A 57,671-nucleotide genomic window follows, 5' to 3' on the forward strand; every position below is an offset into this window, starting at 1 on the left:
TTCGACTTGCCCCCTCCCACCTTTCAATTGTGTAGACCTTGAGAACCTCAACCAAGCCCGCCATCATGCCTCCCCAATACCCACCACCACCGAGCCCGCCGTGCCTGATTCCTACGTTTTCTCTGAGCAAGTCGGCCACCTGCTGCGCAAGGCCTACCAGCGCCACCTGGCGATCTTTCAGCAGAATGTCGGCGACTCCCAGCTCACCGCCGTGCAATTCGTCACCTTGTGCGCGCTGCGCGATCACGGTGCAAGTTCCCTCACCGAGCTGGTCAAGGCCACCGCCGTGGACCAGGCGACCATTCGCGGCATCGTCGAGCGGCTCAAGGCCAAGGAACTGATCAGCCTGGAGCCCGACCCACAGGACAAGCGCAAAGTGGTGGTGGACCTGTCTGCCGCCGGCGCCGAACTGGTCGCCCAAACCGCCCCCCGCGCCGCGCAGATCAGCGAATTGACCATGAGCAACCTCAACCCCGCCGAGCGCGTAGCGGTGTTGTTTCTGTTGCGCAAGATGATCGACGAGCCCCAGGAGTAAGCATCCCTGGCACCGTTTTTGCTCTAAGTTCGTGTAGTAGCCACTTCATCAGTCGAGTGTGTCGCGAGGCCCCAGGTGCGCGACGCTTTTTTTTGACTATTTTATGTAGTAGGCACTTCATCAACTGTCACAGGCGAAGCGCATGATCAGCCAGCACACCACGGTAACGCTTAAGGTTAACGGCCAGCCCAACGAAGTCACGGCCATGGCGGATACCCCGCTGTTGCTGGTGCTGCGCAATGACCTGGCACTCAACGGCCCCAAATACGGCTGCGGCCTGGGCGAGTGCGGTGCCTGTACCGTGATCATCGATGGTGTGGCGGCCCGTGCCTGTGTGTTCCCGCTGTCGGGCGCCGTGGGGCGCGAGATTGTCACCCTCGAAGGCTTGGGCACGCGCCAGGCGCCGCATCCGGTGCAGCAGGCGTTTATCGATGAGCAGGCCGCACAATGCGGCTACTGCCTCAACGGCATGATCATGACCGCCAAGGCTTTGCTCGACCGCAATCCCAACCCCAGCGAAGTCCAGGTCCGTAATGAACTGTCGGGCAACCTCTGCCGCTGCGGCACCCATATCGAAATCCTGCGTGCCGTGCTGCGTGCTGCGCGCCTCATGAATGTTGAGGGATGACCATGACCCTTTCCCGAGACCAGTGGCTGGCCAAGGCCGGTGTGTTGTTGATCGTCGATGACGTGCTGCCACCGTCGGGCCCGGTGGCCAAGGGCGGCACACCCACGGTCAAACCCAAGGAACTGGGGCTGTTTATCGCGGTGAACGATGACGGCCTGGTGTACGCCTTTAATGGTCACGTCGACCTGGGCACCGGCATTCGTACGTCGCTGGCGCAGATCGTCGCCGAAGAACTGGACCTGACGCTGGAGCAAGTGAAGATGGTGCTCGGCGACACCGAGCGCGTGCCGAACCAGGGCGCGACCATTGCCAGCGCGACGTTGCAGATTTCTGCGGTGCCGTTGCGCAATGCGGCGGCAGAGGCGCGGCGCTTTTTGCTGGCCCGTGCGGCGGGGCGCTGGGGCGTCAGCACGGCCAGCCTCAAGGTAGAAGCCGGTGTGATCCAGGCGGCGGACGGGCGCAGCACCACGTATGCGGCACTGGTCAGCGGCCAGCACGACCAACTGCACATCAGCGGCGATGCCCCGCTCAAGGCCATTGAAGATTACCGCCTGGTCGGCAAGGGCGCTGCGCGGGTGGATATCCCCGGCAAGGCCACCGGCGAACTGACCTACGTGCACGATATGCGCGTGCCGGGCATGCTGCACGGCCGGGTGATTCGCCCACCGTATGCCGGTTTGGATTGCGGGGAGTTCGTCGGCAATAGCCTGCTGCGCGTGGATGAAGCCTCCATCGCGCACATCCCCGGGATTGTCGCGGTGGTGGTGATCCGTGATTTTGTCGGCGTGGTGGCGCTGCGCGAAGAGCAGGCAATCAAGGCCGCCCAAGCGCTGCACGTGGAGTGGAAACCCTGGAACGACGGGTTGCCCGACATGAGCGACGTGGAACAGGCCATCCGCGACAACCCCCGCGTGCGCCGCACGGTGCTTGACCAGGGTAACGTCGACGAAGCCCTGGCCAACGCCGCCCAGCGCATGCCGCGCACGTACCTGTGGCCGTATCAGATGCATGGCTCCATCGGCCCGTCCTGCGGTGTCGCGGACTATCAAGCCACGGGCAGCCGCGTGTGGTCCGGCAGCCAGAACCCGCACCTGCTGCGCGCCGATCTGGCGTGGCTGCTGGAGTGCGATGAAGCGCTAATCGACGTGATCCGCATGGAAGCCGCCGGTTGCTACGGGCGCAATTGCGCCGATGACGTGTGCGCCGACGCCTTGCTGCTGTCCCGTGCCGTGGGCAAACCGGTGCGCGTGCAACTGACCCGCGAACAGGAACATCTGTGGGAACCCAAGGGCACCGCGCAATTGATGGAGGTGGACGGCGGCCTGAATGCCGACGGCAGCATCGCGGCCTACGACTTTGAAACCAGCTACCCCTCCAACGGTGCGCCGACCCTCGCGCTGCTGCTCACCGGGCGCGTCGAGCCGGTGGCGGCGATGTTCGAGATGGGTGACCGCACTTCGATCCCGCCCTACGACATCGACAACCTGCGCGTGACCATCAACGACATGGCGCCCATCGTGCGCGCCTCGTGGATGCGCGGCGTATCGGCGCTGCCCAACACCTTTGCCCATGAATCCTATATCGACGAACTGGCTTTCGCCGCTGGCGTCGACCCGGTGGAATATCGCCTGCGCTACCTCAAGGATGAGCGCGCTATCGAGTTGGTGAAATCCACCGCCGAACGCGCCAATTGGTCACCGCGCACTGCGCCGATGCAAACCGCCAATGAAGACCATGTGCTGCGTGGTCGTGGCTTTGCCTATGCGCGCTACATCCACAGCAAGTTCCCCGGTTTCGGCGCGGCTTGGGCGGCGTGGGTCGCGGACGTGGCCATCGACAAGCACACCGGCGATGTGTCGGTGACGCGGGTGGTGATCGGCCACGACTCAGGGATGATGATCAACCCGGCGGGGGTGCAGCATCAGATCCACGGCAATGTGATCCAGTCCACCAGCCGCGTGCTCAAGGAACGGGTGACATTTGAAGAGTCGACTGTGGCCAGCAAGGAGTGGGGTGGCTACCCGATCCTGACCTTCCCCGAAGTGCCGCAGATTGACGTGTTGATGATGCCGCGCCAGGACCAGCCGCCCATGGGCGCGGGTGAGTCGGCCTCGGTGCCCAGTGCGGCGGCGATTGCCAACGCGATCTATGACGCCACCGGGATTCGGTTTCGCGAGTTGCCGATCACCCCGGAGCGGGTGTTGGCTGCATTGAACGCCGGCACCTTGGGCGAGCCGGCCAAGTCGCCGCACAAGCGTCGCAATGGTGGTTCGGTGCACTGTTCGCGACCTTGGGCGCAGTGCTCGCCACGGCGTGGCCGTTTCACAGTGAAATCGCACCCATCGCACCGCCCAGCGCCGGCACCTGGTCCAAGGCCACCCTGGAACGCGGGCGCTTGCTCGCGGCCCTGGGTGACTGCGCGGTGTGCCACACGGCGCCGGGCGGCGCGACCAACGCCGGTGGGTTGGCCATGGAAACACCCTTCGGCACGCTGTACAGCAGCAATATCACCCCCGATGTGCAGACGGGGATTGGCGCCTGGTCGTACCCGGCCTTTGAGCGGGCGATGCGCGATGGCATTGGTCGCGACGGGCGCAACCTGTACCCGGCGTTTCCGTACACGGCGTTCCGCAACATCAACGATGCCGACATGCAGGCGCTGTATGCCTACCTGATGTCCCACGCGCCGGTGAGCCAGGCCCCGACGCCGAATGCGATGGGCTTTCCATTCAATCTGCGGCCGTTGATGGCAGGGTGGAATGCACTGAATCTGTGGCGCGGTGAAATCACCGCGCAGCCGGAGCGCGGTGAGCAATGGAATCGTGGCAATTACCTGGTCAATGGCCTGGGCCACTGCGCCGCGTGCCACTCGCCGCGCAACCTGCTGGGCGCGGAGAAGGGCGGCAAGGCGTTTCTGGCCGGTGGGGTGGTGGATGGCTGGGAGGCACCGGCGTTGAACGGGTTGTCCAAGGCGCCGACGCCATGGACCGAGGATCAACTGTTCAGCTATTTGAGCACGGGTTACTCCGAAGCCCATGGTGTGGCGGCGGGGCCGATGGGACCGGTGGTGAGTGAGCTGGCGAAACTGCCCGAGGCGGATATCCGGGCGATGGCGGTGTACCTGGCTTCGTTGAAGGGTGAAGCCGTTGCCGAAGTGCAGGTGGCGACCTCGGTGCCGAACCCCAATGGCCGGCGCGTATTCGAAGGTTCGTGCAGGGCCTGCCATGCCGATGGCTTGGGGCCGAAGTTGTTTGGGGTCAGCCCGTCACTGGCCAGCAATACCAATGTGCACAGCGATCAGCCGGACAATCTGATCAAGGTGATTTTGCAGGGGATCAGCAATCCGGCGACCCGGGACTTGGGGTATATGCCGGGGTTCAGGGACAGTTTGTCGAATAGCCAGGTCACGGATTTGGTTGCGTATTTGCGCGGGCAATTTGCGCCGAATGCACCGGCCTGGAAGGGCGTGGAGCAGAAGGTGGCGCACCTGCGAGCCAACCCCGGCACTCACTGAACCCACATTCAGACCTCAGTTTGCCAGGGGAAACGGTGTGACGCCGCGCAGCACCAGATCGGTGATAAACACCAGCCAATCCTGCTGCTGCCCTTTGTGCGCCAGGTCCTCACCCAGGAATGAGCTGAGGGTATGGCGGTTGGAGTTATAGAAGTAGCACAGCGAGGCGATCATCAAGTACACGTGCTTGAGGTCTACATCCTGACGGAACAGGCCCTGAACCTGGCCCGCTTCGATGATCGGGCGCAGCACGCCCACGGCTTCCCCTGACAGCCTGCGCATCTCTCCCGACTGCTTGGCGTGCTTGCCCTGGTGCAGGTTTTCGATGCTCAGGATCGCCACGAACTCCGGGTGCTTGACGTAGTAATTCCAGATAAACGCCACCAGGTCGCGCAAGGCCTGCACCGGTGCCGCCAGGTCCAGTTTGAGCTTGCTTTCGGCTTGGTTGAATTGCTCGTAGATGTGCTCCAGCACGCAGACGAACAGGTGTTCCTTGCTGCCGAAGTAGTAATAGAGCATGCGGTCGTTGGAGTCGGCTTCCTTGGAAATGGCATCGACGCGCCCGCCGGAATAGCCGTCGCGGGTGAACACCTTGATCGCCGCCTGCAAGATGCGCGCACGGGTCTGGTCGGCCTGTTGGGCACGGATACCGGTCTTCTTGATCACCATGTCTAAGCGCCTTGCACGACAGTCAGGGCGCGAAATATAGCATGGGCTTTTTTCGGTCCGTTCCATGACCGACAAGTTCTGTAATAAAAACGCCATTGCGCTGGGGATTAAATCTGCGGCGGGCTATTTTGGTGCGTCTCAACAACTAGAGTAGCCATGGATGAAATACCAACCCTTCAGCCGTACCTTGATTGCCACTGCCCTGGTGTTGACGGTCAGTGGTGTACAGGCCGCTTCCCAGGCCCCGGTGGCCGGTGAAAATGGCATGGTGGTGACGGCCCAGCATTTGGCAACTCATGTCGGCGTGGATGTACTCAAGGCCGGCGGCAATGCAGTGGATGCGGCCGTGGCCGTGGGCTACGCGCTGGCGGTGGTGTACCCGGCGGCGGGTAACCTGGGCGGCGGCGGCTTCATGACCGTGCAACTGGCGGACGGACGCAAGACCTTCCTCGACTTCCGCGAAAAAGCCCCGCTGGCCGCCACCGCGAACATGTACCTGGACAAGGACGGCAACGTCATCGAAGGCCTCAGCGCCAAGGGCCACCTCGCCGTAGGCGTGCCCGGCACCGTGTCGGGCATGGAACTGGCGCTGAGCAAGTACGGCACCCTCAAGCGCGCCCAGGTGATTGCCCCGGCGATCAAGCTGGCGGAAAACGGCTTCGCCCTGGAACAAGGCGATATCGACCTGCTGCACACCGCCACCGGCGAGTTCGAGAAAGACAAGGACCTGCGCGGCATCTTCCTGCACAACGGCCAACCCATGCAGGTCGGCCAGAAACTGGTGCAGAAAGACCTGGCCAAAACCCTCAAGGAAATCTCCGCCAAGGGCACAGACGGTTTCTATAAAGGGTGGGTCGCCAAGGCCCTGGTGGATTCCAGCCAGGCTGGCAAGGGCATCATCACCCAGGCTGATCTCGACAAATACAAGACCCGTGAACTGGCGCCCATCGAGTGCGATTACCGTGGCTACCACGTCGTCTCCGCGCCGCCGCCAAGCTCGGGCGGCGTCGTGATCTGCCAGATCATGAACATCCTTGAAGGCTACCCGATGGCCGACCTGGGCTATCACTCGGCCCAAGGCCTGCACTATCAGATCGAAGCCATGCGCCACGCCTATGTGGACCGCAACAGCTACCTCGGCGACCCGGACTTCGTGAAGAACCCGATCGAGCATCTGCTGGATAAAAACTACGCCGCCAAACTGCGCGCAGCCATCGAACCGCAAAAGGCCGGGGATTCCCAGGCGATCAAACCGGGTGTCTCGCCCCATGAAGGCAACAACACCACTCACTACTCCATCGTCGACAAGTGGGGCAATGCGGTCTCCGTCACCTACACCCTCAACGACTGGTTCGGCGCGGGCGTGATGGCGAGCAAGACCGGTGTGATCCTCAACGATGAAATGGACGACTTCACCGTCAAGGTCGGCGTGCCGAACATGTACGGGCTGGTGCAGGGTGAAGCCAACGCCATCGCCCCAGGCAAGGCGCCGCTGTCGTCGATGAGCCCGACCATCGTGACCAAGGATGGCAAGGCCGTGATGGTGGTGGGTACGCCGGGTGGCAGCCGCATTATCACCGCGACCTTGCTGACCATCTTGAACGTGATCGACTACAAGATGAACATCCAGGAAACCGTGGACGCGCCGCGTTTCCACCAGCAGTGGATGCCGGACACCACCAACCTTGAGACCTTTGCCGTCAGCCCGGACACCCAGAAACTTCTGGAAAGCTGGGGTCACAAGTTTGCCGGGCCGCAGGATGCGAACCATTTGGCGGCGATCCTGGTGGGCGCGCCTGCATTGGGTGGCAAGCCGGTGGGTAACAATCGCTTCTATGGTGCGAACGACCCACGTCGTAACACGGGCCTGTCCCTGGGCTACTGAAGCCTGACGAATGTGGGAGGGGGCTTGCCCGCTCCCACAGTAAGGCAGTGTTAAGGTTCAAGCAGGTGTTCCACTGCCGCAAACGCCGCAGCGCGGCGTGCCTCCCAATCCCCACGAATCACCACCACCGGCTGCTGATGCTGCTGCATCCACTCCAGGCTTTGCTGGAAAAACTCGCGTCGATCTTCCAGCTCCGGCTGGCAGCGTTGGCCATCGGCCGTCCACTCCACATCTTCCGGCGAGAGCAGCAGGTGCAGGTCGTAATGACGGGCCAGCAGCTCATCGTCGAGCCATGCCGGGCAGTCGCCGAACAGGGTCTGGCTCCATAGCGTGTTGGTGAGCAGGTGGGTGTCGAGGATCAGCAGGCGCGGGTATTCGGCACGGGCCGCGTCTTCCCAGGCCAGTTGGCCACGGGCGATGGCCGGGATATCTGCCAGGCATGTATCGCGCTGATGGTGATCGATGAAATGGCGTACATATTCGCCGACCATCAACCCGCCGAAGTGCGCATGCAACTCAGCCGCCAGCCAGCTTTTGCCACTGGATTCGGGCCCCGCCAGCACCACTACCTTCATGGTTGCAGCGCCGGATCGGCACGCCATTCGCGCCAGCCTTGTATGGCGATCACGGTGAATAGCGCATAGAGACCGGCGGTGAGGTACAGGCCTTTATAGAGGAACAGCCCGACGAAGATTACATCCACGGCAATCCATAACGGCCAGCATTGCACGCGTTTCTGCGCCATCCACATTTGCGCCACCAGGCTGAAGCCGGTGAGGGCGGCGTCGAGCCAGGGTTGCGCGGCATCGGTCCAGTGGGCCATGGCGGCGCCGAGCAGCAGGCTGCCCACCGCGCCGATCGCCAGGCTGGTCATGATTGCCGGCGCGCCCAGGCTCGTGACCTGGCGGCCCTGCCTGACCTCGCCGGCACGGGTCCACTGCCACCAGCCATAGACTTGCAGCGCGGCGTAGATCACTTGCAGCAGCATGTCGGAATAGAGTTTCACGTCGTAGAACACCCAGGTGTACAGCAACACCATCACCAGGCCGATGGGCCAGCACCAGGGGTTTTGCTTGACCGTGAGCCAGACAGCGATCACCCCCAGGGCAGCGGCGAACAGTTCAAGCCCGGACATGGTGATTCCTTGGGGGAGTGGGAGAGGGCGGTGATTGTAACCAAAGACGCTAGCCTGTTGGAGTCGGGTGTTGTTGTGGTGAGGGGTGCAAACCCGCTCACCACATATCCCTTGACAGGGTTAGACCTTGAACTGGCGCAGGAGGCCGTCCAGTTGCTCGCTCAAACCGCGCAAATGCGCGCTGGCCACACTGGACTGCTCCGCCGCCAACGCCGTGCTGTGGGACAACCCCGCCGCCTGGGTAACGTTCTGGTTGATGTCCTCCACCACATGGGCCTGTTGCAACGTGGCACTGGCAATCGACGCGTTCAGGCCGTTGAGGTTGTGCAGTGCCTGGCCGATGGCGGTAAGGCTGGCGCCGGCCTGGCCCGCTTGCTCGATGGTCAGTTGCGAGGCGCTATGGCTGTCGCTGATCACCTTGACCGCCGCTTCCGAGTGCCCTTGCAGGCGCTCGATCATCGCCTGGATTTCAGCGGTGGACTTCTGTGTGCGTTGGGCGAGCAGGCGGACTTCGTCGGCCACCACCGCAAACCCACGGCCTTGCTCCCCGGCGCGGGCGGCTTCGATGGCGGCGTTCAGGGCCAGCAGGTTGGTCTGGTCGGCGATGGAGCGGATCACTTCCAGCACGCCACCGATCTGGGTGCTTTCGCTGGACAGCGTGCGGATCACTTCCACGGCCTGGCTGATGGTGCTGGAGAGCTGGTCGATCTGTTGCAGGCTGCCGTCGATATTGACCTGGCCTTGTTGCGCCTGGGCCTGGGCATCGCGCATTTCGCTGGCGGCATGTTCCGCGTTCTTGGCCACGTCCTGCACGCCGTAAGTGACTTCGTTGATGGCAGTGGCCACCAGCTCCATCTGTTGCGACTGCTGCTGGCTGCGGTCGTGGGCCTGGCTGGCGTTGTTGCCCAGCTCGGTAGAGGACTGGCCCAAGGCGTTGGCGCACACCTGCAACTGACTCACCACCTGGCGCAGCTTGGCGGTGAAGCTGTTGAAGTGCTGGGACAGTTGGGTGACTTCGTCACGGCCGTGGGTGTCGAGACTGCGGGTCAGGTCGCTTTCGCCGCTGGCGATATTGCCCATGGCGTTCACCGCCGCCTGCAACGGACGCACGATGCTGCGCGCAATCAGCGACACCAGCAGACCCATCACCAGCGCAATGACCAGGCCGACCACTGAAGCTTTCCAGACCTGGCCGGTGAACTCGGCCTGTACGTCGTCCACGTACACGCCGGAGCCGATAATCCAGCCCCAGGGTTCGAACAGCTGGATATAGGAAGTCTTCGCCACGGGCGCTGTGCGCCGGGCTTGGGCCAGCGATAGTTGACGATGCCGGCGCCCTTGGTCTTCGCCAGGTTCACGAACTCGTTGAACACCGCAAACCCATCGGGATCGCGGATGGCCGAGAGGTTCTGGCCATCGAGCTTGGGGTTGGCCGGGTGCATGATCATCACGGGCGTGAGGTCGTTGATCCAGAAATAGTCGTCGTGGTCGTAACGCAACCCGCGCACCGCGCTCAGGGCTTGTTTCTGGGCCGCGTCGCGAGTCATCACGCCGGTAGTTTCCAGGCCGTGATAAAACGTCAGGATCCCGCTGGCGGTCTGGACCACATGTTGGGTCTGTTGTCGCTTGGCTTGGTAAAGGTCGTCGTGGATCTGCTTGAGCATCAGCAAACCCAGGGTCAGCAGCATCAGCACGGCGACTATCAGGATCAGCCAGAGGCGTCGGCTGATCGACATATTGCGCAAACTGTTCATCGTCCTGGCACTCCGGGCTTTTTATAATTGTGGGCGTCGCATCGACTTTTACGCCTTGTCTGATAGGCTTTCGGCCTGTAATCGGAAAACCTGAGTACTGCCTGATTTTCACAGCATTTTTGCAGGCCGGTGTTGACCATCATCAACATTGGGCCTTCAGCGCGCGCGTCGTCAGTGAACCATTAAAAAAGACTAGTGAGGCATGCCACCGCGCATGACCTTTGGGGGAAGCATGGATTTTTGGACCGCCATTCAGGCATTGATTCTTGGTGTAGTGGAAGGGCTGACGGAGTTCCTGCCGATTTCCAGCACCGGCCACCAGATCATTGTCGCCGACTTGATTGGCTTCGGTGGTGAGCGCTTCGAAGCGTTCAATATCATTATCCAGTTGGGTGCCATTCTGGCCGTCGTCTGGGAGTTTCGCCGCAAGATCCTGGACGTGGTCGTCGGTTTGCCGACTCAGCGCAATGCCCAGCGTTTCACCGTGAACCTGATCATCGCCGTGCTACCGGCAGTGGTGCTGGGGGTGATTTTCGCGAACGCGATCAAGCATTACCTGTTCAACCCGATCACGGTGGCGTCCGCCTTGGTGGTGGGTGGGGTGATCATGTTGTGGGCTGAGCGGCGCGAACATACCGTGCATGCTGAAACGGTCGATGACATCACTTGGAAAGACGCCCTCAAGGTCGGCTTTGCCCAGTGCCTGGCAATGATCCCCGGTACCTCGCGCTCCGGTGCCACCATCATCGGCGGCCTGCTGTTCGGCCTGTCGCGCAAGACGGCCACCGAGTTCTCGTTTTTCCTGGCCATGCCGACCATGGTTGGCGCGGCGCTGTACTCGGGCTACAAGTACCGCGACCTGTTCCAGCCGGCGGACCTGCCGGTGTTTGCCATCGGGTTTGTCACCTCGTTCATTTTCGCGATGATCGCGGTCAAGGGCCTGCTCAAGTTCATCGCCAGCCATAGCTACGCGGCGTTTGCCTGGTACCGCATCGGCTTTGGCCTGCTGATCCTGGCGACCTGGCAGTTCGGTTGGATCGACTGGGCGGCGGCCAAGGCATGAGCATCCAGCACCCACGCTTGAAGGCGGCGCTCTTTGTGCTGTTGTTCGCGTCGCCGCTGTTGGGGTCGGTGCTGGTGTGGCAACGCGGCGAAACCGTGGTCCCGCTGGCGGCCTATGGCGTGGTCAGCGTGATCGCGTTTTTCCTGTACTGGAGTGACAAACGCAAGGCGCAGACCGACAGCTGGCGCACCCCGGAAAACATCCTCCACGCTGTGGAGCTGGCGGGCGGTTGGCCGGGGGCTTTGATTGCCCAGCAGGTGTTCCGGCACAAGACACGCAAAGTGTCTTTCCAGGTGCTGTTCTGGGCGATTGTGCTGCTGCACCAGGTGTTCTGGTTGGACCAGTTGTTCCTCGGCGGCACGTTGCTGTCAGTCCTCTAGCAACAAGCCGATCTGCGTGCGCTTGGGCAATTTGCTCACCACCAATTGGTGGGAGCGCTGCAACAAGCCTCGCAGTTCCTCGGCGCCCAGCGGGTAGGGTGTGTTCATGATGATCCACTGCGCACGGGCCAGGTACGGCGCGGGGTGGATGCCGGGACGGTCGACGTGGCCCAGGAACAGCTCCTTGTCGACCTTGAACGCCAGCGAATCACCGCGCAGGTTTTGCAGGGCGAACATCTTGTTGCCGGCAATCGAGAACACCCGCACGCCGCCCCATTTATAGTCCTCCCGCGCACCCGGCAGGCTCAGGCAAAAGGTGGCGACTTGCGCTTCGGTCATTTTCATAGCAGACGGTCTCCGCAGCTTTTAAAGCCTTCTTCCAGGTAATCGATCCAGGCACGAATGGCCGGCAGCACGCCGCGCCGGTGCGGGTACACCGCCTGTAACCAGCCGCCCGGCAGTGACCATTGCGGCAGCAGTTGCACCAAGTGGCCGTTGGCCAATTCTTCCTCGCAATACATCATCGGCAGCACGGTGAAGCCCAGGCCCATGATGGCACTGGCCTTGCGCACGTTGAAGTCATCCACGCCCAGGCGCGCTTCCATGATCAGGTCGTGGGGGTTGCCCTGTGGGTCGATGATGCGTTGGTGCACCATACGATCCGCCTCCAGCGCGCCGAGTATCGGCAACTGCTTGAGGTCATCAAGTGTGCTGATGTGGCGGCCTTGCAGGAAGTTCGGGCTGGCAACCAGGGCCGTCTGGGCCGGGCGCAGGCGCTTGGTGACCAGCAGCGGGTCTTCATCCCCCAACTCGCGAACACGCAACGCCACATCGATGCCTTCGGCCACCAGATCGACGCGGCGGTTGACCAGGGTCATTTCCAGCTGAACCTGAGGATGCGCGGCGAGAAATCCAGCGACCACATCCGGCATGATGTTCTGTGCCAACCCCACCGGGCATGTCACCCGCAACCGGCCACGGGGCTCGCTGGACATGCTGGCCACGGCCTCATCGGCCATCTCGGCTTCCAGCAGCATTGCCTGGCAGTGGCGCAGGTAGCGCTCGCCGACGGCGGTGAGGGTCAGCTGGCGCGTGGTGCGTTGCAGCAGGCGGGCGCCCAGGCGTTCTTCCAGCTCGGCAATCCGCCTCGACAGCCGCGACTTGGGAATGCCCAGCAGCCGACCAGCGGCCGCGAAACCGCCGGCTTCGACGACTTTGGCGAAATAGTAGAGATCGTTGAGGTCTTGCATGGCGCGCCTATTGTCCTGTCAGTGGGACAAACTATCGCATTACAGGCGGCTTATCGAGTATTGGTTTCATGCGTAGCATCACCACCATCTGATCGCCACTGTCGATCCCACCTCGGAGATCCATCATGAAACTGTTGCATATCGATTCCAGCATCCTCGGCGACAACTCCGCTTCCCGTCAGCTCAGCGCCGGTGTGGTGAAGGCCTGGCAAGCGGCCGAGCCGGGTGTGGAAGTGACTTACCGTGACCTGGCCAGCGACGCGATCAACCACTTCTCCGGCGCCACCCTGGGCGCGTTGGGCACCGCCGCTGACCTGCGCGACGCTGCGCAAAAGCACGAAGCTGAACTGAGCGCTTCGTCCCTGGCTGAATTCCTCGCTGCCGACGCCATTGTGGTGGGTGCGCCGATGTACAACTTCACCATCCCGACCCAGCTGAAAGCCTGGATCGACCGTATCGCCGTCGCCGGTCAGACGTTCCGTTACACCGAAGCCGGTCCGGAAGGCCTGTGCGGTAACAAGAAAGTCATCATCGTATCCACCGCTGGCGGCTTGCATGCTGGTCAAGCGTCGGGCGCGGCCCATGAAGGCTACCTGAAACTGCTGTTCGGCTTCCTCGGCATCACCAACATCGAAATTGTGCGGGCCGAAGGCCTGGCTTACGGTGATGAAGTACGCAGCAAGTCCCTGAGCGACGCTAACGTACTGATCAACGATCAATTGTTCGCCGCCGCGTAAAACGTATGTAAATATCGCCTTTCCTCGGTTTCAATCTGAAGCCGAGCGCCTAAACTCTGTATTCTGTTTGCCTGAACGCGACCGGAATACGGAGTTTTTTCGTTTCTCCGCTGTCTCCTTTGATGTGGCCCAGGTTGTGCAAGCATGGGTTCAATACCCTGGACTTTTCATTCGACATGTCGGTTCTCACGCAGCAAAGGTGGACATCCCCATGATGCGTCTTTGTGCTGTTCTGGTTCTTTCCCTGCTCGGCGGCCTGATTTCAGTGCACGCCGCGCCCGCGCCGCACCCCCATTGGAGTGTCGGCTTTCATCGCATGACGTTTCTTGATCCGCTCGACCTGCAGCCCATGAAAGCCGTGGCGTTCTACCCGTCTACCGGCCTAGAGCACACCACGCAGTTGGGCGCCTATCACGTCGCCGCCACCGAAGATTCCAGGATTGCCATCGGCCGTTTCCCGATGCTGATGCTGTCCCATGGCAACACCGGCACGCCTTTGGCCCTGCATGACCTGGCCACATCCCTGGCGCGTAAAGGTTTTGTGGTGGTGGCGGTGCTGCACCCCGGCGACAACTACAAGGACCACAGCCGTCTGGGCACGCTGAGCAATCTGTATGGACGGCCGATCCAGATTTCCGAAGCGATCACCGCTACCTTGGCGGACCCGATGCTGTCGCCGTTTGTTGATATTGACCAGGTGGGCGTGATCGGCTATTCCGCCGGGGGTGAAACCGCGCTGATCCTCGCCGGCGCCAAGCCTGATTTCGACCGCCTGCGCCGCTATTGCCAGGAACGCCCGGAAGACCGCGACGCCTGCACTACCAAAGGCGAGCTGGTGGTGGACCGTGACGACTTGCAGCCGCAATCCGACCCGCGTATCCACGCCTTGATGCTGATGGCGCCACTGAGCCTGATGTTCGGCCGTCACACCTTGGCCGATGTGCATGTGCCAGTGCTGCTCTACAGCGGCGACGGTGACAAGCTGGTGGCCGTGGACAAGAACGCCGAGGCCCTGGCGCGCAAATTGCCTGATCCGCCGAATTTCAAGCTGCTGGCCGGGGCAGGGCACTTCGTGTTCATGGCGCCGTGCGACAGCGACCAGTTGGCCGCCATGCCGGCCATCTGCACCGACGCTGATGGTGTCGACCGCGAAGGCATCCACCGCGACCTGATCTCGGAAGCCGGGCGCTTTTTCACCCGCACCCTCGGCCAGGCCACGCGTGCCGGTCTGCAGACCGCTGATCAGTAAGCGCGGCGCTTAAGCAGCAAGGTCACGCCCAGCGCTGTGACCGACAGCAATGCCGCGCAAAAGAAGATCCAGCCGTACCCCAGGTTCAGCGCCACAAAACCCATCAACGCCCGGCAATCGCCAGGGCCAGGTCAAAAAACACCGCATATGCACTCAAGCCAGCGCCACGGCTGCTGTTGGGCACTTGTTTGATGGCTTCTACACCCAGTGCGGGATACACCAGCGACAGGCCAAAACCCGTCAGTCCAGCGCCGATGAGCGCCACGCCGGTGGACGGCGCCAGCCACAACAAGGTGAGGCCGAAGGTCTCGATAACCATGCACGCGATGGCGGCGTTGAACCCGCCAAAGCGGCTGATCGCCGAGATAAACACCAGGCGCGACAGAATAAAGCACACGCCAAACACCGAGAGGCAGTACGCCGCGCCTTCCCAGCCGCGATTGAGGTAGTAGAGGGTAATAAAGGTGGTCAGCGTGCCGTAGCCAATCGAAGACAGGCACAAGCTGGCCCCAAATGGCGCGATACGCCCAAACACTGCCCAGAATGGCAGGCGTTCGCCGCGCACCACCGGTACCGAGGGCTTGTTGCGGATCAGCGCCAGGCCGAGTGCCGCGAGCACGGCCAGGGCAATCCCGAGGCTGTTGTAGCCATACTCGGCCACCATCACCACCCCCAGCGGTGCACCGATGGCGATGGCGCCATAGGACGCAATGCCATTCCATGAAATCGACCGCGCCGTGTGCTCTGCGCCAACCTGGCCCATGCACCAACTGATGGTGCCTACGCCGATCAGGCCTTGGGCCACGCCCAGCAACAGCCTCGCGACGATCAGAATGCCCAGGCTCAAGCTGGGCATACTTTCCAGCAGCGTCGCGAAAAAGGTCAGCACACCGCTGACCAAAATACCCGCCAGCCCCAGCACAATTGCCCGTTTGGTGCCGACGTTGTCCGACATCCGCCCAGCCATGGGGCGGCTGAGCAGGGTCGCCAGATACTGCGAACCGATGGTAATCCCAGCCACCACGGCGCTGAACCCGAGTTGTTCATGCACGTAGCCGGGGATGACCGCAATCGGCAGGCCGATGCAGATAAAAGCAATGAAGGTATAGAAGACGATGGAGACGATCTGCAGGGTGATCGACAGGGAAGAGGGGGCGGCGGCTGACATGGGCACTCGTTCGCGGGCGGGCGGTGAGGGCATCATGGCAAGGGCGTGGGGGAAAAGGAAGCAGCCTAACTATTAATGATAGCGCTCAATCAAACGCAAAAAGCCCTGTCACAGTGGACAGGGCTCTATCTTGCTGCTTGTAGCTAACAGCTGATCGCTGTTCTTAAAACACCACGCCTTGGCTACGCAGGTAGTCATCGTAGGTGCCGCTGAAGTCGATCACGCCATCGGCGCTCAACTCGATGATGCGGGTAGCCAGGGACGATACGAACTCGCGGTCGTGGCTGACAAAGATCAGCGTGCCCGGGTAGTTTTCCAGCGCCAGGTTCAGCGCCTCGATGGATTCCATGTCCAAGTGGTTGGTCGGTTCGTCCATGATCAGCACGTTCGGCTTTTGCAGGATCAGCTTGCCGAACAGCATGCGACCTTGCTCACCACCGGAGATCACCTTGACCGACTTGAGGATCTCGTCGTTGGAGAACAGCATGCGGCCCAGCGTTCCGCGAATCATCTGCTCGCCCTGAGTCCACTGGCCCATCCAGTCGAACAGGGTGACGTCGTCTTCGAAGTCGTGCGCGTGATCCTGGGCGTAGTAGCCCAGTTCTGCCGCGTCGGTCCATTTGATGCTGCCTGCGTCCGGGGTCAATTCGTTGACCAGGGTGCGCAACAGGGTGGTCTTGCCGATACCGTTCGGGCCGATGATCGCCACGCGCTCGCCGGCTTCAACCTGGAAGCTGAAATCCTTGAACAGCGGCTTGCCGTCGAAACCCTTGGCCATTTTTTCGACCATGACAGCCTGGCGGTGCAGTTTCTTGTTCTGATCGAAACGGATGAACGGGCTCACACGGCTCGAAGGCTTGACCTCGGCCAGCTGGATCTTGTCGATCGCCTTGGCACGGGAAGTCGCCTGCTTGGCTTTCGAGGCGTTGGCCGAGAAGCGGCTGACGAAGGATTGCAGCTCGGAGATCTGCGCCTTCTTCTTGGCGTTGTCCGACAGCAGCTGCTCGCGGGACTGGGTCGCCACGGTCATGTACTCGTCGTAGTTGCCCGGGAACAGGCGCAGCTCGCCGTAGTCCAGGTCAGCCATGTGGGTGCATACGCTGTTCAGGAAGTGACGGTCGTGAGAGATGATGATCATCAGGCTGTTACGCTGGGTCAGGATGTTTTCCAGCCAGCGGATGGTGTTGATGTCCAAGTGGTTGGTCGGTTCGTCGAGCAACAGCACTTCAGGATCGGAGAACAGCGCCTGGGCCAGCAATACGCGCAGCTTCCAGCCTGGGGACACTTCGCTCATCGGGCCGAAGTGCTGTTCCAGGGGAATGCCCAGGCCCAGCAGCAGCTCGCCGGCACGGGACTCGGCGGTGTAGCCGTCCATCTCGGCGAACTCGGTTTCCAGCTCGGCCACGGCCATGCCGTCGTCTTCGCTCATTTCCGGCAGCGAGTAGATACGGTCGCGCTCGGCCTTGACCTTCCACAGCTCCTCGTGGCCCATGATCACGGTGTCGAGCACAGTGAATTCTTCATAGGCGAACTGGTCCTGGCGCAGTTTACCCAGGCGTACATTCGGCTCCAGCATGACCTGGCCGCCCGACGGATCGAGATCGCCGCCGAGGATTTTCATGAAGGTCGACTTGCCGCAACCGTTGGCACCGATCAAACCATACCGGTTGCCGGCGCCGAACTTGACCGAGACGTTCTCAAAGAGCGGCTTGGCGCCGAACTGCATGGTGATGTTAGCTGTGGAGATCAATTACTTTACCTATCAATGGGTTGCGAGCGTGGCAGCAGGCGCCGTCAGGCATGCATCAACAGCGACATCAAGGCGCGAAACCCGGTCGCTGAGCAAAAAAATGGGGATGTGTGTTGGAATTTGGCGCGCATTGTCGCATATGTGAGGCGACAGTTGTATGGCAGAGAACGACGGGTGTTCAGAGCCCTGTAAAGCTGGAATCCACTCCTCGTGCGGGTCGGCGGTCTGTTTCAGGTATTTCGCCATTCGTCTAATGCCCGGCACTTGTTCCGGCCTGCCGCCTCACAGCTTTAAGCGCGGATATCCCGAGCCTAAGAACGGAGAGCCAGCATGGACATCAATGAGAACGCCCCAGGCAATCTTTCACAGCAGGCCGTAACGCGCGGCACAGATAATGAGACAGGGCACGACCCGAGAAATGATGAGGACTCTATCCCTCTACCGCCGGACGATGATGCACCGCTGGAAGAGGACATGTCCGATGTCGATGCTGCCGATTCGGTCGCCAGCGAGCATCCCGACAACTGAATATGTGTCGAGTAACGAACCCGGCCAGGCGCCGGGTTTTCTGTATCCATCATGCAGCCGGTGCATGAGGCGCGAAGAGCGGCTTATCCAACGTCTCCGGCATCGCCACCCACAGCAGCGCCAACGCCACACCTGCCACACCGGCCAGGGTCAGGAAGGCCGCGTTGTAACCCGCCTGTTGCACCACGAACCCCGCCAGGCTGTTGCTCAATGCCGCGCCCAGGCCAAACACCGTGGACAGAGCACCCAGGCTCACGTTGAAACGGCCGGTGCCTTGGGTCAGGTCTTTGACGATCACGGGGAACAGCGCGCCGAAGATCCCCGCGCCGATGCCGTCGAGCATTTGCACGGCCACCAGCCAATAGGGGTCGCTGGACAGGGTGTAGAGCACGCCACGCAGCGGCAGGATCATGAAGCCGAACATCAGCAACGGCTTGCGCCCCCACACGTCAGCCTTGACGCCTACCAGCCAGGCGATCGGCACCATCACCAGTTGTGCGGCGACGATGCAGGCTGAAGTCAGCGGGGTGGCCATCTGCAGGTTGATTTGGGACAGCTTCTGGCTGACCAGCGGCAACATGGCGGCGTTGGCCAGGTGGAAGAGGGCGCAGCAAATGGCGAACAGCAGCAGCGGGCGGTTGGCCAGCAATACTTTGACGCCCGAGGGGTGTTCGTGGTCGGTGGCGTGGGCCGGATCGAAGCCGCGGGCGACTTCATGGTCGATGGCCTTGGCGGATACGCAACTGACCGCGACGATACTGGCCACCGCCATAAACGCCATCAGGTAGAACACCACGACCGGTCCATACAAGTAAGCCAAGCCACCGGCCAGCAGGGCGGCCACGGCGTTGCCGGCGTGGTTGAAGGTTTCATTGCGCCCGGTGCGGCGGGTAAAGGCGCGCGGACCGGTGATCCCAAGTGAAATCGCGGAGATTGCCGGGGCAAACACGGATGCGGCGACGGCGCTGGCTGCCTGGGTCAAGGCCACCAGGCTGAACGAGCTGACGAAGGGCAGCACCAGGCAACTGGCGGTCACCAGGATGGCGGCGAGGGCAACCACGGCACGCTTGCTGCGGGTGCGGTCAATCAGTGCACCGGCGGGGCCCTGGGTGAGCAGCGCGGCGATACCCGCCAGGGTCATGACCACGCCGATGCTGGCCGGGTCCCACTTGTGCACGGCCAGCAGGTAGATGGCCAGGTACGGGCCGAGGCCGTCGCGCACATCCGCCAGGAAGAAGTTCAGGCTGTCCAAAGACAGGGCATTACGCAGGTCGGAGTGGTTGGCCACGATGAGGGCTTCGCAGAGGCGGTGTTCAAGGGCTGAACACGCATTGCGTTAGTGACCTGCGGGGCGTGGGTTAAGTTTCGCCTGTTGCCCGGGGTTTTAATCTGCGGGCATCTGCCGTATTTTTTGTGCCCCGCCGTATGACATATCTGGAGACGCAATGGACATGCCCTCAGCTCAACAGGCAATTGCCTGTAACAAGGATGCCTGGGACCAATCTGCCAGCCTGCATAAAACCACTGACACCTGGCGCGCGATGCTCAAGCGTGTCGGGAATGCAGATTTTTCCTGCCTGGACCCCACTATTACCGGGGTGCTGCAAGACATTGGTGTCGCCGGTAAGGACGTGGTGCAACTGTGCTGCAACAACGGTCGCGAAAGCTTGTCGCTGTTCGCCCTGGGCGCTCGCTCGGTGGTGGGGGTGGACCAGTCCGCGGCGTTTCTCCAGCAGGCGCGTGAGCTTGCCGAGGTGTCGCCCCATGCGCCTGAATTTATCGAAAGCGATATCCACCACTTGCCGCAGCGTTTGCATGAGCGCTTCGACATCGCGCTGGTCACCATCGGCGTGCTCGGCTGGATGCCGGATGTGGCGCTGTTCATGCGCCATGCCGCCAGCACCCTGAAGCCCGGCGGTACGCTGGTGATGTATGAAACCCATCCGTTTCTGGAAGTGTTCGACCCCAGGGCGCAAAACCCGTTGTTGCCGGCCAGTTCGTACTTTCAGCAGGAGCCCTTTGTGCTGCAAGAGTCGATTGTCTATGAAGGCCAGGGCGCAGTAGCCGGGCCGACGTCCTACTGGTACGTGCACACCTTGGGCGACCTGGTAAACGCCGCGATTGGCGCAGATTTGCAGATCAGTCATTTGCAGGAATATGCGCACTCCAATCGTGAAGAACTCTACGATCAGTACGAGCACCAACCGGCGCAACTGCCGCTGTGCTTTACCCTGACCGCCACCAAACGGCCTGCCTGATCCGCCTGCCTGATCCGGTTGTGCCCAGGCAAAAAAAAGCCCGCTAAGAAAGGCGGGCCTAAGGGATTCACTGGAGTAGGTAGGCCTCAGCTTATAGCGTTGAAAGTGAAGGCTTGGTGAAAACGCTGTCGCAAGTTCGGATGGCCCAGGGTTCAGGCGCGCCGTATGAAGCTGCGCATGGTCTGGCCTGCACCCGTCGTGAATGAGACGGGCCTGGGCATGCCTTCATCCGCGGCAATGAACACAAATGTATCGCCTTCGAGGCGGTAGCTGGCTGGCAGGTGCTTGCCGGCATCATCCCCGATGGAGTCCACCCAGGTGATGCTTTTGGGAACGGTAGTGCCGTCGAGGAAAAACCGGCCCTCCAGCAGCACATCACCACCGATGGTCTTTACCTCGAAACGGTCGCCCTTGATCACGGTAGTTGCGCCCGGAGCGCTGTGCGCATCGACGGGGTTGAGTACGCCGCTGTCCTCCAGTGAGGTTTGTTCCCAGGTTCCTTGGAGCGCTTGAACATCCGGGTCTGAAATGGATGACATACAAATTCCTTTTTGCTGAAGGGTTAATTGCCGGCTGGCATGGAAGGTGCTGAGTTTTTTTCCTGTGTTATGCGAAGAGTATGTAGGAGGCGTCCTGTTTTTAGCTTTTTTTGTAACTTTTCCTTTGTTGAACGGTCTTTAACGTTACTTTGCCAGCCCGCCGCATAACGTACCTTCTATGCTCGTGGACAACCGCGTCACTGAAATGAAACTTCTCGCTGCTTATGATGGGGTGTGAGGATTCAGTCACTCGGGTGGTGGACGTTGCCCCCTGTTTATACGGTTGTTATTCAGGGCTGTGTTTTTAGGCGCTGAATTTCAACTCATCAGGGTGTACGAACTTTGAACAACGCTCCTCAGCTGCACCAACATTCGGCATCGGATGAAATTGATCTCGTTGAACTGCTTCATGCAGTATGGAAGCAGAAAAAACTGGTCATCGGTTGCACGATACTGGTTGGTCTCCTGGGAGTAGGTTACGCGTTTCTTGCGCCCAGGGTTTACCAGGTCAGCAGTGTACTGCGGCCAGCGGCGATCAATGAGCTGGATGCCCTCAATCGTTCTGAGGTCTACGAGTTGCCGCCGGCCGACGCGTTGGCCAAGGTCGGCGCACAATTGGACTCCTATGAGGCCCGGCTGGGCTTTTTCAGGGCCAACCCCGCACTTTTCGAAGCCTTCCAACGCCCTGGGCAAAGCCTGGAGCAGAGCTTTGATGAGTTCAACCGCAATGGCATCAACCTGGTGATGCCAGATTTGAAGAAGCCTGACGTAGCCAACGCTTACCTTCGCCTGGAAATGCAGTACCCCAAGGGGGTTGATGGTGCGGCCATTCTTAACGGACTTGTCGACTACGCCATTGCACAGGAGCGCAATCAGGTCGGGGCCGACCTCAAGGTTATTGTCAATAACCGCCTCAACGAACTCAAGGGTAAGATCGACGCCGCGCGTGCCAACTACGAGGCGGCTAAAGCATCGAAGATCGCCATGCTGCTGGAGTCGGATCAAGTAAAACGCGCACGTTTGCAGGATGAACTCACGGCGTTGCGTTTGCAGATGAAGATCGAGCGCACCAATCGCCTTGCGGAACTGGCCGAGGCTATCTCCATTGCCAAATCCGTTGGCTTCAAGACCCCCACCACCCCCTCATCCATGGGAGGGAGCACGCTGAACGGCTCGAACCCGACCATGCGCACCGTGGTAACTAATCAGAAGACCCCTTTGTACTTCATGGGCACCGAAGTGCTTGAAGCGGAGCGGGCAGCGCTGCAAGGGCGCACCGACGACGATTTCACCAACAGCAGGGTGGCCGAGATCTCCAAGGAACTGCGCATGCTCGACACAAACCGTGAAGTCGAGGTCCTCAATAACCGTAAAAATGGCGATATATTCCTGCGCGATGTTGAACGGCTGTGGGCGGAAGAGGCGCGGTTGCGCGGCCTGAATATCGATATGAGTGGGCTGAAACTGGTCACTGTGGATCGTCGGGCACAGCCGCCGCTGTACCCGATAAAGCCAACGGTGAGCATTATCATCGCACTGAGCGTATTGGCGGGGCTGCTACTGGGCGTGTTCGTCGCATTGATTCGGCATTTCGTGCAGGCTCGGCGTGCAGTTGGGCCGTTTTCGGTGTTCGATGATCGCGAGTCGCCGCGTCAATAGGGCGGGCCGTTACACGGGCAGCCTGTCGAGGCAGCTGCCGAGGACATTCTGTAGACAGCTTTTCACAATTCTTGGTTAACTTTTAGTTACAGAATATGGCTAAATAACTACCAATGGCCATGGAACTGCTTGTCATCAAGCCGCTCCTGGTGCCTGTCTGTGAATTGTGATTTCAGGTGCTGCTATCCATCCTCGGCCGTCGTGGGCACGCAGGAGCAGCCTGTTCTCTACTGACGTGTGACGAAATCCCTTGAAACTGATCATTGTTGTCCTCTATGTCGCCTCCATCGCGTATGTACACCTGCGTGGCCGGGTGCGGCACAAACTGGGTCGCCAACTGAGTGATCATTCGACCTTCCTGGCTCCCATCAACTGCTTTCTGTACCTGTTCTCCAGGCTGCCCGGCCGCCCGTATATCTCGCCCAGCGATTTCCCCGACCTGAGCCCCTTGCAGGAGCACTGGGAGGAGATTCGCGAGGAAGGCCAGAACCTGATGCGAGCAGGGGCGATCAAGCGTTCCGACCAGTACGATGACGTGGGCTTCAACTCGTTTTTCAAGTCGGGCTGGAAGCGGTTCTACCTCAAGTGGTATGGCGACAGTCACCCGTCGGCAATGAAACTGTGCCCGCGTACCACCGAGTTGGTGCAGAGCATCGGTTCGATCAAGGCCGCGATGTTCGCTGAGCTGCGCCGGGTTCCAAGCTGGTGCGCCATCGCGATCCCTACGCCGGCTCCTACCGTTACCACCTGGGCCTGGATACGCCGAACGATCCGGGCTGCTACATCAACGTGGACGGGGAAAACTATTACTGGCGCGACGGTGAGCCGGTGATGTTCGACGAGACCTTTATCCACTACGCCGAAAATACCACGCAGCAGAACCGCCTCATCCTGTTCTGCGATGTCGAGCGCCCGATGAAGTACCGCTGGGCGGCGGCATTCAATCGCTGGTTCAGCCGCACGGTGATGGCGGCGGCAGGTTCGCCCAATGACGCCGGCGACAAGACTGGCGGTCTCAACCGCGCGTTTACGCGGCTGTACAAGATCCGCCTGCGCGGCAAAGAGCTTAAAAAACGCAACCGCACGCGTTACTACCTGGAAAAATGGGCGATTTTCGCGGCTTTGGCGCTGATCTTCGTGCTTATCTAAAGTTCGCTCCGGGTGCCCTCACTGCGGTGGCTGGGCACCCAATTTGTCCCACATTTTCTTGCTGATCTTCTGTCGGTGGGCATAACCCGCCCACGGGTCTTCCTTCAGTTCCTGCAAGCGTTGATGCAGGTTGGTCACCGTCCACTGCTGCGCGCCGCGCACTTGCGGCAATTCCTTGCGACTGACCGGTACCGACACCGGCAGCCCAGGGCGCGCCCGTACCGAATAGGCCGCCACGGTGCTCGCGCCGCGTGCATTGCGCAGGTAGTCGATAAAGATCTTGCCGACACGGTTTTTCGGCCCGGACGTGGCGGTAAAACGCTCGGGCAGTTGCTGGGTCATGAATTGGGCAATGGCTTTGGCGAACGCTTTTACCCTGTCCCAACCGTCTCGACGCGCCAGCGGCACGACCAGGTGCAGACCTTTGCCGCCGCTGGTTTTGACGAACGCTTCAAGGCCCAGCTCGTCCAGTACCGACAAGGTTAGCTGCGCCGCCTCCAGCATGCTTTTCCAGGGCAGCGCCGGGTCCGGGTCGAGGTCGAGTACGAACAGGTCAGGGGTTTCGATCTTGTCCGAGGTGGCGCCCCAGGTATGAAACTCGACGGTGCCCATTTGCACGGCGCCGACCAGGGCCTGGGAGCTGTCGATTTCCATCAGCCGTGCATGGCCTGGGTCCAGCGCGGCGTCCAGGTGCTTGATATGGGGAATCGCCAGGCGCTCTGAGTGTTTCTGGAAGAACTGCTCGCCTTCGATGCCTTCCGGGGCCCTCAGCAAGGACACCGGGCGATGGCGCAGGAAGGGCAGAACCCAGTCGCTGATACCTTCATAGAAGTGCGCCAATTGCTGCTTTTGCGTGCCGCTGTGTGGGTCTATCACCCGCTCAGGGTGGGTGATCTTCAACACGCTCCTGGCTTTAGGGGCTTTCAAGGATTTGGACTCCTGCGGCTGCTCATGCACGATCTGCGCGGCGGGCTTATCGCTGCGCATGCCGATAAAGGCGGCATGGCGCACCACACCTTCACGGGTCCACTCGGCAAACTGCACTTCGCCGACCAGCGTCGGCTCCACCCACTGCACGCCTCGCGCCTGGGCACTGGTCAAGGCTTTGTGCAAGGGCGAGGTTGTGCGGGCCCGCGCCTTGAGCTGCGCGTAGATAGCGTCCAGCGAGGCCTGATCAAAACCGGTGCCCACGCGCCCGGCGTACCTCAGCCCGCTGTCGTCATTCACCGCCAGCAACAAGGCGCCAAAACCGCTGCGCGACCCCTGGGGGCGGGTGTGCCCGACAATCACGAACTCCTGTCGCAACCTGCATTTGAGCTTGATCCAGTCGGCACTGCGCGTGGATGTGTAGGGGCTGCCCATGCGTTTGCCGATCACGCCTTCCAGGGCCAGGTTGCAGGCACTCTGCAAAATGTCCTGATGATGGGCAGTGAAGGCTTCGGAAAACCGCAGCAGCTTACTCTTGCTACCGGCCAGCGCGGCCTTGAGTTCGGCCCGGCGGTCTTCCACGGGCGCCTGGCGCTGATCACGGCCCTGCAGGAACGGCGCATCGAACAGGTAATAGACAAGGTCCAGGCTACGGCCGCTGTCGAAGGCATTTTGCAGGGCCTGGAAGTCCGGTAACCCTTCAGGGTTGAGGCTGACCACTTCGCCATCCAGCCAACTGTCCTTGAGCTTGAGGGCTTGAAGAGCCTTGACCTGGCGGGGCAGGCGCTCGGTCCAGTCATGGCCGTTGCGGGTAAACAGCCGGACCTCGCCGTCGAGGATACGCGCCAGCAGGCGGTAGCCATCAAACTTGATTTCATACTGCCAGTCGCCGTCGGGTGCGCGGTCTACCAGGGTGGCCAATTGCGGGGTGAATTGCGCAGGCACAGCAGTGGTTTTTTGCCTGGCTTTCGCATTGGCCTTGGACTTGGAGGGCGCGATGGAGGCATCGCTGAGCACACTTCGCGGTTCGGCCTGCACGATGTCGTAGTCGGCAGCGGGGCGGGCCTGTTGGTCGTTCTCTTTGATCAGCAGCCATTGCTCCTTGTCACCGCTGCCTTTCAAGCGGGTGCGCACCAGTGCCCAATCTCCCGAAAGTTTTTCGCCCACCAGCGTGAACTTGAGTTTGCCTGCGGCGTAGGCCTTGTGTGGGTCGTCATGGGGTTGCCAGACTCCACGGTCCCAGACAATCACATCGCCAGCACCATATTGACCGGCCGGAATGCTGCCTTCAAAACTGCCGTAGCCCAGTGGGTGGTCTTCGACGTGCACCGCCAGGCGTTTCTGGCTGGGGTCGAGGCTGGGGCCTTTGGGCACGGCCCAACTTTTGAGCACACCGTCGAGTTCCAGGCGAAAGTCATAGTGCAGGTTGCGCGCGTCGTGCTTCTGGATCACGAATGACAGCGCCGACGCCTTGCGCTTGCCGGTGGGCGCCTTGCCCGAAGGTTCAGCGGTGATCTCGAAGTCGCGCTTACGGTTGTATTTATTCAGGGGCTTTGCCATGGGGTTCTCCGCGTGCTGGCGGGCTCAAGAGGCCTTTTTCCTGGTGGTTTTCTTCGCCGCCGGCTTACCGGCCAGGCTGCGTTTGAGCAGTTCGGTCAGGTCGATCACGTCGGCCGACTTGCGCTCTTCGCCGCCTTCCTGGGATTCCACGTCTTCGATCTTGCCGGCCTTGGCCTTCTTCGCCACCAGCGCCATGATTTTTTCCTGAAAGCTGTCGCGGTAATCGTCCGGCTGCCAGTCGGCGCTCATGTCCTCCACCAGACGCTTGGCCATGTCCAGTTCACCCTTGGCCAGGGACGGCTTGGTCACGTCGCTGCCCAGTTCCAGTTCGTCCAGGCTGCGCACCTCGGCGGGCCAGCGCAGCATCACCAGCACCAGGGCCGAGTCCAGCGGCATCAGCGCCGCGAGGTGCTGCTTGGTGTGCAGCACCACATTGGCCAGGGCGACCTTGCGCGTTTTCTTGAGGGTTTCGCGCAGCAATGCGTAGACCTTGCCACCGCGTTTGTCCGGCGCGAGGAAGTAGGGTGTATCGATGTTTTGCAAGGGGATCTGGTCGCTGGCGACGAAGGCGATGATTTCAATGGTCTGGGTGGACTTGGGGTGGGCCGAGCGAATCTCTTCTTCGCTGAGCACCACATAGCGGCCCTTCTCAAACGCTACGCCCTTGACGATGTGCTCTTTGGTGACTTCCTTGCCAGTGGTCTTGTTGATGCGCTTGTAGCCCACCGGGTCCATGCTGCGCTTGTCCAACCAGTCGAAATCCACGCCCTGGGCGGACGTGGCCGAGACCAGCGACACCGGGATATGAACCAAACCGAAGCTGATGGCGCCTTTCCAGATAGCCCGTGGCATATGAGCGATTCCTTGATCAGAGACTGTGTTCGGCTGACTCGCAGGCGCTGGAAAAAGTTTCCCCGGACAGATGCGCGGACAGATCGTGTTACACCTGATAAGGAAGTATTTAGTTACCAAAGCCGAACCCCAGGCGTAGCGTGGTATCGAACGCAGGTACTCCTCGCCCCAGAGAGGCTTTGTCATGATCACCCGTGTGCATCAACTTGCAGCGCTGGCGTTGGGCCTGGCACTTGCCGCCACCGCCCAGGCGCAGAACTTGCCTGGCAGCAACAGCACCAACAATGGCCCCATCCACCGGGCCAACCCCAACAGCATGCAGGGCACCCAGCCCAATGCGCCGGCGATTCGCGGCACCCAGACCGTGCCGACTCCGCGCACGCCGACCCTGGAAAACGGCGGCATCGGCAACCGCTATCCCCAGCGCGAGGCCGCGCCGAGTCGCCCGGCCACCGAGCCCAAAGCCCCCACGTTTGATGCCAACGGCAATCGCCGGTAAGGACTTGTCTTATGTTTATACGCAAAACCCTGTTAGCCATTATGTGCGCGACGACCCTGACCACGGTTTACGCCGCCGATTCGCAGCAATTCCCCAGTGAACAAGGCAGCCTCAGCGTCACTGCGGTCGCCAAAGGCCTGGACCACCCCTGGGCCGTGGCGTTTCTGCCGGACCAGCAAGGTTTCCTGGTGACCGAACGCCCCGGCCATCTGCGGGTTGTCAGCCCGGATGGCAAGCTCTCGGCACCTCTGAGCGGGGTGCCTGAGGTGTGGGCGAAGGGGCAGGGCGGTTTACTCGATGTGGTGCTCTCGCCTGACTTCAAAGAGGACCGCACGGTCTACCTGTCGTACGCCGAAGGCGGCGGCAAAGGCGGCACGGCCGGCACGGTGGTGGGCCGCGGACGGTTGGCGGCGGACCTCAGTGGCCTGAGCGATTTCAAAGTCATCCTGCGCCAGGAGCCGAAGCTGTCCACCGGCAATCACTTCGGCTCGCGCCTGGCCTTTGACCAGGATGGCTACTTGTTCGTGACCCTGGGCGAAAACAACGACCGGCCCACCGCCCAGGACCTGGACAAGCTGCAGGGCAAGGTTGTGCGGATCTACCCCGATGGCCGCGTGCCGGATGACAACCCCTTCGTCGGTCAGCCGGGCGTACGGCCCGAGATCTGGTCCTACGGCCAGCGCAACCCGCAGGGCCTGGCGCTGAACCCCTGGAGCGGCACGATCTGGGAAAACGAGCACGGGCCACGGGGTGGTGACGAGATCAACATCATCGAGCGTGGCAAAAACTACGGCTGGCCCCTGGCGACCCACGGCATCAACTACTCCCTGACGCCGATCCCGGAGGCCAAGGGCAAGACGGCGGAAGGCACCGTGGCGCCTCACCATGTGTGGGAAAAGTCACCGGGCATCAGTGGTATGGCGTTCTATGACGGTGATCGCTTCAAGGCGTGGCAGCACAACGTGTTCATCGGCGCGCTGGCCAGCCAGGAACTGATCCGGTTGCAGTTCGAGGGCGACAAGGTCATCCATGAGGAACGTTTGCTGGGCGGTTTGAAGGCGCGCATTCGCGACGTGCGCCAGGGGCCGGATGGCTACCTGTATGTGCTGACGGATGAAGACAGCGGCGTTCTGTACCGTGTCGGCCTGAATCAGGACTGAAGGATGGCGCCCAGTCCCTACAGTCCTGCGGCATTGTCGGTATCAGGCGATTGTATGACGCAATGAGGCTATTTTTGCGGTCGGCATGCCGCGTACTGTGACCCGTCATTAAGAAATGATGATCGCCTGACCCTCCAGTCAGTACGTCTTAACGTCGATCACAGAGAATAAAAACAACGATGAATAGCCTGACTTCCAAGGATTCAAACGGCCAATTGGCGCAGGGCTTCAAGCCGCGCCATGTGACCATGCTCTCGATTGCCGGGATTATCGGTGCGGGGCTGTTCGTCGGCTCCGGCCACGCGATTGCGGCAGCGGGCCCGGCGGTGATGCTGGCCTATCTGTTTTCCGGTCTGCTGGTGGTGCTGGTCATGCGCATGCTGGGGGAAATGGCCGTGGCCAACCCGGACACCGGCTCCTTCTCGACCTACGCCGACCAAGCCATCGGCCGCTGGGCCGGGTTTACCATTGGCTGGCTGTATTGGTGGTTCTGGGTGCTGGTGATTCCCATCGAAGCCCTCGCCGCCGGGCATATCCTCAACCAGTGGTTCCCCCAGATCGACGCTTGGCTGTTTGCCTTGTTGTCGATCTTTTTGCTGGTGATCACCAATTTGTTCAGCGTCTCCAAATACGGTGAGTTCGAGTTCTGGTTTGCCATGGCCAAGGTCATCGCGATCATCGGGTTTATCGGCCTGGGCGGTGCGGTGTTGATGGGCTGGATTCCCGAGCGCGAAGCCAGCGGCTTGAGCCGTCTGATGGAAGACCATGGCGGTTTCGCGCCCAATGGGCTGTCTGCGGTCGTCGGCGCCTTTATCACCATCATGTTCAGTTTTATCGGCACTGAAGCCGTCACGATTGCCGCCGCTGAGTCCAGCAACCCGGCGCAGAACATTGCCCGGGCGACCCGTTCGGTGATGTGGCGCATCGGCGTGTTCTACGTGCTGTCGATTTTGTGGTGATTTCCGTGGTGCCCTGGAATGACCCGCTGTTGGCATCGGTCGGCTCTTATCAGCGCGCGCTGGAGTTGATGAACATACCCCATGCCAAATTGCTGGTGGACGTGGTGGTATTGATCGCCGTGGCCAGTTGCATGAACTCATCGATCTACATTGCGTCGCGCATGCTCTATTCCCTGGGCAAGCGTGGGGATGCGCCAACCGTGGTGAAAAAGACCTCGGCCGCCAGTGTCCCACGGGCAGCCGTGATCGCCAGTACGGTACTTGGTGCCGGCGTGACCTTGCTCAGTTACTTCATGCCGGCCGGGCTGTTCCAGTTTCTGCTGGCCAGCTCGGGGGCCATTGCGTTGCTGGTGTACCTGGTGATCGCCGTTTCGCAACTGCGCATGCGCAAGATCCTGCAAGGTCGCAACATCGCGCTGACGTTCAAGATGTGGTTGTTTCCGTGGCTGACCTGGGTGGTCATCGTCTTCATTTGCGCGGCCTTGGGGGTGATGCTGTTGACCCCCGAACATCGCCTTGAAGTGTCGTCGACCCTCGGCCTGGCATTGCTGATTTCCCTGCTCGGCGTGATCACGGCGCGGCAACCCGAGCGGGTGCAGAAACCGCTAGCTGCCGCCTCGGGCTCATGAAAGTCCGGCCCGTCACCGCGGTCGTGTTTGTGCTGCTGGATCAGTTCACCTTGATCTCGTTGGCGTCTGCAGTAGAACCGTTGCGCATGGCCAATCAACTGTCGGGCCAGGAACTCTATCGTTGGCACACCGCCAGTTGCGACGGAAATCCCGTGTGGGCCAGCGATGGCATGCCGATCACGCCCGACGGTTCCATAGCCACCGTCCCCTCGGCCGATATCGTGTTCGTGTGCGGCGGAACGGGTATCCAAAGCACCGTCACCCGCGAACTGGTGAAGTGGCTGCGTACCCAGGCGCGCTATTCCAAGCAACTGGGCGGTATTTGCACCGGCAGTTGGGTGCTGGCGCAGGCGGCGCTGCTCGACGGCTTTGAGTGCAGCGTGCATTGGGAATGGCTGGCAGCGATGCAGGAGGCCTTTCCACGGGTAACCGTCAGCGCCAGCCTGTTCACCCTCGACCGGGATCGCCTCACCAGTTCCGGGGGCACCGCGCCCATGGACATGATGCTGCACCTGATCGGCCGTGAGCACGGGCACGAGCTGTCGGCGGCCATCTCCGACATGTTCGTGTACGAGCGTATGCGCAATCAGCAAGACCATCAGCGCGTGCCCCTCAAGCACATGCTGGGCACCCAGCAGCCGAAGTTGCAGGAAATCGTCGCGTTGATGGAAGCCAACCTGGAAGAACCGATCAACCTGGATCAGCTGGCGGCGTATGTGGACCTTTCACGCCGCCAGTTGGAGCGAATGTTCCAGAAGTACCTGCACTGCTCACCGTCGCGCTACTACCTCCGGTTACGGCTGATCCGCGCGCGTCAGTTGCTCAAGCAAACCCCGATCTCTATCGTCGAACTGGCGGTGCTCTGTGGCTTTGTGTCCACCCCTCACTTCTCCAAATGCTACCGCGAGTATTTTGGCGTGCCGCCCAGCGACGAGCGGTTGGTGGCGGCCGGCGGGCAGGGTGTTGGTACGAAACCGAGCCTGCCGCGTGCCGATGCCCATGCCGATGAGCGCGTTGGATCAGGCACGGGGCGAGGCGACGTTTGCCAGTGTTAAAAACCTGAAGTCCTGAGCGTTGTCGAGCGCCTGCGCTTGCGCGCATAGCCATCTACACAAAGCTTAAAGGCTGATACATGCCTCTGTGATGTGCGTCACCCCTCAAGTTTCCCGCTGCCCGGCCGATGAAGGCCTTAGCGTTGCGAGTTCTCTCCCTCGATGTACGCCCATGCTTCAGACCGCCTCACCAATAACAACTAAAGAGGGTAGCCATGACCATTTTACAGCGGGTGATCGGGGGCTTTGCGGTGCTTGTGCTGTTGCTGCTGACCATGGCCGGGATCAGCTATCAAAGCACGCACTCCATCAGCGAGCGTCTGGGCATTATCACAGGTCAATCGGCGCCGTTGAGTCGGGCAGCCAGTGAGTTGTACGTGCACATCCTGCGCGCAAATCAGGCGTTGCTGGCCATACTGATCAGCAACGACCTCAAACAGATCGACGCCGGCAAGCAACCATTCACCGACAGCCTTAACCAGTTCAATCGTTTACTCGAAAGCACCGCGGTGTATGTCGTCGACCGGGACGAGTTGAAGGCCAGTCTCGCCCAGCAGCGTCAGTTAGTGGGTGCTTACACCGAACAGGCGCAAGCCCTGATCGCCTCGCACCGTGAGCATGTCCAGCAACTCGCGCTGACGCGTGTGCTGCAAGGCTACAGCAGTGGCCAGGGTTCGCAGTTGACGGGTTACTTGCGTGACGAGATCGCCCGCGCCCGCAGTGCCGGCGACAACCAACAGGTCGCGGCGGCTGAAAAGCTGCTGTTGGAAGTCAACAAATCCTATGACGGCCTGGCCGCCCATGCAGCGACGCCCGCCATCGAAAACCTGCAACGGGTGCTGAACCTGCAGGACGAGGTCATCAGTACACGCCTCCAGGCGTTATTGGCCGTGGACCCCAGGGGTGGACGCATTGCCGCCGTGATGGTCAATCGTCTGCTCACGGACCTGACCGGAGCCGACGGTGTGTTCCATGCCTACCTGGCAGAGGCAAGACTGGGCACCCAGGTCATGCAGCAACGCAATACGGTGGAAGCCGCACTGCAATCGACCCTTGGCAAGATTGGCGAGTTTGGCAGCCAATCCCTTGAGGTCGCCAATCAAGCCCGGGACGCTGCCAACGCCACCATCGGCACCAGCCGCAGCCTGTTGTTGATCGCCTGTGTACTGGCGGTGCTGGCCGCTGTGCTGATCGGGCTCTGGGTGGCTTTCAGCCTGCGCCGGCCGCTGGCGGCGTTCCGCGAGGTGCTTAAACAACTGACGGCGGGTGATATGCGCGTCAGTTTCGACGTCTCGCGCAAGGATGAGTTTGGAGAGCTGGGCGGTTACCTCAACGAGCTGACCATTGCCCTGCGCAAAACCTTCCGTGAGCTGATCAGCTCCGCCGATGCCCTGGCGACCACGGCGGACAACAACGCCCTGAACAGCGAGCAAACTACCCGCGTGGTGGATGAACAAAAGGACCGGCTGCAATCGGCGGCCTCGGCCATGACTGAAATGGAAAGCACCGTGGAAGAGGTTGCGCGGCGCGCCCAGGACACCCGCAAGGCGGTGGATGACACCAGTGACCTCACAGATGAGGTGCAGGAGCGTGTGGCCGAGACCATCGTCAATATTCGGCGTCAGGCGGAGCAGGTAAACAAGGCCACGGAGGTCACCGACGAGTTGCAGAAGTACGGCCACACTATCGAGGGCATCGTGGTTGCCATTCGTACCATCGCCGAACAGACCAACTTGCTGGCGCTCAATGCCGCCATCGAAGCAGCGCGTGCGGGCGAGCAGGGCCGAGGTTTTGCCGTGGTTGCCGACGAGGTGCGCTCCCTGGCGAGTCGCACCCAGTCCTCAACCAGCGAAATCCAGGACATGATCGGCCGGATGCAGGAAACGATTCACTCCGTCGTCCAGGTGATGAACGAAAGTCAGGCGCAATCGAGCCAATGCGTGAACCTTGCCTCCGGTGCGGGGGAATTGCTGCACTCGATGAGCGCGGCGGTGGGCACGATTCGCGACATGAATATTCAGATCGCCGCCGCCACCGAGCAGCAGAGCGCCACCGTGGCGGAGACCAGTCGCATGGTCATCCAGATCAATGACTCAGCACAGCAGACCGCGCAAGGTGCCGAAGAATCGGCGAGCAGCAGCCAGCGTCTGTCGAGCATGGCCAAAGTGCAGCGTGAACTGCTTCATCAATTCAGCGTTTGATCCTCAGGAGCTAGAAAATGAACGCATGGTTGAAATGTTTCCTGGGATCGGCGCTGTTAACCACGGGCCTGGCCCAGGCGGCCACACCGCTGGTGGGCGTGGCCATGGCCAAGTACGACGATAACTTCCAGGCGTTGCTGCGCAATGGTGTGCAGCAGAAGTCGGCGGCGATGGATATCGATATCTTTATGGAGAATGGGCAGGACAATGCTGAATTGCAGATGCGTCAGTTCCGCAACCTGATCCACTCCAAAGTCGACGCGATCATCGTGGCGGTGGTCGATGGCAAGAGCACGGCGCAGATGATGCGCCTGGCGAGTGAAGCGAATATTCCACTGGTGTTCGTCAACCGTAATCCATCGCCTGAAAAGCTCACCGCCCGTGCGGCGTTTGTCGGTTCCAACGAACTGGAGTCAGGCACGTTGCAGATGGAAGAGTTGGCGCGCCGTGCCGGCTACAAGGGCAACGTGGTGATTTTGGTCGGCGACCCCGCCAATGCGTCCTCCCTGATGCGCACGGAGGATGTCGAAAAAGTCGTCGCCAAGTACCCGGACATGAAAGTCGTGCAGAAAAAAGTCGCCAACTGGGAGCGCAGCCAGGCTGCGACGGTGGTCATGGATTGGGTGAAGCAAGGCATCGATTTTTCGATTGTCGCCGCCAATAACGATGAGATGGCTATCGGCGCGATCATGGGCCTGGAGAAGGCCGGCAAACAGGCCAAGGATTACTGGGTCGGCGGCATCGACGGCACGTCGGATGGGCTCAAGCTCATGGCGGATGGAAAAATGGCGGTCAGTGTGTTCCAGGATGCCGTGGGGCAAGCGAGCGGCGCGGTTGAGGCGGCTGTTCATTTGGCGCGTGGCGAAGGGTTGGAGGCGCCGATTATCTGGGTGCCGTTCCAGCTGATTACCCCGGAGAATCGCCAGCAGTTCGAGTGACTGGCGGTGTGCATCTGCAAAAAAGGGCGGGCTCGGTTTAACCGGCCCGCCCTTTTTGCGCATGGAGCATTCTCGCTACTTGAAGGCTACTTGAAGTGCTTGTCGACGTAAGACTGGATCTCCTGGCGCATGAAGCGCCCGGATGCATCCGCACGCTCTTCCCAGCCGAAGACGCACGCGGTGACGATGCCGTCGAAGCCGGTCCTGGCCAGGGCACTGAAAAACAGGTCCCAGTCGATTTCACCCTGATGCATGTCCATGTGCTGATGCACCGTCACTTTCGCGCCCGGCGGGTTGACGATATAGCGCAGGCCTGACGACGCCTTGTGGTTGTAGGTGTCGGCAATGTGTACGTGGGCGATCATCGAGCCTGCATCGGCGATCATCTGCGCCATGTCATCCCCGAAATAAAAGGTGTGCGGCGTGCAGTACAGGAACTTGACGTTGTTCGAGTTGAGGGTTTTAAGCATGTCCAGCGCCGGGTGCAGTGTCTCGCACCAATCCTCGGGATGGGGCTCGACGTTAAGGGTCACACCTTCTTTCTCAAACACCGGCACCAGTTCTTCCATGGAACGCCACCAGGCGGCTTCGCTGGATTCGTGGCTGTGGGAACCGCCGCAGCAACTGACCTTGTGCCCTCGATCAGGCGAGGGGCCACGGCCGAACTCCGAGTTCATGGTGGTGCATCCCATCTCCACGGCGATCTGTATCGCTTCTTTCCAGTAATTCACGGCGGCGCGACGTTCATCTTCGTGGGGGCTGGCCCAGCGGTACATGGGCAGTATCGAGGCGAGCTGCACATTGTGGTCGCGCAGGGCTTTTTTGAACTCGCTGATGCGTTCCTTGTGGGCACGTGGCCGCACCCACCAGGGCAGGAAGTCATCCCTGGGTGAGAGCTCGATGTATTCAAAGCCGAGTTCGGCGGTTTTGCGGCACAGCTCTGGCAGGCTCAAATGGCGGTGCATATAGGGGTCGAGGGCGATTTTCATTGTTGTTCTCCGAGGGTTGTTCTGTTCGTTTTAACGGATGTCAGTAAGCGACCCAGGCGGAGTCGTTGTCGGCCGACAACACGCAACGCTCGACCCAGCGTACCCCTTCGACCCCCGCGTCGATGCCTGGGTAGCGCACCGCGCCGAGAGCCTGGGCATCGTCGCGGTCAGTCGCATCCATGGCCAGGGCAAAACGGTAATAGAGATTGGCCCAGGCTTCGAACAGGCCTTCCGGATGGCCACCGCCGATACGGTCGTCGAGCAGTGCGTTGGGATGCAGGTAGCCCATGCCGCGCTCAAGTATTTGCGCCGGTTGGCCCTGGACTTCGAAACTCAATTGGTTAGGCCGCTCATCCCACCATTCGAGGCTGGCACGAGAGCCGATCACACGGATCTTCTGGCCATGCATGGAGCCTGCATTGACCGCGCTCGACCACACCATGCCCATCGCGCCGCCTTCGTATTCCATCAGGGTGTACGCGTTGTCTTCCAAGGGCGCGCGGCTGGCGACGAAGCTTTGCCGACTGCACATCAGGCGTTTGATTTTCAGCTCGGGCAGCATCACTTCCGACAGATACAGCGGGTGTGTCCCGACATCGCCCAGTACGTAGCTCGGCCCCGCCTGGCGCGGATCGACACGCCATTGCGTCGCCTGGCTCTGGGCCTCCACTGGCGCGCTGTGGAAACCGTGGGCGAACTGCATGTGCACCATGCGTACATCGCCCAGCTCGCCGGCGGCGATCATTTCCCTGGCTTGTTCGATCAGTTGATGGCCGGCATAGCCGTACGTCACACCGACGATGCGCTTATGTTTATGCGACAGTTCGCGCAGGTTTTCGGCCTGCTCGACGGTGAAGCACAGCGGCTTTTCACACACCACGTGCAGCCCGGCTTCAAGGGCGGCCTTGGTGATTGCGTAGTGTGTGCCGTTGGGTGTGGCGATTGACACTGCTTGAATGCCGTCTGCCCGTTGGGCTTCCTGTTCAAACAGGCTCAGGTAATCGGCGTAGCAGCGTTCGGGGTCGACCCCCAGTTGCTCGCCGAATTCGCGACCACGGGCCGCGTCGATATCGAATGCGCCCGCCACCAGTGTGAAGGTGTTGTCACGCAGTGCGGCGCAACGGTGGATATAGCCGATCTGGCTCTGGCTGCCGCCGCCGACCATGGCCCAGCGGATAGGTTGGGGGAGACGTTTGCTGCCGTTGATCATGGGGTGTGCCTCGTGTGGGGTCAGAATCCGACGGATGCCAGGTAGGTGCGGCTGGAACGGACATCGTCCAGGCTGCCAGTGGCGTTTCGAGGATCGCGTTCCTGCTCGACCGTGATGTAACCCTCGTAGCCCAGGGTCTGGATAAGCCGGTACAGGCTCGGGTAATCGATCACGCCGCGTCCGATGGGGCACATCACGCCCTGGGCGCAGGCATCGAAGAACTTGATGCGTTGCTTCAGCACCTGGTCGAATACGCGTTGGTCGATGTCTTTGAAATGGATGTAATCCAGCCGATCGGCGTAAGCGCGCAATGAAGCCGCAGGGTCCATGCCCGCGTAATACAAGTGCCCGGTATCCAGGCAGAGCCCGGCGACATCGTCGGGAATGCCCTCGACCAGCCGCGCCAGTTCGTCGGCAAACTCGATGTAACCGCCGGCGTGAGGATGGATAACCGGGCGAATACCGTAGTCATGCCAGGCGATATGGCAGATGGCCCGGATGTGCTCGATCATGGTTTGCCATGCGCTATCGTCCAGGCGTTCCGCCAGCTCTGAATGGCCGGCGGCGTAGTCGCGGTCCTCATGGCCCCAATCGATGATGACCAGGTAGGGACCGGCAAAGCGCTGGCCAGGCTCCTTGTCGATGGGCGGCAGTTGTTTGAGCAATTCGCAGATATCGCGGGTTTGACTCAGCAGCGACGGCAGGTTAGCCGGGTTGACCAGGTCATCGAAAATCGTCCCGGCCACCACGTGCAGGCGGTTTTCCCCAAGGGCTGCTGCCACCACCGTGGCGTCCAGCGGCAAGTAGCCATAGGGGCCTAACTCAATGCCGCGATAGCCCGCTTCATTGGCTTCGCCGAGCACGTCGCGCCACGCGGGCAGGTAAGGGTTTTTTACATCGTCAACGCCCCAGCAGCAGGGTGCCGTAGAGATGTGGATGGTCATCGATTCACTCCGGTGTTGTTGTTATGAGTGGGCTGTGTAGCCTGGGAGGATGCTATTTCAGAGGGGTGGAGCGCGGCTACGGGAGGCTGGATAACTCTGTCAAAACCCTTCATGATTGCGAAAAAGAGATGTCAAAACATGTCAGAAGAACCACGTCGAAAATTGCGCCCCACCATGGCGGATGTCGCGCGCGAAGCCGGTGTCAGCCTCTCCACCGTCGACCGTGTGCTGAATCTGCGCGCAGACGTGCGTACCGACACCGCGCACCGCATTGCAACCGCAGCGGCACGCCTGGGGTTCCATGCCAAAGGGGTTCTGGAACAAAGGGTCCTGAATGACAAGCCGACGGTGCGGCTGGGTTTCCTGCTGCAAAAGAGCGGCGTGGCGTTCTACCAAGGGCTCGCGCAAGCGCTGTCCAACGCTTCGGCCACGTTCGCCTACGCACGCATCCGTGTAGTCATCGGTTATCTGGACGACCTCGACCCGGCAACGGTGGCGCAGCGCATCCGGGCCCTGGGTGAGCAAGTCGACGGCGTTGGCGTGGTGGCGGTCGATCATCCGCTGGTGCGCGAGGCGATCTCTCGCCTGCAGGACGCTGGTGTTCCGGTGGTCGCGTTGATTTCGGAACTGGCCGGTCCCGCTTACGTCGGGCTCGACAATCGGTTGATGGGCCGCACAGCGGGGTGGTTCGCCACCCGGTTGGCCAGGCAGCCGGGTTCGGCAGCCGTGATGGTCAGCAGCCAGCGTTTCCAGTGCCAGGAGTTATGTGAGCTGAGTTTTCGCAGTTACTTGTCCAATCATTCTCCGGAGTGGGAGCTGCTCGCGTCACGCCTGACCCTTGAGGACGATGACTTCGCGTATGGCAATGCGCTGGATCTGTTGCGCGGGGAACCCGATCTCGCCGCCTTATACGTGGCTGGCGGCGGGATCGCGGGGGTGCTGCGTGCATTACGCGAGCTCAAACAGCAGCAGGTCAGGCTCCCGGTGGTGGTGTGTCATGACCTGACGGCCCTGACCCGGGAAGCGCTGAAGACTGATCTGGTGCAGGCGGTGCTCTCGCACCCGGTGGTGGACGTGGCGGAGCAGGCGGTCAAAGCCCTGGTCGCCGCCGCCTCGGACCCCAGCCTGGTCGCCAGGGTGATCGTGCCCATTCAGATCGATGTCAGCGAAAGCATCTGACGGCGGCTCGGGCGGGTGCGTCAGCCCGCACAGGCGCCGGTGATGGCCTTGCCGGCAAATCGGTCCTTGATCCACGTTGTCACGTCAGCGAGAGAAGTTTGGAGCATCCCCACATGATCTCCAGGGTACGCACGCAGTTCGAGTGAGTTGCCCGCCGCGCAGGCCTTCTTTGCCTGAGCTTCAATCACGGCAGGCGGCGTGGCATCGTCGGCCGTACCGATGACCACCAGCAACGGGCCTGCAGTGGCCTTGTTACCCACTTGGTTGATCGCAAAAAAATCAGACACGTAGGGCTGGGTGGACCAGTCTTTCTTCAGCACGTCGCCGGGTTTTGCCTGTGCGAACGCTGCTTGCGCATAGAAATAGCAACCCTTGCTCACCAGATCGTCATACCGTGCGGCCGCGTCGGCGATAGTCACCGTAATAACCCGACCTGGCTGAAACTTCGCTCCTTGAATGATTCCAGGGCTCAGCAACCGCAGTCTCCGTCCGTGACTCATGTGTCGAGTGCCTGCTGCCTGGCGATTTCCTGGTTGCGCAGGATAAACCGCTGCAACTTGCCGCTGGGGGTCTTGGGCAGGTCTTCGACAAACTCGATTTCCCGTGGGTAGGCGTGGGCGGCCAGGCGCTGTCGGACGTGCAGGCGCAGCACTTCAGCCAATTCGGCGCTGGGCGGGTGCTGACGGTCCAAGACGATAAACGCCTTGATCAGCTCGGTACGTTGCGGGTCAGGTTTGCCGATCACCGCCGCTTCGATCACTGCTGGGTGTTCGATCAGTGCGCTTTCCACATCGAAAGGCCCGACGCGATAGCCGGATGTCGTGATCACGTCATCGTTACGGCCGACAAAGCTGATGCTGCCGTCGTCATTGAGCTCGACGATATCGCCGCTCAAGTAATAACGACCGACAAACGCCTTGGTGGGCATGCCGAAGTAACCCTTGAACCAACATAGAGGAGAGCGCTCGCGATCCACCGCCAGCACACCCGGCTGGCCTATGGGCAGTTCCCGCTGGGCTTCATCCAGCACGACAATCCGGTGGCCGGGCACCGCATATCCGGCCGAGCCCTCACGTACCGGATGCTGCAACCCGTGGTGATTGCACAGCACCATGCCGATTTCGGTTTGCCCGTAATGGTCGTGGATAACCACGTCAAGCTCCGCGGCGAACCACCGGATGACTTGCGGGTTGAGCGGCTCGCCGGCGCTGCTGATGACCCGCAGGTGACCGCGTACGGCATTGGCGAACTCGGCGCCTGCTGCGATGAGCAGGCGATAGGCCGTCGGCGAACCGGCCAGGTTGCTGATCGCATACTTGGCGATGATTCGGCAGGTACTTTCCACGCTGAAAGGGCCGTCATAAAACAGCGTGGCCCCGCCGCACGCCAGTGGCCCGGTCACTGCGTAATACAGGCCGTACGCCCAGCCTGGATCAGCGAGGTTCCAGAAGCGGTCGTTTTCGCGCAGGTCAATTGCATCACGCATATAGCCCTTGAAGGCCAGGACGGCACTTAATGGCACTTCCAGTGGCTTGGCCGGCCCGGTGGTGCCGGACGTGCACATCAGCAGGAACGGCGCGCTGGCATCCAGCAACTCAGGCACGCACTCTGCGGGTTGGCGTTGCAGTGTGCTCCAGAAGTCGTAATCCCCTGGAGTCCGAGAATGATCGCCGGTCACGAGAATGCGCGGGCAGTCAGGGATGTCGTCCAGCTTGGGACGATTCTGCGGGTCGGTCACGATCCAGCGTGCTTTGGAGCAGCCCAGGCGCTGCTCGATCGCCTTGGGCCCGAATGCGGTAAAGAGCGGTTGGTAGACCGCACCGATCCGCCAAGTACCCAAAATCGCAATCAACAGCTCCACCGTGCGTGGCATCAGCCCCGCGACACGGTCTCCTGGCCGGACCCCTTGCTCGCGCAGAAAATTACCGAAACGCGCAGCGTGCGCCTGCAGTTCACTGAACCTGTAGTGCGTGGCACGGCCATCGCGGGTTTCGCAATACAACGCCACGGCATCGCCGTGGGCGTGCCGGTCGCAGCATTCAATGCAGGCGTTCAAGGCCGTCAACTCGCCTTGCAAGTCTTGGGCGGCCCTGTGTGCATAGTCGAAGGTGGTCACTGCTGAGTCGTAATCGTGCATGAACGTACCTGATTGTTATTATTGGAATATGTCCTGTACCCGTGCCCTAGTGCGCAGGCGTCTTCGGTGTGGGATCAGCCTGCGAAGATTGCGTCGGAGCCGACAAGGCACACGCGTTAAAGGCTGCCGCCCCCGGCAGGGCTTGCCAGGCTGCCGGGCCGTTGGCGATCTCCTCGGCACTGAGCAGGCACGTGTCGAGTTCGCGCTGCAATGCGTCGGTGTCCAGGTCCTGGCCGATAAAGACCAACTCCTGGCGGCAGTCGCCGACAATGCTGTCCCACTTGGCCATGATGCCCTGCAGCCGATATTCATCCCGCGGCCACTGCGACTGTTCAATGAAATTCCACCAGTGGCCCACATAGTCCCACTGGAACTGCCGGCCGCTTTGCACCAGCAAACCGGTTTCCAGGTGTCGACTGGCGAGCCAGAAGTAACCTTTGCTGCGTAACAGTCGCCCGTTGCCCCAGGGCCGCTGGAGAAAGTCGAGCAGTCGCTGTGGGTGAAACGGGGCGCGCTCGCGGTACACCCAAGACGTCACGCCATAGGTGTCCGACTCGGAGGCCGTTGCGTCATGGGCCTCCATTTTTTTCATCCAGCCCGGTGACGCCGCAAGGCTGGGTAAATCAAACAGATGGGTTCCGAGAATGCTGGACAACTTAACGTTGCCATGGGCCATCGGTACGATCCGTGCGGTGGGGTTGAGGCCTGCCAGAATCCCGAGCACAGCCTGGTACCCAGGCTCGTCGATCAGGTCCAGCTTGTTGACGAGAATCACGTTGGCATACTCCACCTGTTCGATCAGCAGATCGGCCAGATAACGCGTGGGCGTGTTTTCCTGAGCCTCTTCGCGGGACACGGTGTCCGTTGACTCGAGCAATGCCTGAAAATGACTGCCATCGACCACCGTCACCAGAGTATCGAGCCGTGCCAGTTCGCTGAGGCTGAAGCCCTCGGCGTCGAGGAAGGCGAAGGTCTCCGCGACCGGCATCGGTTCGGAGATTCCTGTGGATTCAATGAGCAGGTAATCGAAACGCTGTTGGCGTGCCAATGCACTGATCTGCTCCAGCAGATCGGCGCGCAGGGTGCAGCAGATACAGCCGTTGCTCATCTCGATCAGCTCATCGCGACCACGGTGCAGCGACACGTCGCGCTGCACCTCGGCGGCATCGATGTTGACCTCGCTCATGTCATTGACGATGACCGCCACGCGCAGGCCTTCGCGATTGCGCAGGATATGGTTGAGCAGGGTGGTCTTGCCGGCGCCGAGGAAGCCTGAAAGCACCGTGACCGGCAGTCGGCCCACCTGGGCGCCGTCCATCACGAGGCTACCTTGTCCAGGTAGCTTTCGAACAAGTCGACCACCACAAAACCGCCATATGCCGCATCGCCCCACAGGTCTTTCACGGCAAACTCGACATGGTAGGTCGGCTGATGCGCGCCCGCGTATCGCCATGGCCGATCGCGTCCGGGAACGGCCATTTTACGGAGGTGCGATGCAGCACCACGCCTTGCTTGCCACGCACATAGGCCGGCATGCGGATATGCCCAGCCACGTACTCGTCCCGTACAACCACCCGGTCGCCCACCTCAAAGGGAGGGCGACCGGTGATTGCAGCGCGACCTTCAGCATGGGCCGGATTCGCCAGCTTGAAGGGCGAGCCCAGGGCCTGATCAAGCTCGGCCTGGGTGATAACGCCTGTTTCGACCAGCAGGGTAGCGGTCGCGATGACATAGCGTTCGTAGTACTGAGTGCCGACATGCTGGCGAACGTCCAGGCGTTCGACGGCGTGACGGACTTCGTCCACGCTGAATTTTTTCAGGTGATCGGCACCAATGAACATCAAGCTGTAGGCCAGGTGCTCCCAGTCCTGCTTGAACACTTGCTTGTAGCTCAGGCTGTTGATGGTGTGGGGCACTTTGCCAAAGCCTTGGAAACCGCCGAGATCGTGAAAGCCATCCATAATTGAAACTCCGGAAGTTGAACGGTGATGGGGTGGTGTTCTCAGTCAACGCGGGGCAGGGCGACGCCGATCAACACGTCTTTGGTCACCAGTGCCTGTAACTGTTCCTCGCTCATGTGCTCGGACCCTTCGGGCCGTAACGGCAACACCAGGTAGCGGCTTTCGGCGCTGGTGTCCCAGACCTTGACCACCACGTCGTTCGGCAACTCAGTCCCCAGTTCACGCAGTACGGTGCGTCCCTCCCGGACCAGGCGCGCACGAAATTCGAAGCCCTTGTACCACTCAGGCGGCAGGCCGAGCACAGGCCAGTTGGTGCAGGAGCAAAGGCTGCAGACAATCACGTTCTTGACCTCGGGCGTGTCTTCCAGCGCGACGATGTACTCGCCTTGCGGGCCGGTATAGCCGAACTGGGCGCACGCGGCGGTGCCGTCCTTGAGCAGCAGCGCCCGGAACTGCGGATCGACCCACGCCTTGGCCACAATGCGAGCACCATTCTGCGGGCTCCAGCCGTGCTCCATCAGTTGCGTGAGTTGCTCGATGTAGCCTTCGGGAATGAGCTCCTTGCTCTTGAGAACTTGAAACAGTGCCCAGGCGCGTTCGCCGGGTGTTGACGCTGTGGAAGTAGAGGGACTCATTGGGTATCTCCTATCAGTCAACGCGGTTGTGGTGTGTTTGAAACGTGCCGGTCGTTCTTATTGTTTTTTCAGTAGCAAGCTCAGAGCGTGCGCCAGTCCACGGCGGCTTCAAACGCGGCGGCGGCCTGGTAAATAGTGCCCTCGGCGTAGTGTTTGGCGACGAGCATCAGCCCGACCGGCAGGCCATCTACCCGGCCGCACGGAATCGACATCGCCGGATGCCCGGTGATGTCCTGTGGCGCGGTGTTGCCGATCATTTCCAGTGCCCGTGCCACGTACTCGGTGATCGAGCAGTCCGCTGGCGGGTGGGGTTGTGCGGTGATGGGCGTGGTCGGCATCACCAGCAGGTCATAGTTCTGCAATGCCTTGTCATAGCCTTGCCGGGCAAAGCGGGCGAGGTTTTGCGCCTTGGCGTAGTAACGCCCGTTGTACTGCGTCAGGCCGTATTGGCCGACAAACATGCACAGCTTGAGCGAGGCGGATAACTGATCAGCCTGCTCGCGCCAGCCAGCTTGTTTGTCCAGCAGGCCGACGTCGTACAGGCCTTTCCAGTTAAAGCCCGCGCCATTGCCATGCATCATCTGCATGGTCAAACCTTCGCAACCGATGGGGTGCCACAATGCCCCCGCCAGATTGTGTTCAGGAATGGACACTGACTCGACATGAGCACCCAAGGCCTCAAGACGCGCGATGGCTTCGCGTACCTTGTCCGCTACACGCGGATCCTGGTTGGCCAGCGCAAACCCCTCGTGCAGCACACCGATTCTGAGTCCGCTCAAGCCCCGCGCCAGGTAGCTGCAATAGTCGTCGACTTGAGGTGCCGCCTGGCGCGGGTCGAGTCCATCGGAACCGGCCATGGCCCGCAGCATCAGTGCGTTGTCGCGCACGTTGGCGGTAATCGGCCCGACATGATCGATCGTCGCTTCAATCGCCATGATGCCGGTGTAGGGCACTAAACCATGGGTCGGCTTCATGCCGTAGGTTCCGCAAAACGCCGACGGAATGCGTATGGAGCCGCCTTGATCGCCGCCCACGGCGATGTCCACCTCGCCGGCAGCGACCAGCGCGGCACTGCCTGATGAGGACCCGCCCGCGGCATACCCGTGACGGTGAGGGTTGTGCACCGGCGCTGGATCAGAGGTGTGGCTGCCCCCCGACAGGCAATAGTGCTCGCAGGTGGCTTTACCGAGGATGGTCGCGCCGGCATCGAGCAAGCGCGTGACCACGGTGGCATCAAACGCCGGTACAAACCCTTCCAGCGGTGCGGCGCCGTTCATCATGGGCACGCCGGCCAAGGAGACGTTGTCTTTGAGCGCGACGGTCTTGCCGGCCAGCAGGCCCTCACGCGCACCATTGACTTCAGTGCGGTAGTACCAGGCGTTCAGCGGGTTTTCCTTGGTCGAAGGGCGATAGCCTGAACTACGGTCGTAGCGTATGGGCGGCACGAAGTCAGGCAACTCGTCGACCAGGTCGTATGCGTCGAAACTCGGTTGCATCAGGTCCAGGTAGGACGCCGCCTGCTCGGGGGTCAGTTGCATGTTCAACTGAGCCGCGATAGCTGACAGCTGATCAAGCGTGGGACGAATAATGGCCATGGTTTTCCTGTCTTTCTATCAATTCTGTCCGGGTAGCAATTGAGTCCAAATTAGGCCTCTGTTGCCGTATTCGCATGGTTGAGCAGGACACTTATTTGGCTGAAAAGGACAGCGCGCCTCAGAACACTTTCAACACCCGCAGATTCAGGCGAGCGCCTTCCTTGAAGCCTTGCTCCACCTCGATGTCCTTGCCGAGCTGGGCCTGGAGTTGCAGCGTGGGATCGACAAAGTGCGTGACCGTGAAACGCGCATAGGACGTCGATACGCCGTCATGCTGGTCAACGCCGTCGATGCTCGTCGCAGCGCCGGTTACATAGCCGCCGCCGAGCGCGAAGGTGGTGCTGGGTGTCCAGTTGTAACGCACAGCGGTCTGGTATTCGTACCGCGTGTTTTCTTCGAGTTTTGCGCGGGCTGGACCGTAATCGTTATTGGTCGATACCCAGGACACATCCGCGACGGTGTCCAGCGCCCACTGCGTTGAGAAATGGTGGATATAGGCCGCCTGTAACGTCGCCCGCCAGCGGTTCTCGCCCAGGTTCAAGGCATCCTTCCTGTCGTAGCTGCCGATGGGGATGTACAGGTAGGGCGCCAGGGCGAACACGTCTTTGTTGGCGGTGGGTAACGTCCATTTGAAGGGCGCGGTAATGATCGGATCGCCCACACCATGGGTGTCACCCAGCGCACCGACGTCGCCCGAGGCGTTCATGTAGCCGAACGGCAGCAACACCTGCGGTTCCCAGGAAAGGTTCTCGGCAAGGCGGATGGCATGGATATACCGCAGGATGCCCACATCGGAGCTGAGCTTGGCGTTGTCCGAGGTTTTGTGACCGTCTTGATAAAGGTCCGAGCGTTGCGCGTGCTGGTAGTAAAACAGCACGGCATCGGCCCCGGCGGGCAGCGGCTCGAAATCCCCCGGCGAGACTTCAAGGGCCTGGGTTTTGACAAACGGCAACACTCCCAATACCAGAACAAATCGACTCAGTTTCATGCCTGGACTCCCTGGGCCGTGGCCGCATCGCGCAGCATTCCGGTATGGGGGTGGCAGTTGATGTATTCGAAGAGCTGGCTCTTGGCGTCCGACACTGAGACTTCGTGGTACAGCCGTAGCTTCTTCAGCCCTGCGGCGACGCGAAAGAACGTCACGAAAATGCGCAGGTGGGTCGGGTGGGACTCGGCCCAGCGTTCGAGTTTTTCCACCGAACGCCAGTGGCCGATGTTGTAGCTGACGTCGAGAAAGTTGCCGTCCATGTCTATATTGCGCACGAACCGGTTGCTGTAGCAGCCCAGGGGCTGGCCGTTGTCACGCAGGAAGTCCATACCGTCCTGCAAGGTGGGCAGAATTTCGTCGAGGTACAGCGAGCGTTCGTCTGCCTCGGCATCGGCCCAGTCCTGGCCTGAGCGAATCAGCGTGAGGTTGTCATGACCCAGGACGACGACCCGTCCGCCTTTGGCGGGATCGCCTGAGATCACTTGCAGCTCACTTGTAGGCTTCATCCAGTCCGTCTGGGAGATCGGGAATCGGTCACGCATCGAGCCCCAATAACCGTGCTCTTCGATTTCGCCACTGGTTGCATCCATGACCGCACCGACACCTGGCAGGTTTTCCTGGAAGGCGTACAACGTCTCGAACTGTTCGGCGCGTGGTGCGCTGATTTCACGGAAATAGCCAAGGCCCTCGTTGAGGCGATCCGGTGATGCCCACCAGTCATTCACCGGTGCGCAGCGCAGCCAGCGGCAATGGGCGGCGGGGTCTTTCCAGTAGCCCACGACAATCAAATTGTCGAAGCCGCTGCTGTCGGTGTGGTGGGTCACGTCGTGGGTCTGTGGGCCATCGGCCAGGCTGAAACTGTCAACGATATGCCGCACGGCCTGGAGTGCGGCCTCGCGCTGCGTCTGGTCGCGATACTGCACGCCGAGGTAAGCCATCACCACTTGCTGCAACTGCTCGTCGGCGCGTGCAACCCACATTGGAAAGGGCGGTTGATAGTCTTCGGGTACACGGCGAGACAGGCTGCGCGGGCATTTGAGATGTGTGTCGATTGCAGATTCCATCTTGAGCTCCTCGTTATTTTCGTTCAGGCCTACGGCTGGGCTTCAGCGGGTATGAGCTGCTGTGAGGTGGAAATTAGGCGTGACGGCGAGGCGCCGCTTGGTTCGGCGAGACAACCTTTTGGTTGGAAAAGACACCGCGCAAATTGGCGGCTTGGCCGTGAGCGGCGTTGGTGCGTCGCTGCCCAGAGCGGGGAGGGTTGTGCCTCGAAATGGGGAGGCGCAGTGCAGTGCTCTTTACCTCGGCGTGCCGGCAAGCACGGTGAGAGTCGCGTCGTTGGCATCCGTTAAAGCGCCTGGCCTGTTAATTGCTAACGGTGACAAGCCGGTTACACCTTTTCTGGTTGTTATTACACCGCTGTACCGAGGTCAGTGCCATGAACCCCAGCACTCAGTATTCGACCCTTGCCGTTGCTGCACCACGTCGCTTTGATTACTGGAAAGAAGTGGTCTGTCGCCACTGCTTGTCGGCTGATAGCAAACCCTTGTCCCAGAGCAGTTTCGATGGCGCACTCAGCGTCAATAGCGTCGGCGATCTGGACATCTGTTCGCTGTCATCGCCACTGCATTACTGGGAGCGATCCGAGCAACATCTGCGCAGTGGGCCGGCCGAGGATCTATGGTTAGGGTTTGCCCGAAATGGCCATGGACAGATTGAACAAGGTGGGAGAAAAGCCAACCTGACGACTGGTAATTTGTTTCTTTATGACGCAACCCAAGCGTTTCGATTCAGCCTGGGTGGTACCGAAAATCACCTGATCCGTATTCCCCGAGCCTTGCTGACGGAGCGCCTGCCCCGTGTTGCGGAGTACACGGCGATGGTCCTCGACGACCGACGCCCTGGCGTCATCCCCTTGCGCGAGATGCTGCGCCAGGCCGCCAGCGCCCCGCAGTCATTGCAGGATGAGCGCATTTCGAATCGTTATTCAGGTGCCTTGCTTGACCTGCTGGTGGTCAGCCTCGAACTCCAGGACCTGAGCACCACCCATCAGGAACTGGACCTCTACGGGCGCATCATGACTTACATCCAGCGGCACTTGACCGAGCCTGACCTGTCGATTGAAGTCATCGCGCAGGCCCACAATGTGTCCACCCGAACCGTCACACGTGCCTTCGCACGCTACCAGAAAACCCCCGTTGCAGAGATTTGGAAAGAGCGCCTGAACGCCAGCCGTGAAGCGATTGAACGCGGTCAGGTTCGCAGCGTGTCCCAGGCCGCGCTGGACTTCGGTTTTTCTGACTTCTCCCATTTCAGTCATGCGTTTCGCAAGGCATTTGGCGTTGCGCCGAATACGCTGTTGCGGCGAGGCTGAGGTATTTGACTCAGGTGGGGAGCCCCATGAACGCCCCCATTCGCGTGCCGTACATAAGCATTCACGTAGGGCGTTCTGACGATATCGAGGTAGCACGGTGTGGTCTCAATGGCCACAAGCCGGATCGCGTCTACGGCAGTTGCCGACTGCCTGGGTTCACCCTGCAGCATGCGGAGTGCTTTTTAGGTCAGTGGCTACACGTTCACCGTGAGGCGTCACGCGCAAGCTGGAACCCTGCCCACTGCCAGACGGTGCATCTGTCAGCAGCGTGGTAATGCGCGTGGCTAATGTGAACGAAAAGCGCCGAAGCTCAGGGACGGCAGTGGCTTCCCAATACTGCCCCTTGAGCATGGGCCCCACATAGCTGAGCCAAGGTATCGGTTGATGCTGCTGATCCAGCACGCGCAGCTGCTCGTCCACGAGTATCCCGAAGCCACACGGCGCGGCGCTGAGAAGCCCTTGTTCCAGCAAGTTGTTGACCAAGGCGGTATCGACGCGCCGGATGTCAAGGTTGGGGCCGGTGCAATTGATGATGCAGCTGACCTTGAGCGATTCGGTTGCCTGATCGCTGCGCCGTTTAAAGTCCACAATCAGGCTGTTGCCCAGCAGCGCCACATTGATCAACCTGCCGGCATGAATGGCCAGTTGTCCGCTATCCAGAAGATGTCGAAAGTGTTCGAAAGTGGCGGGGGCCAGACGATGACGGTGGACGTCCCACCAAGGTTGGACATGCCGTAGAAATTGTCGCTGCTGCGAGGTATCCATCGCGCACCAGAGTTTTTGTACCCACGGGCGCAAACTGTCGACCACGGCTCGCCAATCGCCTCCTCGGCGCTGGTGTTCCTTGACCCGCTTGCGCAGTGTTGCCATCAGCTGCCGAGGTGAGCCGCGTCCCAGGTGCACAGGGGCACAGAGAGGGACAATCGCCTCCGGGAGGTGTCCCAGGGGCAGGAGCCCGCGCCGAGAGAGTAAATGGATTGGGCCGCGATGGCCTTTTTGAAACAGTTGCAGCGCCATGTCGACCGCCGTCAAGCCGGAGCCGATCAACAGCACCGCGGTGTCTGGATCGGACGCCAGGCATAGTGGAGGACTCCAGGGATCATGGGCGTAGGTCTGCGGACGCAGAGTCTTGTTCAAGTTGCAGCAGTCGGCGGGAGGGAAGTTGCCAAAGGCGAGGATCACGTGATCCGCTTCGAGAGTACGCCCATCCGAAAGCTTGAGCCGGGCGCCGTCGCCGCTGGGCTGCACCTGTATGACCTCGGCGACAATCCGTGACAACTGCACGCCAGGGTTTGATTGTTCAGCACTGTCGAGGACATCGTTCAAGTAATTGCCATAAAGGCTGCGGGATACGTACGAGGTAGGCTCGACGTCGAGGTGCCGGTTTCTGCAGTACCGCAAAAAGTCTTCCGGATCATCATCCAGCGCACTCATTTTTCCAACGCTGGCGTTCAAGAGGTGGAGGGGGCTGTTGGTGCCGTAGGCCAGTCCTCGCGCCATGGTCCGGGTACGATTGATCAATATGATGCGCAGTTTGGTGCCTGCGCTACGCAGGATCTGCGCCGCAGCGGCCACACCGCTGAAGCCGGCACCGACGATAACGAGCGTCTTCATAATGGTTGCCCCCTGATGAATGCAACGGTCACTTCCAGAACAGACGGTTGTGCAGGAATGCTTCGATGGTGTGCGCGGCCTGCTCGACAGAAGTCGTTGCGCTATCGATCAAGATGTCGGGGGATAGAGGCCGTTCATAGGGGGAATCGATACCGGTGAAGTTCTTGATCAAGCGCTTGCGCGCCTTGGCATACAACCCTTTGGGGTCACGTCGCTCCAGGACTGCCAGCGGCGCATCAATGAATATCTCGATGAAATCGTCGGGAGCGAAGAGCGCTCTGGCCATGCGACGCTCTTGTTCGAACGGTGAGATCAGGCACACCAAGGTGATCACGCCCGCATCCACCATCAGTCGACCGACCTCGGCGGTACGCCTGATGTTTTCCTTGCGATCGTCATCGACAAATCCCAGGTCGGCGGTCAGGCCCTGACGAAGCCGGTCACCGTCCAGCAGGCACGTGTGCAGTTGATGTTCGTGCAGGTTGGCCTGGACCCGGTTGGCGATGCACGACTTACCCGCGCCGGACATGCCGGTGAACCACAACAGCAGTGAACGGTGGCCCTTCAATTCGGAATGCTGCTGGCGCCCGATCTCGAAGGGGTGGGAGACGAGGTCCGAATGCACCGGGACGGTTGGCGGCAGTGCCAGCGAAGAAGGCATGAGGTATCTCCGTGGAGTTTGTGTGGGTCAGAACTCGACGACGGCGCGATAACGCACCTGGTTGTTGCGCAGTGCATCCAGGGCCTGGTTGATGCCTGTCGCCGGGAAGGTTTCGACCAGGGGCCAGACACGGTGCTCGCTGGCAAACGCCAGCATCTGCAGCATGTCGTGGCGCCCGCCAACGTTGGCGGTGGAAACCGTCAGGGTTTTGTAGGTCATGGCCGCGATGTCCAGGGTGACCGGGTTGGGCATGCCTGCAAAGCACAGGGTGCCGCGCGGCCGCAGCAAGGCGATGGCGCTCGCCCAGTCCTGATCGTTGGAGGCCGTCACCAGCAGGAAATCCAGGGTGTTTTTCTGGGCTTTCAGTGTGTCCGGGTCCAGGGTGCAGAAGTGGCTGGCACCCAATTCCATGGCTTGGGATCTCTTGTCTTCAGAGCTCGACAGCGCGGTCACGCTGCACCCGAACCTGGCGGCGAACTGGATGGCCAGGTGACCCAGCCCCCCGATCCCCAGCACGCCGACCTGCATGTCCGGACGAGTGCCACGCAGCAGCGCGGTAAACACCGTCTGCCCCGCGCAAAACAATGGCGCCGCCATGGCTGAGGGCAGGGCCTCGGGAATGGCGAATACGAACTTTGCGTCACAGGTCAAAAAGTCCGCGAAGCCGCCTCGCTGCCCATCGCTGCACGTAGGTACCACCTGTGGGCAATGCTGCTCCTCACCCTTCAGGCACCATTCGCACGCCAGGCATGCCCCCTTGTACCAGCCGACGCCGACCCGTTGCCCAGGAATAAGCCCCGTTACCGAGGACCGCTGCGGACTACTTTTCCGACCACCTCATGACCACACACTTGCGGGTATTGAGAGGCTTCGCCCCAGTTTCCGTCGATCAAATGCAGGTCGCTCGTGCAGGCGCCGCAGTGGGTGACCCTGATCTCGACTTCATTGGGGCCCGGATCCTGGCGGGGGTAGGTAAAGGGCTGCAATGGCGAGCCTGGGCTATGGGCCGCCCAGCCGGTAATAGTCTGTGTCATGGGGTCTCTCCTGTGTGCAGGTTGAGTGCCGTGAGATATTGCTGCGTCCATTCGGCATCGATCACCGGGCATTTCAGCTGCGCGATTTGCAATGGGGCCGGATGGCTGAAGTGTTTGAAGTCTTCGATGATCATTGGAAGGATCAGCAACGTACGCTGTAGCACTGCGTTGCCGGGCGCCTTGGCTTCGAGCCTGACGCGCCATTGGGCGAGGGGGAGTGCGGTGAACCGCTCCGTCCCCAAGAGTGTCTGGATCCAGCTGCAGATCTGTTCCCAGCGGGTGCTCTGCGGGTTGTAAAGGTGATGGATTGACGTCGAGTGCGTCGTCGATTCGCCGAGCGCACAGTGCACGAAGATCCGTGCGACATGATCCACCGGCGTGAGATTCAGCGACCAGTCGCTTTGTGCCGGCCAGGCCTTGAGTGCAAGGCAGCTGCGAATCATCAGTCCGACATAGTCGTCGGGGTTGATGCGGTCGCAGGCACTGGCCTGGATGGGGGCACTGATGTCCCCGCATCGCAGGATGTTCAGATCTATGCCGGTCTGTTCACGGAACCTTATCGCCACGCGTTCGGCAACCAGCTTGGCTCGGTTGTAGCCGGTGGTTGGAACCGTTTCCGGCAAGGTCGAGGCGATGACGACGCCGGCACCGCCCAGGGCAGCCAGACGCAGCACTTCCAGGACGCCGCCTACGTTAGTCTCGGCCAGGCGTTCATAACGCTTGAGCCAGTTGACCTCGGCACCACAATGAATGATGCAGTCGACCTCCGAAGACAATCGACGGTAATCCTCGGGTGACAGGCCTAGCCCGGGCTGGCCCAGGTTCGCAACCACAGCCTCCACTGGCCCAAGATCCGCAACCCGCTGCTGCGCGTGAGCCGTGCCTTCGGCGCGCACCAGGCACAGAACGCGTTCCACGCCCGCTGCCTGGTGCAGGTGGCGCACGATCATCCGTCCCAGGTACCCCGTGGCCCCTGTCACCAGTATCGTCCGCCGTGCCTTGCGTGGAGGTACACGCGTAACAGGCGCTTGCAGCCTGGACAGGTAACGTTCGGTTTCGGCTTCGACGCAGAAGGGGACCTCCCGGACGGGCTCGCCTTGAAGCTCAAGCGCGATCAGTTGCGTAATGCCCGCCAGGGTAGCGTCGCGGGTGATGTCGGCAACGGCTATATCAAGACGGAAAGTCCGGTTGATCAGGTTTATCAGTTCCAACAGCAACAGGCTGCCGCCCATGTCAAGGAAGTCACTGTCGGGGCCCAGAGTCACACCCTGAAGGTTCAGGCAATCGCCCCATAAGGCCGCGACCCGGGATTGCAGGGGCGTGAGCGGCGGTTTGTCGTCCGGCAGAGGGACCAGCGGCAGTTGCAGCAGTATGTGCGCACCCAGGCGCTTCTGACTGGCGCCGGCCGGGATCGATGGCGTCAGGAAATAGGCCACCGGAACGCTGAAGGCCGGCAAGTGTTGGCTCGCCCATTGCCGCAGTGTGTTGGCATGGGGCGGGTGTTCGGCATCGGCGGGGGCCACAAACGCCACCAGTTGCAGGTCAAGCCCGTCGCCGCGGGTGGTGACCAAGGCTGTGCGTACATCGGGATGAGCAACCAGGATGCGTTCCACATCGCCGCTGAATACCTTGAACCCGCGCAATTTCAGATGCGTGCTGCTGCGGCCCAGCAGGTGGATATTTCCGCTTTCGGTGAGTCGCACCCTATCGCCGGTGCGCAGCAGCCGTCGGGCCAGGTCCGGCCGGGTCGGCGCCAGCGGATTGGATACGAAGGCCGCCCGGTCGGCCGTATCGTCCTTCAGGTAACCCGGCGTGAGTCCCTGGGTGTGCACGTAGAGTTCGCCAGGGCTGCCCAGGCGCACGCACTCCAGTGTCGAGTCCAGCACGAAGGCTTCGGTGCCGGGAGTGAAGTGCAAGCGGCCTTCCGGGCCGATCAGGGCAACGTCCCCGGCTTCGTTCGAGCCATACAGATCGAGTACCTGGCAGTGGGGCAGGCAACACTTGAGCTGCACGCGCATTGCGTCGGGTAGCGGCTCGCCACTCAGCCACAGGGTATGCACATTGGCAAACGCCTGCTGGAATGCCTGTTCGTTTTGCAGCAGGCCAGCCACCAGGCTGGGGGTGATCATCAATTGAGAAAGATGACTGCTTTGGATAAAACCTGTGAGGGCGTGAGGGTCCAGCACCATGGCGTCCGGAATCAGGCAAGCCACCGCGCCGCTGAAGATGGGGTAGTAGACATAGCCGGTCATCCAGGCGTTGAGGCCGATGCGATCACCGGGGCGGATATGCTGACGCCAGAAGGCGAGTGAATCGAGGCGACCGTGCTCGCCGATTGTGACGACCTTGGCCATACCCGTCGTACCGGAGGTCAGCAAACCATAGGCCACATCACCGAATGGCTGCGGCCGAACCTCCGGCGCAGCGTCACAGCGCTCCGGCAGATGGTCCAGCAGCAGCGTGCGATAACGGCCTGCCAAGGGTTGCAGAGTCAGCGTATCGCCCACCACGACCACTGGATCGAGTTTCGCCAGGACGTTCGCGGTCGCGTCGGTGCCGTACCACTGCGGGATGTCCAGATAGGGCCAGCGCAGCAGGCTGCAGGCGGTCATGGTCACCAGCGTGCGCAGGTCCTTGTCCAGGCGGATAGCCACCCAGCCGCCGTGGGGGCAACTGTGCAAAAGCCGCTCAGCCAGCGTGCAGGCCTGGGCATTCAGGTCGCGGGCGCTGAGGCTTCGTTGGGGGCTGGCGGCGACCGTGCTGTCTGGCGCATCGCGCAGCAACTGACGCAGATGCATATGCCAGGAGGGCGTTGTTGCGTGGGCTGGGGCGTTGAGACGCTGGGTCCTGATCTGCTGCTCGCGACTGTGTTGCGCGGCCGCCCGCCGGTACTGGGAAATCCGTAGGCTGACTTCATCCATCGCCGGGTTATCTGGATCAACAATGATCAGCTTGACCTGGGTGTGGCGTGCCTGCGGGCTGTCGGGGCAGATCAGGCACAGCTGGCGATGACTCAAACGGCGCACACACTCAAATGACGCCGGGTCTTCAGAGGTCATCAGCGTCACTAGGGGCAGGTCCTGCAACTGCTCGATTTCGCGGATGATTGTGTCGAAATGGCAGGCTGCGGGGCTGCTCCACAGCCAAACGGCATAATCGCCAGGCGATTGCGCTGCCCACTGCAACGCACGCAGGTGCTGCTGGCGCGTCGATGCCAGCAACAGCATGCGCAGATCGGCCTGCGCCGGTTCATGAAGGCAGGCTAGGTGATCGTTCGTAGGGGGCACGCGTTGCCATGCGGCTGCCAGGTGGAAAAAGTTGTAGAGGGGTTGCTTGTCCCGCGCCGTAGATTCGACGGCATCGGGAAACGTGATTTCGGGATGCGCGACTTGGGCGAAACCGCTGGAGCGCTCAGCATCGTCATGCCAGCCTTGGAAAAATTGCCACTGTTCGACCTTTTCCGGTGCCCAGCTCAACAGGCGAGGCGAAAAGTCGATACCGGCGAAATCACAAAAGCGCGCCAGCGTGCCTCGCGTATCACCCATCAGGTCTTCATCACTGTCCAGGTACAGCACCTGACTGGCGTCACACTGTTCGACCACCCGCTCATGGATGCGAGCCAGCTCATCGAAGCCGGATTCATCCGCATCGAAATAGGTAGTGCCACCGCTCTGGCTGACGCGATACAGCGAGCGCATCACATCCCGCGGCTGGCGGACCAGGAACACATGCCTGAATTGCGCCAGCCACGTGCTATCAATCGAGTCGAAGTCGACGAAGTAAGCAATCTCCTTGGAGAATTGCACGCGGTGCGGCGGTGCTGGACGTTCGCTGAGCAACGCCATCGCCTCGGCGTAACCGGTAATGCCGGGCGGTCCGTCATTGATCCGGCGGGTGTGCTCAATCAGTGCATGTTTTTCGGGAAAATGCCTGGCCAGGAAAGGCTCGGAGAGCCTTTCGTGCAGCACCCTGACCTGCGGATGCTGCATCACGGCCCGCTCGAAAGCGGTAGAACGGCTGCGGGAAACCGCCCACAGAATCACATTGGGCAGGGAATCAGGTGACGTCAGCATAAACAGCTCCTTGTTAAGGCCTGTGCATGTGAAGCGTTCAGCGCGTGGCAGTGGGCTTTTTCAGCAGGATGAAGCCTGAAATCAGGATAAGGGCCAGGCCGGCCGCGGTCCGGCCATTGAGCACTTCATTGAACAGCAACGCCCCCCAGGCAATCGCGAAGATCAGGTAGGTGTAATCGAATGCGCCGATGATCGAGGTCTCGCCAATTTGATAGGCCCGAGCGATGCCGGTACTGACCAGTACCATCAGAATCGCCAGCACCACCATCACGCCCCAGTCGCTGATCGCCATGGGTGACCAGCCGCCGACCAGAAATCGCAGGCCCTCGTTGGCCGGCAGGTGAGGGCCCGTCTGTGCGACGACAATGCTGCCGACCATCCCGATCAACAACAGGATGATGTTCAGCGCCAAGGCCAGGTGCATCGGCACCTCGTTGGCGCATTTGCCCTTGGTCACGACTGCTGCGAGGGCATAGAAAATCGCAGCGAGCACGGGCAACAGTGTCCATAGGTTGAAGTCAGCCTGACTGGGCGCGAGCGTGACGAGCACCCCGGCGAACCCCACCAGAATGGCCAGCCATTTGCGCGGTGTGACGTGCTCGTCCAGGGTGACTGCCGAGAACAAAGCGATAAACAAAGGTGTCGTATAGATTGCCAATGCGGCTATGGTCAGGCTGATGAAGGGCAGTGCGCTGTAAAAGGCGATCCACATCAGGGCGAGCAGCAGGCTTCTGGTCCCTACCCACAAGGGGGACAGCGGCCGTTGCTGCGTTGTGCCGCGGCGATACATCAACAAGGCGACGAGCATGCCGATGGCCAGGACCGAGCGAATCACATAGAGCTGCCACATCGATGTCTCGGCGCTGGTGGCCTTGATAAGAGCGTCTGACACTGACAACAGGAACACCGAACCTACGACGATGAGGATGCTTTGGCGGTTTTCAGCGGCGGTAACGGTTGTGGTTGCAGACATGATGGGTCCTGATGTGATCGACCTGGAGGATTCTGGTTGAGCTCGTATTGCATTTAAAGTGACTTATGGTTACGCAGGAGGAATGAAAATTATGGATAACTTCAAACGCTCACTGCCCCCACTTTCCAGCCTGGTTCCCTTTGAAGCTGCGGCGCGCCTGGAAAGTTTTTCCAAAGCCTCGGATGAGTTGCATCTCACCCAGGCTGCAATCAGTAAACAGATACGATCCCTGGAAGAATTCCTTGGCGTCGCGTTATTTACACGTCGAAATCGCGCCGTATTTCTGACCGAGGCGGGCGCCGAGTTTCGCGATGCGGTGCGCACGGCGTTCCTGGGCATCGCTTCACGCGCCGAAGACCTGAAGTCAGGACGCAACAACAATGAAATCGTCCTGGAGGTGCAATTGTGCGAAGCCTTTTACTGGTTGACGCCCAATATCACGCACTTGCACAGGAAGTACCCTGACCTGGAAGTTCGCCTCAATGCATCCATCCAACCGATTACCGAAATCGCGGAAAAATTCGATATAGCCATCCAGACCTCGGGGCGCCCATCCGGTGATCACACCCGGCTGTTGACCTTGAGTGATGATGTGTTCCCGGTGTGCAGTCCCGGCTACCTGGCCTCGTTGGGCGACGACCCACTGACCTTGCGAAGCCTGGTGGACCTGCCTTTGC

At 60.9% G+C, this 57,671-nt stretch carries 44 protein-coding genes and 7 pseudogenes (1 of these 51 running past the window's edge); 21 read left to right on the forward strand and 30 right to left on the reverse strand.

What is annotated here, in order from left to right; genetic code table 11:
* Positions 1 to 100 precede the first annotated feature (100 nt).
* The 3 genes and pseudogenes from IQK56_RS04250 to IQK56_RS04260 all read left to right on the forward strand — a co-directional run bounded on the left by IQK56_RS04250 (position 101) and on the right by IQK56_RS04260 (position 4,677).
* The gene (locus IQK56_RS04250) at positions 101 to 535 is read left to right on the forward strand and encodes a MarR family transcriptional regulator (RefSeq protein WP_193863496.1); all 435 of its coding nucleotides are present in this window, start codon (positions 101 to 103) and stop codon (positions 533 to 535) included.
* Positions 536 to 677: 142 nt separating this feature from the next.
* Positions 678 to 1,163, forward strand: a complete 486-nt coding sequence (locus IQK56_RS04255) for a (2Fe-2S)-binding protein (RefSeq protein WP_150760156.1) — start codon at positions 678 to 680, stop codon at positions 1,161 to 1,163.
* Positions 1,160 to 4,677, forward strand: a pseudogene (locus IQK56_RS04260) (molybdopterin cofactor-binding domain-containing protein). Before IQK56_RS04255 ends, IQK56_RS04260 begins: the two are co-directional and overlap by 4 nt.
* A gap of 15 nt (positions 4,678 to 4,692) precedes the next feature.
* On the opposite strand, the gene IQK56_RS04265 reads toward IQK56_RS04260, so the two are convergent.
* The gene (locus IQK56_RS04265; RefSeq protein ID WP_122307878.1) at positions 4,693 to 5,346 is read right to left on the reverse strand and encodes a TetR/AcrR family transcriptional regulator; all 654 of its coding nucleotides are present in this window, start codon (positions 5,344 to 5,346) and stop codon (positions 4,693 to 4,695) included.
* Between the two features lie 160 nt (positions 5,347 to 5,506).
* Between IQK56_RS04265 and ggt the strand changes: the two genes are divergently transcribed.
* On the forward strand, positions 5,507 to 7,231 hold the full coding sequence (gene ggt, locus IQK56_RS04270) for a gamma-glutamyltransferase (RefSeq protein ID WP_193863498.1): 1,725 nt from the start codon (positions 5,507 to 5,509) through the stop codon (positions 7,229 to 7,231).
* A 50-nt stretch (positions 7,232 to 7,281) separates the two neighbouring features.
* Here the strand turns inward: ggt and IQK56_RS04275 are convergent, their stop codons facing one another.
* From IQK56_RS04275 to IQK56_RS31670, 4 genes and pseudogenes are all read right to left on the reverse strand, one after another.
* A complete protein-coding gene (locus tag IQK56_RS04275; protein WP_193863499.1) occupies positions 7,282 to 7,806 on the reverse strand; it encodes an AAA family ATPase in 525 nt (174 codons plus the stop codon).
* Positions 7,803 to 8,366, reverse strand: coding sequence for a nicotinamide riboside transporter PnuC (gene pnuC / locus IQK56_RS04280; RefSeq protein WP_193863500.1), 564 nt, complete (start codon positions 8,364 to 8,366; stop codon positions 7,803 to 7,805). The genes IQK56_RS04275 and pnuC overlap by 4 nt, the downstream gene beginning before the upstream one ends.
* 120 nt (positions 8,367 to 8,486) lie before the next feature.
* A complete protein-coding gene (locus IQK56_RS31665; RefSeq protein ID WP_425274576.1) occupies positions 8,487 to 9,512 on the reverse strand; it encodes a methyl-accepting chemotaxis protein in 1,026 nt (341 codons plus the stop codon).
* Positions 9,513 to 9,608: 96 nt separating this feature from the next.
* Positions 9,609 to 10,120: pseudogene (locus IQK56_RS31670) on the reverse strand (cache domain-containing protein); the annotation flags it as partial.
* Positions 10,121 to 10,352: 232 nt separating this feature from the next.
* Between IQK56_RS31670 and IQK56_RS04290 the strand changes: the two are divergent.
* Positions 10,353 to 11,183, forward strand: a complete 831-nt coding sequence (locus IQK56_RS04290; RefSeq protein WP_078733417.1) for an undecaprenyl-diphosphate phosphatase — start codon at positions 10,353 to 10,355, stop codon at positions 11,181 to 11,183.
* Positions 11,180 to 11,563, forward strand: coding sequence for a DUF1294 domain-containing protein (locus tag IQK56_RS04295; RefSeq protein WP_193863501.1), 384 nt, complete (start codon positions 11,180 to 11,182; stop codon positions 11,561 to 11,563). Before IQK56_RS04290 ends, IQK56_RS04295 begins: the two co-directional genes overlap by 4 nt.
* On the opposite strand, the gene IQK56_RS04300 is transcribed toward IQK56_RS04295, so the two are convergent.
* The gene (locus IQK56_RS04300; RefSeq protein ID WP_012723994.1) at positions 11,552 to 11,908 is read right to left on the reverse strand and encodes an MmcQ/YjbR family DNA-binding protein; all 357 of its coding nucleotides are present in this window, start codon (positions 11,906 to 11,908) and stop codon (positions 11,552 to 11,554) included. The genes IQK56_RS04295 and IQK56_RS04300 overlap by 12 nt on opposite strands.
* The gene (locus IQK56_RS04305; protein WP_150760151.1) at positions 11,905 to 12,813 is read right to left on the reverse strand and encodes a LysR substrate-binding domain-containing protein; all 909 of its coding nucleotides are present in this window, start codon (positions 12,811 to 12,813) and stop codon (positions 11,905 to 11,907) included. The genes IQK56_RS04300 and IQK56_RS04305 overlap by 4 nt, the downstream gene beginning before the upstream one ends.
* Before the next feature lie 125 nt (positions 12,814 to 12,938).
* On the opposite strand from IQK56_RS04305, the gene IQK56_RS04310 reads away from it, so the two are divergent.
* Complete coding sequence (locus IQK56_RS04310) at positions 12,939 to 13,550, forward strand: FMN-dependent NADH-azoreductase (protein WP_122305682.1); 612 nt, start codon at positions 12,939 to 12,941, stop codon at positions 13,548 to 13,550.
* 211 nt (positions 13,551 to 13,761) lie between these two features.
* Positions 13,762 to 14,799 carry an alpha/beta hydrolase family protein gene (locus IQK56_RS04315; protein WP_150676588.1) on the forward strand — a complete coding sequence of 346 codons (1,038 nt, stop codon included), beginning with the start codon at positions 13,762 to 13,764 and terminating at the stop codon, positions 14,797 to 14,799.
* Here the strand turns inward: IQK56_RS04315 and IQK56_RS04320 are convergent.
* Positions 14,793 to 15,967 (reverse strand): annotated as a pseudogene (locus IQK56_RS04320) (MFS transporter). The gene IQK56_RS04315 and the pseudogene IQK56_RS04320 sit on opposite strands and share 7 nt — an antisense overlap.
* Before the next feature lie 163 nt (positions 15,968 to 16,130).
* Positions 16,131 to 17,717, reverse strand: coding sequence for an ABC-F family ATPase (locus tag IQK56_RS04325; protein WP_081797888.1), 1,587 nt, complete (start codon positions 17,715 to 17,717; stop codon positions 16,131 to 16,133).
* 330 nt (positions 17,718 to 18,047) lie between these two features.
* On the opposite strand from IQK56_RS04325, the gene IQK56_RS04330 reads away from it, so the two are divergent.
* The gene (locus IQK56_RS04330) at positions 18,048 to 18,245 is read left to right on the forward strand and encodes a hypothetical protein (RefSeq protein ID WP_122305679.1); all 198 of its coding nucleotides are present in this window, start codon (positions 18,048 to 18,050) and stop codon (positions 18,243 to 18,245) included.
* A 49-nt stretch (positions 18,246 to 18,294) separates the two neighbouring features.
* Here the strand turns inward: IQK56_RS04330 and IQK56_RS04335 are convergent, their stop codons facing one another.
* Positions 18,295 to 19,533, reverse strand: a complete 1,239-nt coding sequence (locus tag IQK56_RS04335; protein WP_150760148.1) for an MFS transporter — start codon at positions 19,531 to 19,533, stop codon at positions 18,295 to 18,297.
* A 157-nt stretch (positions 19,534 to 19,690) separates the two neighbouring features.
* Here IQK56_RS04335 and IQK56_RS04340 point away from each other — a divergent pair, with 157 nt between their 5' ends.
* Positions 19,691 to 20,503, forward strand: a complete 813-nt coding sequence (locus IQK56_RS04340) for a class I SAM-dependent methyltransferase (RefSeq protein WP_122305677.1) — start codon at positions 19,691 to 19,693, stop codon at positions 20,501 to 20,503.
* A 152-nt stretch (positions 20,504 to 20,655) separates the two neighbouring features.
* Here IQK56_RS04340 and IQK56_RS04345 read toward each other — a convergent pair whose 3' ends face one another.
* On the reverse strand, positions 20,656 to 21,042 hold the full coding sequence (locus IQK56_RS04345; protein ID WP_193863504.1) for a TIGR03067 domain-containing protein: 387 nt from the start codon (positions 21,040 to 21,042) through the stop codon (positions 20,656 to 20,658).
* Positions 21,043 to 21,384: 342 nt separating this feature from the next.
* Between IQK56_RS04345 and IQK56_RS04350 the strand changes: the two genes are divergently transcribed.
* A complete protein-coding gene (locus IQK56_RS04350; RefSeq protein WP_193863505.1) occupies positions 21,385 to 22,701 on the forward strand; it encodes a Wzz/FepE/Etk N-terminal domain-containing protein in 1,317 nt (438 codons plus the stop codon).
* A gap of 250 nt (positions 22,702 to 22,951) precedes the next feature.
* A pseudogene (lpxO, locus tag IQK56_RS04355) lies at positions 22,952 to 23,850 on the forward strand (lipid A hydroxylase LpxO).
* Positions 23,851 to 23,868: 18 nt separating this feature from the next.
* Here lpxO and ligD read toward each other — a convergent pair.
* The gene (ligD, locus tag IQK56_RS04360) at positions 23,869 to 26,337 is read right to left on the reverse strand and encodes a DNA ligase D (RefSeq protein ID WP_193863506.1); all 2,469 of its coding nucleotides are present in this window, start codon (positions 26,335 to 26,337) and stop codon (positions 23,869 to 23,871) included.
* A 24-nt stretch (positions 26,338 to 26,361) separates the two neighbouring features.
* The gene (ku, locus tag IQK56_RS04365) at positions 26,362 to 27,189 is read right to left on the reverse strand and encodes a non-homologous end joining protein Ku (RefSeq protein ID WP_122305672.1); all 828 of its coding nucleotides are present in this window, start codon (positions 27,187 to 27,189) and stop codon (positions 26,362 to 26,364) included.
* A gap of 184 nt (positions 27,190 to 27,373) precedes the next feature.
* Between ku and IQK56_RS04370 the strand changes: the two genes are divergently transcribed.
* The 6 genes and pseudogenes from IQK56_RS04370 (at position 27,374) to IQK56_RS04395 (ending at position 34,627) form a co-directional block, all read left to right on the forward strand.
* Complete coding sequence (locus IQK56_RS04370) at positions 27,374 to 27,688, forward strand: hypothetical protein (RefSeq protein WP_150676596.1); 315 nt, start codon at positions 27,374 to 27,376, stop codon at positions 27,686 to 27,688.
* 11 nt (positions 27,689 to 27,699) lie between these two features.
* Entirely contained in the window at positions 27,700 to 28,848 is a 1,149-nt protein-coding gene (locus IQK56_RS04375) for a PQQ-dependent sugar dehydrogenase (RefSeq protein ID WP_150676597.1), read from the forward strand.
* A 179-nt stretch (positions 28,849 to 29,027) separates the two neighbouring features.
* A pseudogene (gabP, locus tag IQK56_RS04380) lies at positions 29,028 to 30,436 on the forward strand (GABA permease).
* Positions 30,433 to 31,491 (forward strand): choline metabolism transcriptional regulator GbdR, encoded by a 1,059-nt coding sequence (gene gbdR, locus IQK56_RS04385; protein ID WP_425274642.1) that lies wholly within the window; start codon positions 30,433 to 30,435, stop codon positions 31,489 to 31,491. The pseudogene gabP and the gene gbdR overlap by 4 nt, the downstream one beginning before the upstream one ends.
* Positions 31,492 to 31,703: 212 nt before the next feature.
* Complete coding sequence (locus IQK56_RS04390; RefSeq protein ID WP_193863509.1) at positions 31,704 to 33,689, forward strand: methyl-accepting chemotaxis protein; 1,986 nt, start codon at positions 31,704 to 31,706, stop codon at positions 33,687 to 33,689.
* A gap of 17 nt (positions 33,690 to 33,706) precedes the next feature.
* A complete protein-coding gene (locus IQK56_RS04395; RefSeq protein ID WP_122305666.1) occupies positions 33,707 to 34,627 on the forward strand; it encodes a substrate-binding domain-containing protein in 921 nt (306 codons plus the stop codon).
* A gap of 86 nt (positions 34,628 to 34,713) precedes the next feature.
* Here the strand turns inward: IQK56_RS04395 and IQK56_RS04400 are convergent, their stop codons facing one another.
* From IQK56_RS04400 to IQK56_RS04410, 3 genes are read right to left on the reverse strand one after another with little or no spacing between them, the layout of a single operon-like run.
* The gene (locus tag IQK56_RS04400; protein ID WP_193863510.1) at positions 34,714 to 35,616 is read right to left on the reverse strand and encodes a sugar phosphate isomerase/epimerase family protein; all 903 of its coding nucleotides are present in this window, start codon (positions 35,614 to 35,616) and stop codon (positions 34,714 to 34,716) included.
* Positions 35,617 to 35,656: 40 nt separating this feature from the next.
* The gene (locus tag IQK56_RS04405) at positions 35,657 to 36,826 is read right to left on the reverse strand and encodes a Gfo/Idh/MocA family protein (protein ID WP_193863511.1); all 1,170 of its coding nucleotides are present in this window, start codon (positions 36,824 to 36,826) and stop codon (positions 35,657 to 35,659) included.
* A gap of 20 nt (positions 36,827 to 36,846) precedes the next feature.
* Complete coding sequence (locus IQK56_RS04410) at positions 36,847 to 37,770, reverse strand: TIM barrel protein (RefSeq protein WP_150760139.1); 924 nt, start codon at positions 37,768 to 37,770, stop codon at positions 36,847 to 36,849.
* Between the two features lie 138 nt (positions 37,771 to 37,908).
* Here IQK56_RS04410 and IQK56_RS04415 point away from each other — a divergent pair, with 138 nt between their 5' ends.
* Positions 37,909 to 38,949 (forward strand): LacI family DNA-binding transcriptional regulator, encoded by a 1,041-nt coding sequence (locus IQK56_RS04415; RefSeq protein WP_193863512.1) that lies wholly within the window; start codon positions 37,909 to 37,911, stop codon positions 38,947 to 38,949.
* Between the two features lie 20 nt (positions 38,950 to 38,969).
* Here the strand turns inward: IQK56_RS04415 and IQK56_RS04420 are convergent, their stop codons facing one another.
* The 8 genes and pseudogenes from IQK56_RS04420 to oxdA form a co-directional block, all read right to left on the reverse strand.
* The gene (locus IQK56_RS04420; RefSeq protein ID WP_193901550.1) at positions 38,970 to 39,368 is read right to left on the reverse strand and encodes a lipase family protein; all 399 of its coding nucleotides are present in this window, start codon (positions 39,366 to 39,368) and stop codon (positions 38,970 to 38,972) included.
* A 77-nt stretch (positions 39,369 to 39,445) separates the two neighbouring features.
* Entirely contained in the window at positions 39,446 to 41,086 is a 1,641-nt protein-coding gene (locus IQK56_RS04425; RefSeq protein ID WP_193901551.1) for an AMP-binding protein, read from the reverse strand.
* Between the two features lie 46 nt (positions 41,087 to 41,132).
* Entirely contained in the window at positions 41,133 to 42,407 is a 1,275-nt protein-coding gene (locus tag IQK56_RS04430) for a GTP-binding protein (protein WP_193863514.1), read from the reverse strand.
* Positions 42,404 to 43,047 (reverse strand): annotated as a pseudogene (nthB, locus tag IQK56_RS04435) (nitrile hydratase subunit beta). The gene IQK56_RS04430 and the pseudogene nthB overlap by 4 nt, the downstream one beginning before the upstream one ends.
* A gap of 41 nt (positions 43,048 to 43,088) precedes the next feature.
* Positions 43,089 to 43,682: a nitrile hydratase subunit alpha gene (gene nthA / locus IQK56_RS04440; RefSeq protein ID WP_193863516.1), complete on the reverse strand. Its 594-nt coding sequence runs from the start codon at positions 43,680 to 43,682 to the stop codon at positions 43,089 to 43,091.
* 80 nt (positions 43,683 to 43,762) lie between these two features.
* Positions 43,763 to 45,277: an amidase gene (locus IQK56_RS04445; protein ID WP_193863517.1), complete on the reverse strand. Its 1,515-nt coding sequence runs from the start codon at positions 45,275 to 45,277 to the stop codon at positions 43,763 to 43,765.
* A 118-nt stretch (positions 45,278 to 45,395) separates the two neighbouring features.
* Positions 45,396 to 46,265 carry a transporter gene (locus IQK56_RS04450; RefSeq protein ID WP_150760131.1) on the reverse strand — a complete coding sequence of 290 codons (870 nt, stop codon included), beginning with the start codon at positions 46,263 to 46,265 and terminating at the stop codon, positions 45,396 to 45,398.
* Positions 46,262 to 47,329 (reverse strand): aliphatic aldoxime dehydratase, encoded by a 1,068-nt coding sequence (oxdA, locus tag IQK56_RS04455; protein ID WP_193901552.1) that lies wholly within the window; start codon positions 47,327 to 47,329, stop codon positions 46,262 to 46,264. The genes IQK56_RS04450 and oxdA overlap by 4 nt, the downstream gene beginning before the upstream one ends.
* A gap of 374 nt (positions 47,330 to 47,703) precedes the next feature.
* On the opposite strand from oxdA, the gene IQK56_RS04460 reads away from it, so the two are divergent.
* Positions 47,704 to 48,639 carry an AraC-like ligand-binding domain-containing protein gene (locus tag IQK56_RS04460; RefSeq protein WP_193862533.1) on the forward strand — a complete coding sequence of 312 codons (936 nt, stop codon included), beginning with the start codon at positions 47,704 to 47,706 and terminating at the stop codon, positions 48,637 to 48,639.
* A 156-nt stretch (positions 48,640 to 48,795) separates the two neighbouring features.
* Here IQK56_RS04460 and IQK56_RS04465 read toward each other — a convergent pair whose 3' ends face one another.
* The 6 genes and pseudogenes from IQK56_RS04465 to IQK56_RS04495 form a co-directional block, all read right to left on the reverse strand.
* Complete coding sequence (locus IQK56_RS04465) at positions 48,796 to 50,253, reverse strand: FAD/NAD(P)-binding protein (protein WP_193862534.1); 1,458 nt, start codon at positions 50,251 to 50,253, stop codon at positions 48,796 to 48,798.
* A gap of 28 nt (positions 50,254 to 50,281) precedes the next feature.
* On the reverse strand, positions 50,282 to 50,914 hold the full coding sequence (gene cysC / locus IQK56_RS04470; RefSeq protein ID WP_206691747.1) for an adenylyl-sulfate kinase: 633 nt from the start codon (positions 50,912 to 50,914) through the stop codon (positions 50,282 to 50,284).
* 27 nt (positions 50,915 to 50,941) lie between these two features.
* On the reverse strand, positions 50,942 to 51,565 hold the full coding sequence (locus IQK56_RS04475; RefSeq protein WP_246500147.1) for a zinc-binding dehydrogenase: 624 nt from the start codon (positions 51,563 to 51,565) through the stop codon (positions 50,942 to 50,944).
* Between the two features lie 21 nt (positions 51,566 to 51,586).
* Positions 51,587 to 52,020: pseudogene (locus tag IQK56_RS31675) on the reverse strand (alcohol dehydrogenase catalytic domain-containing protein); the annotation flags it as partial.
* Positions 51,945 to 56,021 (reverse strand): SDR family oxidoreductase, encoded by a 4,077-nt coding sequence (locus IQK56_RS04490; protein ID WP_193901555.1) that lies wholly within the window; start codon positions 56,019 to 56,021, stop codon positions 51,945 to 51,947. The pseudogene IQK56_RS31675 and the gene IQK56_RS04490, both read right to left, overlap by 76 nt.
* A gap of 37 nt (positions 56,022 to 56,058) precedes the next feature.
* Positions 56,059 to 56,994 (reverse strand): DMT family transporter, encoded by a 936-nt coding sequence (locus tag IQK56_RS04495; RefSeq protein WP_150760125.1) that lies wholly within the window; start codon positions 56,992 to 56,994, stop codon positions 56,059 to 56,061.
* Positions 56,995 to 57,085: 91 nt separating this feature from the next.
* On the opposite strand from IQK56_RS04495, the gene IQK56_RS04500 reads away from it, so the two are divergent.
* Positions 57,086 to 57,671 carry the 5' portion of a LysR substrate-binding domain-containing protein gene (locus tag IQK56_RS04500; protein WP_193862536.1) on the forward strand. It continues 320 nt past the right edge of the window, so only the first 586 of its 906 coding nucleotides appear in the window; it begins with the start codon at positions 57,086 to 57,088; the stop codon falls past the right edge of the window.

The sequence above is a fragment of the Pseudomonas cyclaminis genome (assembly GCF_015163715.1).
Lineage (GTDB): Bacteria > Pseudomonadota > Gammaproteobacteria > Pseudomonadales > Pseudomonadaceae > Aquipseudomonas > Aquipseudomonas cyclaminis.

Coding starts and splice junctions, on each gene's coding strand:
- IQK56_RS04345 (WP_193863504.1), bottom strand. CDS start 21,042: ATGTCATCCATTTCAGACCCGGATGTTCAAGCGCTCCAAGGAACCTGG.
- IQK56_RS04315 (WP_150676588.1), top strand. CDS start 13,762: ATGATGCGTCTTTGTGCTGTTCTGGTTCTTTCCCTGCTCGGCGGCCTG.
- IQK56_RS04310 (WP_122305682.1), top strand. CDS start 12,939: ATGAAACTGTTGCATATCGATTCCAGCATCCTCGGCGACAACTCCGCT.
- IQK56_RS04395 (WP_122305666.1), top strand. CDS start 33,707: ATGAACGCATGGTTGAAATGTTTCCTGGGATCGGCGCTGTTAACCACG.
- IQK56_RS04415 (WP_193863512.1), top strand. CDS start 37,909: ATGTCAGAAGAACCACGTCGAAAATTGCGCCCCACCATGGCGGATGTC.
- oxdA (WP_193901552.1), bottom strand. CDS start 47,329: ATGGAATCTGCAATCGACACACATCTCAAATGCCCGCGCAGCCTGTCT.
- ggt (WP_193863498.1), top strand. CDS start 5,507: ATGAAATACCAACCCTTCAGCCGTACCTTGATTGCCACTGCCCTGGTG.
- IQK56_RS04445 (WP_193863517.1), bottom strand. CDS start 45,277: ATGGCCATTATTCGTCCCACGCTTGATCAGCTGTCAGCTATCGCGGCT.
- IQK56_RS04460 (WP_193862533.1), top strand. CDS start 47,704: ATGAACCCCAGCACTCAGTATTCGACCCTTGCCGTTGCTGCACCACGT.
- IQK56_RS04495 (WP_150760125.1), bottom strand. CDS start 56,994: ATGTCTGCAACCACAACCGTTACCGCCGCTGAAAACCGCCAAAGCATC.
- IQK56_RS04330 (WP_122305679.1), top strand. CDS start 18,048: ATGGACATCAATGAGAACGCCCCAGGCAATCTTTCACAGCAGGCCGTA.
- IQK56_RS04370 (WP_150676596.1), top strand. CDS start 27,374: ATGATCACCCGTGTGCATCAACTTGCAGCGCTGGCGTTGGGCCTGGCA.
- IQK56_RS04295 (WP_193863501.1), top strand. CDS start 11,180: ATGAGCATCCAGCACCCACGCTTGAAGGCGGCGCTCTTTGTGCTGTTG.
- IQK56_RS04305 (WP_150760151.1), bottom strand. CDS start 12,813: ATGCAAGACCTCAACGATCTCTACTATTTCGCCAAAGTCGTCGAAGCC.
- ku (WP_122305672.1), bottom strand. CDS start 27,189: ATGCCACGGGCTATCTGGAAAGGCGCCATCAGCTTCGGTTTGGTTCAT.
- IQK56_RS04390 (WP_193863509.1), top strand. CDS start 31,704: ATGACCATTTTACAGCGGGTGATCGGGGGCTTTGCGGTGCTTGTGCTG.
- IQK56_RS04290 (WP_078733417.1), top strand. CDS start 10,353: ATGGATTTTTGGACCGCCATTCAGGCATTGATTCTTGGTGTAGTGGAA.
- ligD (WP_193863506.1), bottom strand. CDS start 26,337: ATGGCAAAGCCCCTGAATAAATACAACCGTAAGCGCGACTTCGAGATC.
- nthA (WP_193863516.1), bottom strand. CDS start 43,682: ATGAGTCCCTCTACTTCCACAGCGTCAACACCCGGCGAACGCGCCTGG.
- IQK56_RS04410 (WP_150760139.1), bottom strand. CDS start 37,770: ATGACCATCCACATCTCTACGGCACCCTGCTGCTGGGGCGTTGACGAT.
- IQK56_RS31665 (WP_425274576.1), bottom strand. CDS start 9,512: ATGGGTCTGCTGGTGTCGCTGATTGCGCGCAGCATCGTGCGTCCGTTG.
- IQK56_RS04405 (WP_193863511.1), bottom strand. CDS start 36,826: ATGATCAACGGCAGCAAACGTCTCCCCCAACCTATCCGCTGGGCCATG.
- IQK56_RS04400 (WP_193863510.1), bottom strand. CDS start 35,616: ATGAAAATCGCCCTCGACCCCTATATGCACCGCCATTTGAGCCTGCCA.
- IQK56_RS04450 (WP_150760131.1), bottom strand. CDS start 46,265: ATGAAACTGAGTCGATTTGTTCTGGTATTGGGAGTGTTGCCGTTTGTC.
- IQK56_RS04265 (WP_122307878.1), bottom strand. CDS start 5,346: ATGGTGATCAAGAAGACCGGTATCCGTGCCCAACAGGCCGACCAGACC.
- IQK56_RS04255 (WP_150760156.1), top strand. CDS start 678: ATGATCAGCCAGCACACCACGGTAACGCTTAAGGTTAACGGCCAGCCC.
- IQK56_RS04465 (WP_193862534.1), bottom strand. CDS start 50,253: ATGAAGACGCTCGTTATCGTCGGTGCCGGCTTCAGCGGTGTGGCCGCT.
- gbdR (WP_425274642.1), top strand. CDS start 30,433: ATGAAAGTCCGGCCCGTCACCGCGGTCGTGTTTGTGCTGCTGGATCAG.
- cysC (WP_206691747.1), bottom strand. CDS start 50,914: ATGCCTTCTTCGCTGGCACTGCCGCCAACCGTCCCGGTGCATTCGGAC.
- pnuC (WP_193863500.1), bottom strand. CDS start 8,366: ATGTCCGGGCTTGAACTGTTCGCCGCTGCCCTGGGGGTGATCGCTGTC.
- IQK56_RS04490 (WP_193901555.1), bottom strand. CDS start 56,021: ATGCTGACGTCACCTGATTCCCTGCCCAATGTGATTCTGTGGGCGGTT.
- IQK56_RS04340 (WP_122305677.1), top strand. CDS start 19,691: ATGGACATGCCCTCAGCTCAACAGGCAATTGCCTGTAACAAGGATGCC.
- IQK56_RS04275 (WP_193863499.1), bottom strand. CDS start 7,806: ATGAAGGTAGTGGTGCTGGCGGGGCCCGAATCCAGTGGCAAAAGCTGG.
- IQK56_RS04425 (WP_193901551.1), bottom strand. CDS start 41,086: ATGCACGATTACGACTCAGCAGTGACCACCTTCGACTATGCACACAGG.
- IQK56_RS04300 (WP_012723994.1), bottom strand. CDS start 11,908: ATGAAAATGACCGAAGCGCAAGTCGCCACCTTTTGCCTGAGCCTGCCG.
- IQK56_RS04375 (WP_150676597.1), top strand. CDS start 27,700: ATGTTTATACGCAAAACCCTGTTAGCCATTATGTGCGCGACGACCCTG.